The following is a 54831-nucleotide window of genomic DNA, read 5'->3' as shown; positions in this document are numbered from 1 at the left end:
GGCACGACATTCAGAAAGACGGAGGACAAGGCAGCATGGCTTTCGCAGAGGTTTCCTACGCTCTAGCGTATATGGGCAGCTGCGACAAATGCGTTTCCGGCAGAGGAGCCCTTGCTGGTCGAGACGTTATCGCAGGGCAAAAACAAAAAAGCGGGGCAATACCCCGCTTTCCCTCCTGGTCTCGTCCAGGCTCCGGAATGTCTGCCGCCAGTTCATCCGTGGTCGGCCACACAATCGGATGGCTATTTCTATAGCCTTCAATCGTGACAGCGACATGACGCAGATCAAAGTCCCGTTTTTATAAGGGCTGCGACTGTTTCTTCTTCCAATCGCCTGAAAAGCCGACTACCGCTTTCCGCGCAAAATCTGCAAGAAGGACCAAGACCGTATGCCCAAGTTCGACGTGCTGACCATCGGTAATGCCATCGTTGATATCCTCGCCCGCTGTGAAGACAGTTTCCTGAGCGAGAATTCGATCATCAAGGGGGCTATGAACCTGATCGATGCCGAACGGGCCGAACTTCTTTATTCGAAGATGGGTCCGGCGGTCGAGGCTTCGGGCGGGTCGGCTGGTAACACGGCGGCTGGCATTGCAGGGTTCGGTGGCAAGGCAGCCTATTTCGGCAAGGTCGCGGAAGACCAGCTCGGCCATATCTTCCAGCACGATATCCGCGCTCAGGGAGTCTATTACCAGACGACGCCGGAGGGTACCAATCCGCCGACGGCTCGTTCGATGATCTTCGTCACGCCGGATGGCGAGCGCTCGATGAATACCTATCTCGGCGCCTGTGTTGACCTCGGCCCTGAACATGTCGAAGCCGATGTCGTCGCCGAAGCGAAGGTGACCTATTTTGAAGGATATCTTTGGGATCCGCCGCGGGCCAAGGAAGCGATTCGCGAAGCCGCAAGGATTGCTCACGCAAATGGCCGGGAAGTCTCCATGACGCTTTCGGATCCGTTCTGCGTCGGCCGTTATCGCGCGGAGTTCCTCGATCTCATGCGTTCCGGCACGGTCGACATCGTCTTCGCCAACAAACAGGAAGCGCTCTCGCTCTACGAGACCGAAGACTTCGAACTGGCGCTGGAAAACATCGCCCGCGACTGCAAGCTCGCGGCTGTGACGCTTAGTGAAGAAGGCGCGATCATCGTTCGCGATGATGAACGGGTGAAGGTCTCGGCCTATCCGATCAGGGAACTGGTCGATACGACCGGAGCGGGCGATCTCTTCGCCGCCGGCTTCCTGTTCGGTTACACCCAGGGCCGTTCGCTGGAACTTTGCGGCAAGCTCGGCTGCCTTGCAGCTGCAATCTGCATCCAGCAGATCGGTCCGCGGCCGATGGCGTCGCTCTTGGAGGCGGCCCGGAAGGAAGGCCTTATTTGAAGGCTTCGCCCGGGTAGGCGCCCCAGATCTCGGCTTGGGGAACCCAGCCTTCGGTGCCGTTGGCTTCCGCGCGGCACCAATCGCCGTTGCATTCCTCCACCTTCAGAAAGACGCCGGGTTCCAGCTTGGCGATGATGGCGGCGCTGCTCTGCGGATCCCGGCGCATGTTCACGTAGATGTCCTTGCCCTTGCCGCGCATCCAGGGGGCTGCGACTGCCGTGCGGTCTCCGGATAGCAATGCCTGATTGACCCAGCCTTCGGTGCCCTCAGCATCGCGGACGCGCCGCCAGTTTTCGTATTCCTGGATGATTTCCATGGGTGTGCCGGACTTCATGTACATCCAGGAGACGGCGTAGTCGGTGCTTGGACCGATTCGGATATTCACCTTTTTGGACTTCAGGCTGACGAAACGCGGCAGCGGCAGCCCGCTCGGCCCCTTCGCGCCTTGGGCGTAAGCCATGGCCGAAGCGGAGAGACAGGTGACGAAAGCGAGGATGAAAACGGCAAAGGAACGAAGAATAACGCGACGCATGGGTGTGGTTCCGGCTGAAGGACCATGAGGCGCCACGCAGACCGTGCGAGGTTTTGTTTGTCTTCGCCAACGGGTCTGGTAGAAAACGCCCTGGATGAACCCGAATATCGCGCGACTTGGTTAAGGACCTCCTAAAAGGAGCCAGACAGAGAGCTGCATGACGGCGAAGAAGAAACCCACGGTCTATATTACCCGCAAGCTGCCGGACGCGGTGGAAACCCGCATGCGCGAGCTATTCGAAGCCGAGCTCAATACCGACGACGCCCCGCGCTCCCGCGATGAGATCGTGGCCGCGATGAGGACAGCCGATGTGCTGGTGCCGACGGTGACGGATCGAATCGATGAGGCGCTGATCGAGGAAGCCAGTCCGCAGCTGAAGCTGATCGCCAGTTTTTCGAACGGCATCGACCATATCGACGTCGATGCCGCAGCGAAGAAGGGCATCACCGTTACTAACACGCCGAACGTCCTGACGGAAGATACCGCCGACATGACCATGGCGCTGATCCTTGCGGTCAATCGCCGGCTGGTGGAGGGTTCGCGCATCCTGACCGACAAGCCCGGCGACTGGGGCGGCTGGAGCCCGACCTGGATGCTGGGGCGGCGGATATGGGGCAAGCGTATCGGCATCGTCGGCATGGGCCGGATCGGAACTGCTGTGGCCCGCCGGGCCAAAGCCTTTGGCCTGTCCATCCACTACCACAACCGCAAGCGAGTAAACCCGGCGACGGAGGAAGAGCTGGAGGCAACCTATTGGGACAGCCTCGACCAGATGCTTGCCCGGGTCGATATCGTCTCGGTCAACTGCCCCTCGACGCCGGCGACCTTTCACCTGCTCTCGGCCCGCCGGCTGGCGCTGATGCAGCCGAGCGCGATTATCGTCAATACCGCCCGCGGCGACATCATAGACGAAGCGGCGATGATCCAGCTGCTGCGCGACAACAAGATCTATGGCGCCGGTCTCGACGTCTACCAGAACGAACCTGCGGTGAACCCGAAACTCGTCAAGCTCGCCAACCAGGGCAAGGTGGTGCTGCTGCCGCATATGGGTTCGGCGACGCTCGAAGGGCGGATCGACATGGGCGACAAGGTGATCATCAACATCCGTGCCTTCTTTGACGGGCACCGGCCACCGAACCGGGTGCTCCCCGGCCGCAACTGATCAGGCAAGCCGCTTCCGCATTTCGATCGACGTCACCCGGCTATAACCGGAATGGGAGTTTTCGGCGGTCTTTTCGAATCCCCATTTCGAGAAGGCCAGATGGTTGCCGGTGAGTTCGATCCGGGTCTCAAGCCGCAACGCCGACAGACCGTTCTTTCTGGCAATTTCCTCTGCGACAGCCAGCAGCCGTCGGCCAAGCCCTTTCCGTTGATGGCTGGGCGCAATGGCGAGTTTACCGACATAAAGCGAACTCGGCTCGATCTTGCAAAAGACGCAGCCGACGAGCTTTCCGTCTTCGATGGCCGCAAAGCCGATCTCCTCCCGGGCCTTCTGCGCCAAGGACGCCAACGTCAGCCGGTGGGCGGAGGAGGGCGGGTCGATGACCTCATCCATATAGGCAAAGGAGGATAGGATAAGCGCAAGCAGCTCGTCCCACCGGCCGAAGTCCTCGCTAATCGGGACAATCGTGATCATTTCAGACGTCATCATTCGGCAGCAGCTCTTGCCGCGCGGCGCTTGTATTTGATCACGTCGAAGCGCGCCGAAAGCGCATCGTAGAGCATCAGGCGACCGATCAGCGGCTCGCCTATGCCGGCGATGAGCTTGATCGCTTCCATCGCCATCAGCGTGCCGATGACGCCGGTCAGCGTTCCAAGCACGCCCGTTTCTGCACAAGAGGGGATCAGGCCTTCCGGCGGCTTTTCCGGGAAGAGGTCCCTATAGGTCGGGTTAAGCGATCCGTCCGGCCCAGCCTCGTAAGGCTTGAGCACCGTCAGCGAGCCGTCGAAGCGGCCAACCGCACCGGTGACAAGAGGAATCTTTTCCAACTCGGCGGCGTCGGCGGCGGCATAACGGGTGTCGAAATTGTCGGAGCCGTCGATCAACAGGCTGAAGCCCAACAGGTGCCGGGCCGCCCATTCCATCGAAAATCGCTCTTCGAAATCCACGATCCGGACATGCGGGTTGAGCCGCGCGAGCGTCTGCCGGGCACTTCTGGTCTTCATCTCCCCGACCGTGCCGGTGTCGTGAATGACCTGCCGCTGCAGGTTGGAGAGTGAAACGCGATCATCATCGATGATGCCCAGCGTACCGACCCCCGCCGCGGCGAGATATTCCAGAATGGGCGCGCCAAGGCCCCCGGCTCCGATCACCAGCACGCGGGAACTCTTGAGTTTCTGCTGCCCCGTGCCGCCAATCTCCGGCAGCAGGATGTGTCGGCGGTAACGTTCGATTTCTTCAGGCGTCAAGCTGTCCATGGCAATATCATAACATCGCCGGCCGATCCGTGTAACTCAGGATGTGACTGCGCCATGCGTGACCGTAAAGAATTGCGCGCGGTCGGAGAGGGCCGAAAACATGCTCCGGTCCGTGCCGGTCATGAAGGCCTGGCCGCCCAGACCGTGAACCAGATCGAACAAGGCGGCGCGGCGGCCTTCGTCGAGATGGGCGGCGATCTCGTCGAGAAGCAGGACAGGCGCATAGCCCGTCATATCGGCGGTCAGCCGCGCATGCGCAAGCACGAGGCCGATCAGCAGAGCCTTCTGTTCGCCGGTCGAGCAACGCTCGGCCTCCATGTCTTTCTCCCTATGCCTGACCAGCAGATCGGATCGATGCGGGCCGTCCAGCGTCCGGCCGGCGGCGGCGTCGCGTCCGCGGTTGATCCGCAGCATCTCCAGATATTCTTCCTCCAGTTCGGCCGCAGGGCGATCGGGGGATCCGTCCATAAAACCCTCAAGAGCCAGAACCGGAGTGGGAAATGGAGTTTCGCCGGATCCGGCCGAGAGGGTTCGCAAAAGGCCCAGCATTTCCTGCCGGGCGGCGGCCATGGCAATGCCCAGACCCGCCATCTGCGTCTCGATTCCCGAAAGCCAGGCAGGATCGAAACGGCCTTCGGACAGCAGGCGGTTGCGGCTGCGCATGGCGCGTTCGAAATCGCTTGCCCGGCGGCCGTGCGCGGGGTCCAGAGACAATACGAGCCGGTCGAGAAATCGTCTGCGATCGGCAGAAGGACCGGTAAAGAGGCCGTCCATTGCAGGCGTCAGCCAGAGGACGCTCAAATGATCGGAAAGCTCCTCCGTCGATTTCGCCGGCGTCCCGTTGATCCGGACCTTGCGGGTCACGCTCTCGCCATCTGCGGTCTCGATGCCGGTGCCGATCGCGACTTCACCTTCCATGCCCTCGACCGCCGCGAAGATGGCAAAGCCGCCGGATGCTCCGACGCGGCTGACATCGGTAAGCACGGCGCGTCGCAAACCGCGTCCCGGAGAGAGAAAGGAGACCGCTTCCAGAAGATTGGTCTTGCCGGCGCCATTCTCGCCCGTCAGCACCACATGCCTACCGTCAAGGGTCAGCGATACGTCCGCGTAATTGCGGAAGTCGGTGAGCTTGAGCCGGGAGAGGAAAGTTTTCTGAGCCATCGGAATTCTTGTTCGTCGTCGCACAGGAGCTAAGGGCTCGGGCGAAGGAAGGCAAGCGTTCGCCTTCACGCGACAGCCTTTGCCCGTGTTTTGGAGAGCCCACACGAATGCGGAACCTCATTGGAATTGTAGAGTGTGGCTCCGCATTCGCGTGGCCTTCGGCGTTCTCTCGGGGTGTCCAGCCCCTACAGGTGATCATCTCGCCTCGCTGCGTGGTCTTGTTCTCGCTCGTCCTTTCGGGACAGGCTCACCACTTGCACGGCTCAACCGAACCTGGCCCGGCGGCCAGGGGGAGGCTTGATAGGAATGTTCGTCTTGTCGACCAACACTCCATGGCTTTCACCTCTTCCACCATCGCCGCACGTTACGGATCCGATGGAAGCGCCGGCTTCCGCCTGCCCGCGAACGTCTCGCGAAACACTCCGGCGACGGAAGCGGGACAATTGTAGGCACCAAACGGAAGAGGGGGGAAACGAGACAGGTTAAGATGTTGATGTTGCTAACAAAGCGGCGGTTTTTATTCCCCTTCTGCCGGAGATCCCCCGTGGATCAGCAACGGCCGCTTCCAGAGAATCATGCGTTTCTGCAGGCAATCCTAATTTATGAATGCCAAAAATTGAGGGGCTATGGCTAACAAACCGTTAAATCACGGCGGCACACTAATATTCAACAAATCACTCTCAGTTAAAGCGAGTATTATCGCTGTTGGAGCAATGATGAACGAATCCCGCCAAAAAAACGACTTGATGGAGCGCCTTGACTTCGCGGGGCTTGGCGAACAGCAGCGCCGCACTCTCGCAACTCTTCAACCGCTCATCAAGCAAACGGTTGGAGCAGCGCTCGACGCCTTCTACGGCAAGGTCAAAGCCAATTCCCACACCGCAAAATTCTTCTCCAATGACAGCCACATCGCGCATGCCAAAAGTCGTCAGGCCGCCCATTGGGACGTGATCGCCTCCGGCAAGTACGACGCAGAATATGTGGGCGCCGTCTCCGCGATCGGTCGGGTCCATGCGCGCCTCGGGCTCGAGCCGCGCTGGTATATCGGCGGCTACGCCATGGTGCTGGACGGACTTCTCCGCGCGGTGGTCAAGGAGGAAATGAAAGGTTTTTTCCAGGAGAAAAAGGCCAAGGCTCTATCCGAGAACCTGACCGCTATCGTCAAGGCGGCTCTGATCGATATGGACTACAGCATCTCCGTTTATCTCGAGGCACTGAACGAAGAGCGGGAGCGGGCAGAGGCCGAGCGGGCAAAGGCCAAGTCGGAGCAGGACGCGGCCCTCGGAGCATTGGATGCAGCGCTCAAAAAGCTGGCGCAGGGCGACCTGACGTCGGAGCTTTGGCAGGAACTGGCCCCAAGCTTTGCCGGTTTGAAGCAGAACTACAACTCCTCGGTATCCGAACTTGATGCAGCCATGCGGGAGATCAACTCCTCGGTTGAGCAGGTGCGGGCCGAGGTAGCCGGCATTTCCGACGCCTCGGACAATATGGCGACCCGTTCCGAGCAGCAGGCAGCGGCGCTGGAGCAGACCGCTGCGGCGCTGGAGGAAATCACCACAAGCGCAGCCCAGGCGGCGCGGCGCACTCGCGAGGTTCAGGCAATCGTGAGGGAATCGGCTACCGAGACCGAGCGATCCGGCCAAGTGGTTGAACAGGCGGTTGCCGCCATGGGAGAGATCGAGCAGTCCTCCCAGAAAATGACCCAGATCATCGGCGTGATCGATGAGATTGCATTCCAGACCAACCTGCTGGCACTGAACGCCGGTGTGGAGGCTGCCCGTGCCGGCGAACAGGGCAAGGGTTTCGCTGTCGTCGCGCAGGAAGTGCGTGAGCTTGCACAGCGATCCGCAGCCGCCGCAAAGGAAATCAAGGAACTGATCGACCAGTCCTCCTCGGACGTGCACCGCGGCGTCGACCTCGTCCACAAGACCGGCGAAGCGCTGGTGGGGATCGGTTCGAGAGTGAAGTCGATAGACGAACACATCAATTCCATCGCCCAGTCATCTCAGGAACAGGCTTCCGGCATCGACGAAATCAACTCCGCGGTGCGCAATATGGATCAGATCACCCAGCAGAATGCTGCGCTGATGGAAGAGACGAATGCATCAACCCAAAACCTTGTCGGCATCAGCGGCCGGCTGGCTTCCCTGATCGCTCGCTTCCAGATTAAGAACGATCATGAGCATACGGCTGGCCGGCCGCGGCTGCGGGCTTAACCGATAGACCTGAGCCTCACACTTGGTTAGTGTCGCGCGGTTTCGAGAGGAGACCGCGCGATGACCAAAGAGGAACGCCCTTCCTGCATCGTTCACTGGACTGAGATCGAAGGCCCCGACAACAAGCGCTACAAGGGCGACGACGAGCTTATGGCAATCGGCGCACCGTTGGCGCGGCATCTGGGGTTGACGCGCATCGGCATCCATCATCTTCGCGTGCTTCCTGGCCGCCGCACCTCCTTTCCGCATGCCGAAAGCCTCGAAGAAGAGTTCGTTTATGTGCTCGCAGGTACGCCGGAAGTCTGGCTGGATGGAGAAGTGCACCGGCTCAAACCTGGCGATTCGGTCGGTTTTCCTGCCGGTACGGGCCTTGCCCATACCTTCATCAACAACTCGGACCAAGAGGCCGAGCTGCTGGTGATCGGTGAGGCAAACAAGGACGAGAATCGCATCTTCTATCCCAAGAACCCGGAGCGGCGCGCGATGCGGTCCGACTGGTGGGACGACGCGCCGGAGCGCCCGCTCGGGGCTCATGACGGAATGCCCGATGCCGTAAGGGCCTGGAAAGCAACAAAGGGATCTTCGAGTGAGTGACGACGAAAGGCTGGTCAGGCTGGAGGAGCTTGCCGCGCATCAGACCAAGGTGATCGAGGAACTGTCCGACCAGCTTGCCGAGCAATGGAAAGTCATCGAGCAGACGAGAGCCAAGCTCGATCGGCTGACGGAGCGCTTCCTTTCGCTTGAAGAATCGTCGCTCGAGGCGCCGCCTATCACCAGGCCGCCGCACTACTGAGGATCGGGCCGCCGAGCACGACGCATTCGGGCTGGTCGTTGCAGCTGGATTGATCAACGTCAATTGAGATGGCGGAAAAGCTGGTAGAGCAAAAGCACCACCATTTCACCAGGTAGATCATGACCCTCCTGCAGTTCACCGTCGCCATCCTGCTGCTCCTCTGCACGCCCGGGCCGACGAATACATTGATGGCGCTTGGCGGCTATTTGCGGGGCTGGGCCAGGGCTTTGCCGCTCACGGCAGGCGAACTCGGCGGGTATCTCACCGTCATCATTCCGGTCTCGACCGTCGCCGCCCCGTTCTTCACCGCCTATCCCGCAGCTTTGCTTTTTGCCAAAGCGGCCGCCGGCATCTGGGTTCTCTTCCTGAGCTACAGGCTGTGGAATTCGGAGAGGACGATCGGAGATGCAGGCGAGATTTCTCTGGGGCAGGTCTTCGTCACGACACTGCTGAACCCCAAGGCGGTGATCATCGCGCTCGTCATCATGCCGCACGGCGGCCTCCTGGAGCTTCTGCCCTGGCTTGGGCTGTTCGCCGCTCTGGTGCTGCTGGCCGCCAATGGCTGGATCCTGTTCGGCAGCGTGATCGGGCGTACCGAAAGGTTCGAGATCAAGCCGGTTCTCGTGCGTCGCGTGGCGGCGGCCTGCCTTGTCGTTTTCGCGATGATCCTTACCTCATCCTCCATCCAGTCGCTCGCATAAAAAACGCCGACCCTTCCGGATCGGCGTTCCTGAGTTCCAATATTGAGCGCGAGGCTCAGTTGTCGAAGAATTCCTTCATCCGGGCAAAGAAGCCGGTCGATTCCGGATTATTCTCCTTGGAGGAAATCTGCTCGAATTCCTGCAGCAGTTCGCGCTGCCGCTTGGTGAGCTTCTGCGGCGTCTCGATCTGGATCTGGATATAGAGGTCGCCCGTCTGCGATGATCTGAGCACCGGCATACCCTTGCCTTTCAGGCGGAACTGCTTTCCCGGCTGGGTGCCTTCCGGCACGGTGACGCGGGATTTCGTTCCGTCGAGCGTGGCAACATCGAAAGTGCCGCCGAGCGCTGCCGTCGTCATCGAGATCGGCACGGCGCAATAAAGGTCGGCGCCATCGCGCTGGAAGAACTGGTGCGGCTGAACCGAGAGGAAGATGTAAAGGTCTCCCGCAGGTCCGCCGCGTGCACCGGCCTCGCCTTCGCCCTGCAGGCGTATGCGGGTGCCGTCCTCGATGCCGGCCGGAATGTTGACCGACAGCGAGCGTTCTTCTGTGACGCGGCCCTGGCCGTGGCACTTGGTGCAGGGATCGGTGATGGTCTGGCCGCGGCCGTGGCAGGTCGGGCAGGTGCGTTCGACGGAGAAGAAGCCCTGGCTCGCCCGCACGCGGCCGGAGCCTTGGCAGGTGGCACAGGTTTTCGGCTGCGTGCCGGGTTTCGCGCCCGAACCGGAGCAGAGGTCGCAGGTGATCGAGGTTGGAACCCGGATCTGCGCCGTCTTGCCAGCATAGGCTTCTTCAAGCGTGATTTCCATATTGTAGCGAAGATCGGCGCCGCGTTCGCGACCGCCGGACGATCGCCGCGCACGCCCGCCACCCATCATTTCGCCGAAGATGTCTTCGAAGATGTCGGAGAAGCCGCCGGCCGAGGAGAAACCGCCGCCGCCGAAGCCGCCACCGCCCATTCCGCCCTGTTCGAAGGCGGCATGGCCGTAACGATCATAGGCCGCGCGCTTCTGGGGATCCTTCAAGGTCTCGTAGGCCTCGTTGAGCTCCTTGAACTTCTTTTCGGCTTCCGCGTCGCCGGGATTCTTGTCGGGATGATATTTCATGGCGAGCTTACGGAAGGCGCTTTTCAGCTCCTTCTCGTCAGCCGATTTGCCGACACCCAGCGTTTCGTAAAAGTCTGCTTTTGCCATGGAGGTAACCGGCTCCGGAAAGGATTCCGGCTGCACAAGGGCAGCCGGATACGCTGTCAACTATGGTCGAGGCATTGCCATCAGGCAACGTTACGATCAAGCCGACTTCTTGTCGTCCTTGACTTCCTCGTAGTCGGCATCGACGACATCGTCGTCCTTGCCGCCTTCGGAGGCGCCGCCTTCCGCCTGCTGGGCCTCATAGATGGCCTGGCCAAGCTTCATGGAGACTTCCATCAGGGTCTGCGTCTTCGCCTGGATGTCGTCGGCATCCGGTTCCGCGGCCTCGACGGCGGTCTTCAGAGAAGCGATCGCGTCCTCGATCGCCTTGCGGTCGGTCTCGGAAACCTTGTCGCCATACTCAGTGAGCGACTTCTCGGTCGAGTGAACAAGGCTTTCGGCCTGGTTCTTGGCTTCGACCGCTGCGCGACGCTTTTTGTCGGCTTCGGCATTGGCCTCTGCGTCCTTGACCATCTTCTCGATCTCGGCGTCGGAGAGACCGCCGGAGGCCTGGATGCGGATCTGCTGTTCCTTGCCGGTGCCCTTGTCCTTGGCCGAAACCTGCACGATGCCGTTGGCGTCGATGTCGAAGGTGACTTCGATCTGCGGCATGCCGCGCGGTGCCGGCGGCAGACCGACGAGGTCGAACTGGCCAAGCAGCTTGTTGTCGGCGGCCATTTCACGCTCGCCCTGCGACACACGGATCGTCACGGCCTGCTGGTTGTCCTCGGCAGTCGAGAAAACCTGCGACTTCTTGGTCGGGATCGTCGTGTTGCGGTCGATCAGGCGGGTGAAGACGCCACCGAGCGTTTCAATGCCGAGAGACAGCGGGGTCACGTCGAGCAGCAGCACGTCCTTGACGTCGCCCTGCAGGACGCCGCCCTGGATCGCAGCGCCCATGGCCACCACTTCATCCGGGTTGACGCCCTTGTGCGGCTCCTTGCCGAACAGCTGCTTGACGACTTCCTGGACCTTCGGCATGCGGCTCATGCCGCCGACCAGAACCACTTCGTCGATTTCGGCCGCCGAAACGCCGGCATCCTTGAGGGCTGCCTTGCAGGGTGCCACGGTGCGCTGAACGAGATCGTCGACCAGGCTTTCGAACTTGGCGCGGGTCAGCTTCATCGTCAGGTGCTTCGGACCGGACGCGTCGGCCGTGATGAACGGCAGGTTGATTTCGGTCTGCTGCGAGGATGAGAGCTCGATCTTTGCCTTTTCGGCAGCTTCCTTGAGGCGCTGCAGGGCCAGCTTGTCGTTCTTCAGGTCGATGCCGTTGTCCTTCTTGAACTCGGCTGCAAGATATTCGACGAGGCGCATGTCGAAGTCTTCACCGCCGAGGAAGGTGTCGCCGTTGGTGGACTTCACCTCGAAGACGCCGTCGCCGATTTCGAGGACGGAAATATCGAAGGTGCCGCCGCCAAGGTCGTAGACGGCAATCGTCTTGCCTTCCTTCTTGTCGAGGCCATAGGCGAGAGCGGCAGCGGTCGGCTCGTTAATGATGCGCAAGACGTCGAGACCGGCGATGCGGCCGGCATCCTTGGTGGCCTGGCGCTGGGCGTCGTTGAAGTAGGCCGGAACGGTGATGACGGCTTTTTCCACCTTTTCGCCGAGATAGGACTCAGCGGTTTCCTTCATTTTCTGAAGGATCATCGCGGAAATCTGAGCCGGGGAATAGTTCTTGCCGTGAGCCTTTACCCAGGCATCGCCGTTGTCGCCCTTGGTGATGTCGTAGGGAACGAGGCCCTTGTCCTTCTCGACGGTCGGATCTTCGTAACGACGACCGATCAGGCGCTTCACGGCGAATAGCGTATTGGTGGGGTTGGTGACTGCCTGGCGCTTGGCCGGCTGGCCGACGAGGCGCTCGCCATCATCGGTGAATGCGACCATGGATGGCGTGGTACGCGCGCCTTCAGCGTTCTCGATCACCTTCGCGTCCTTGCCGTCCATGATGGCGACGCAGGAATTGGTGGTGCCGAGGTCGATGCCAATTACTTTTGCCATTTCTTCTCTCTCCTTTAAGCGAACCGTCGGAACCCCCTTCAGGCATTCCCTTGACAGTTCCTCGACTGGGATGGTTTCGCAGCATCGGCTGCGGTCATGGGGTATATAAGGACGGGTTTTTCGGACTGCAAGGCGAGAAGTCGCCCGTATCCCAGCAAATATAGGACTTTGCCATGTGCCTTTGCGAAATCGCTTTACTGTCCCATGAGGATGTCGAAAAGCGTGGTCTGCCGAGGCTGCCGCGCGGCAGCGGCGGGACCGACCTCTCCAGGCGGTACGGGACCGCGGCCGACCTCCATGGGAGGAAGGGGGGCAGGCGTATCGTAAGGGCCGCGATATTCGCGGTAATCGCGCACAGGGACATCGGCAGGCGGAACGACGTCGCCGTAGCGGTCGCGTCCGCCATAGGCTGAATCCTGTACCGGAGCACGCGGAGCCGGCGGATAGTCCGGAGGAAGCTCTTCCTGGGCGCGGCGCCCCGCGCCCGGTAGAATCCCCGAAATAATGTCGCCGATCGTCGTGGGCTCCGCATCCGGCTGGACGGCCGGCGGCGGCAGGTCGAGACCGCGCCCGGTCCCGAAGAGCGAGGTCGGCGTATAGCCCTTCATGGCCGCGGTCATATATTCCTTCCAGGCTTTGGCGGGCAGCCCGCCGCCGGTCACCTTCTTCATATAGGTGCCGTCGTCGTTGCCGAACCAGATGCCGGTCGTCATGATGCTGGTATAGCCGACGAAGAGCGCGTCACGGAACGACTGGGTGGTGCCGGACTTGCCGGCGGCCTGCCAGCCATCGAGTCTCGCCGCCTTTCCCGTGCCTTCGTTGATGACGCGGTTCATCATGCTGTTCATGGTTGCCGCGACGGGTTCGCTCAGGACGCGCGGCGGATTGGCATAATCCGCTTCGTAAAGCACCTTGCCCTCTGTATCGAGAATTCGCTTGACGATGTGCGGGGTCGCCTTGTAGCCGCCGTTCATGAAGGCGCCGTAGGCCGAGGTGAGTTCGACCAGCGACACTTCCGAGGTTCCGAGCGCGATGGACGCATTGGATTGCAGCTCGGACTCGATGCCGAGCCGGTGAGCGAGGCTGATCACATTGTCCGGCCCGACTTCCATGACCAGCTGTGCCGCGACGGTGTTGAGCGACTGGGCGAGAGCGGAGGCGAGTGTCACCTCGCCGCGGTATTTTTCGTCATAGTTTTCCGGTGTCCAGTTGCCGATCCTTACCGGCGCATCGTTGCGCACGGAATTCGGCCGCGCGCCGGCTTCCAGGGCCGCTGCATAGACGAACGGCTTGAAGGCGGAACCGGGCTGGCGTTTCGCCTTGACGGCACGGTTGAACTGGCTCGTCGCATAGTCGCGGCCGCCGACGAGCGCGCGGATGGCCCCCGTCGCGTCGACGGACACGAGGGCCGCCTGCGAGGCATTGAGCTTACCGCCTTCCTTCTTGAGGACGTCGTTCAGGGCCTTCTCGGCCGCTTGCTCGAGACGCAGGTCGACGGTCGTCTCCACGACGACATCCGTCTTCGGTTCTCCGATAAGTCCCTTAACTTCGTCGACGACCATGTCTGCCGCATAATGTTGGGCACCGGACCAATAGCTCTTGGCGTTTGCGGGCGGCTGCGACATGGCGGTCTTCAGGTCGCTGTCGGTAATGTAGCCTTCCTCCCGCATGGCGCCGAGCACGACCTGAGCTCGGGCCTCAGCGGCTTTGGGATCGCGGGCGGGCGAAAGGCGGGAGGGCGCCTTGAGCAGTCCGGCAAGCGTCGCGGCTTCGCCGAGATTGGCATCACGGGCGGATTTGTTGAAATAGCGCCGCGACGCCGCTTCCACACCATAGGCGTTCGACCCGAAAAAGACCCGGTTCAGATACATGGCCAGGATCTGGTCCTTGGTGAACTTGTGCTCCAGCCAGAAGGAGAGCAGGACCTCCTGGATCTTCCGCTCGAAGGTGCGTTCCGGCGAAAGGAACAGGTTCTTGGCAAGCTGCTGCGTGATGGTCGAGCCGCCCTGGATGGGCCGGCCGGTCAGGTTGTTGACGAGGGCGCGGGCCAGACCGAGCGGATCGACGCCGAAATGATAATAGAAGCGCCGGTCTTCGATGGCGATCACTGCCTGCGGCAGGTAAGGCGACATTTCCTCAAGCGCCAGCGCTTCGCCGCCGGTCGAGCCGCGGTTGGCGATGACCGAGCCGTCGATGGCCGTGATCTTCATGTTCGGAGGCCGGTCGGGAATGGCCCAGGTGCTGGCAGAGGGCATCTGCGCACCGTAATAAAGGACGAGGCCGCCGACGCCGATGCCTGCCCATATCCCAAGAACCAGACACCAGTAGATAAGAGTCCGCAACGGCGAGAAAAGCCCGCCTTCTCCGCGGCGGCGTGACGGCTTGTTGCGGGAGGGGCGGGCGCGTTCGGATTGCCCTGATCGGGCCCGATTTTCGGAGCGCTCCTCGCCGCTTGCCTTGGGGGAGCGCTTCGCGGTCCGACCATTGCCGACGATCCGTTCCTCAGCGTCGAGGCGTAAATCGTCGTTCTGGCGCGAGCCGTCGAAGGAAGGCTCCACGCGTTTGTCTGGTCTGCCTTTGAACCCCATAATGAGCTGGCGTACCCCCGTCACTTCGCCTGCGGAAACAGGCTCTTACCCAATTGTCTCGTCGCCCGGGCCACTGCTGGACTCTAAATGCGGCGATTTAAGGAGGGGTAAAGGCAGGACTGTCGGCGCCGGAACCCTGCCCGAATCTGGAATGGGCTTGACTTTTATTCACATCCGTGAGAACAAAAAGAGAACATATGGAGTTGCCGATGACCAGAGCAGAACAGGTTATTGAACGCGCCATGGCCGCCGTCGCAGCCTCAAGGGCAATCCGCGAGGCTGAAGCCGAACGCCGGCGCGAGACATTTCAGAAAATTCAGATTGCCAACCAGCGCCGCCCGAACATTCCCAAGGGCATCCAGCTTCCTCTGGATTTCCATTAGGATCGGCTTGGACAGTAGATCGATTCGTCAGCTTGATTTGTTTCTCAAAAAAAGCCGATTCTCCCTGGAACAACAAGAAGGGTTCCGCGTTCTGACGGATTCCACCTTGGAGGAGGGGAGGAAATGATCAAGATTGTCGAGGCGGTCGTGCGTAATGGCGACCAGCGCGTTCCGGTCGGGCTGGTAAGCGTCAAGCAGGCGCTCGAAATGCCCGAGAAGGAAAAGTTCGAATTCAGTCATCCGGCTTACGAAGCCGGCAAGACCGATATTTTTGTGAATCGCGAGACGCTGTCGAAATTGATGTAACCGGCCAAGGCAATCGGCTGGGTTGCGGAAATTTACCAATCTTGCCGCCTATCCGCGGCCGGAGACGCGGATTCGTGATTTCGAGTTCATTATGTCCTTGGGTAGATTAAAGCCGCAACCACAACGAAGGAGAATGACATGAAGACATTTCTCGTCGTCGCAGCCGTACCGGGCCTTTCGTCGACCGCAGCCCTTGCGGAATGCGCCGGCCACAAGGTCACGGCGTCTGCCGAGGTCGACAAGGAGGTCACCACGGCGAGCATTGCAGCTTCTGCCGCCGACAAAGCCCGTGAACAAATGGTCGTCCTGAAGCGTCAGCAGACGGAAGAACAGACCGAAGTCACCGAGTAGTCGGCGAGCCCGCGTCGGCTTTCGCAGGCGCGGGTTTTTCGCTGGCTTGGAACCTCTTTTCCCGCCTTGGGTTATCTCCGCAAAGGAGACCATAATGGCCAGGAAATCGTTGGACATCGGCTTTACAGGCGATATCACCCAGGAAACAGGCGCCGCTGCCAAAGCGAGAACCGCAGTTGCTCGCGTGAGGGATGAAGCGGGAATGGTGGCGGCCCATGCGGTCGATCATCCCGCTGCTACGGGCTCTGCAATTGCAGCCGTCGGTCTTCTTGCCTTTGCCGTGGGTTACATGGTCGGCCTGTCGTCTTCTGCGCGGGCTCCCTCCGGTTGGGACCGGTGGCGATAGGGCTATCGTCTACAGAGGGCGGAACCGGCATTGATTTGGGCCGTTCGACTCCTTGAACAGAAAGGAGATCGTTATGCCCAACCGAGACCCGATACCGACGCCAACTTCGGAAACGCCGCGAGGACCGACGCCGACGGACGGCATTCCTGACAGGACCCAGGAAAAGCCCCCTCTTACTCCGGCTCAAGATCCGGGAGATACCAAAAACCCTCAGGATCCCACGCTTGATCCGGCTCTTTTACCCATCGGCGATCCTGCCGGCATGGCTTGACCCTGCGATATGAATCGAGCCTGCCCGGCCTCAGGGCAGGCTCGCATAGGTAGAACCCCTTACGGGTCCACCCCAATATTGCACCCGTTTTATCTTGTTGTTGCCAATCCATTAGAAAAGGCTCACGGTTAATAACCTTTGGTCGGAAAACGTTATCTCTTCCGGCGTCGGCATGGCTGGCGCAAGACTGCTGCAATAGAAGCCGGCGATCAATATCGACGCCACTATTGCAAGAGCGGGGAGATTATCGCCGGTCGTGCCCCAGTTTGATCGGGAGGGTTATATGCCTAGACAGATGGTTCGCAATCCGGTCCATCCGCAGCAGCTGAGCCTGTTGCAGCAGGTCTTTGACGAAACTTGCGCGGAACATCAGATCGACAAGGATAGCCCTGACGCAGAGGCACTGGCCCTCATCCTGGTGAATTCCCTGCAAAAGGGTTCCGACGATAAGGACCAGCTGGCAACGCTCGCCGAGAACCTGGCGAAAAGTCTCTAGCATCCCGGCGGAAACAAGGAACCTATCCCGCCCTTGTCAGTTGACCGATTTCTCGATCAGCAACAAGGAGGCCGGTATGGCAGAGCCAATCAGAAATCTGAAAACGCCCTTGAAGACGGACGCGCCGTCTTTCGATCACGAGTCCGGTGACAACGTCGGCAACGAAATCGCGACCTTGCGTTCGGAGATTGCCAATCTGCGCCAGCTGCTCGCCGAGAAAACCGGCACGGCCTATGAAAAGATCACCGGCCGAGCCAGCGATGCCGCCAGCTATGTCCAGAGCGAAGCCTCCTCGGTGGCCGGGACGATCCGCGAACACCCCGCAGCCACGACCACACTTTTTACCCTGATCGGCGCAATCGGCTTTGCGATAGGTTACGTCGTCGCGACGGCGTCGGCCGAGAGCAAGCAGGCCTGGTATCGCCGCTACCTAGGCGACCGCTTCTAGGAGCAGGGCAACACGCTTTAGGTGGAGGTATCTCCGCCTGCGGGATCTTGACTGATGTCGACCCAGGTTCCTCCGGTCAGCTCTGCCATGCGCTCCGGCGCGATGCGGACCGCAGCATTGATGGCCCCGGCGGCCGGCAGGACTTCCGCATGCCTCCTGAGCGACAGGTCACAATAGACAGGGATCGCTGAGGCCAGCCCGAAGGCGCAGACGCCGCCGACCGGATGGCCGGTGAGTGCGGTCACTTCCTCTGCGTCGAGCATCCGAGGCTTGGCGCCGAAGCGATCCCGGAACTTGCGGTTGTCGAGCCGGCTCGTGCCGGACATGACGACCAGCGCCGTCATGTCGCCGGCGCGGACGCAGATCGTCTTGGCGATCTGATCGGGCGCCACGTCATGGGCGGCCGCAGCAAGTGCCACGGTCGCCGAACTGTCTTCCGTGACGATCACGTCGAGATCGGGAGCGTGGGCGGCGAAGAAGGCGCGGACGGATTCGAGACTCATGACCCGGAAAATGGCGCAATGGAAACGGGATCGCAAGCGGCAGAGACAGGTATGCGAATTTTGCAATGCTGCGGTGCAAAATCCTGGCTGTTTTTTAAGCTCTGATCCTGTATAACACAATCATCGACGGGCGCACTCCTCCTCCCAGCGCCCCCGATGGGACCAACGACACCTCCTCCTCCCAGTTGTTGGTCAGTTTCAGAAACCCGGCGCACCTCCTCCCGCGCCGGGTTTTCTGCTTTCAGCGATGAGCGTCCCTGCGGCTCTCGCGCCCTCCCTGAATTTCCCGATCTTGACCTTTTTGCGGTAAGACCCTAGATGGTGAGCCATCGATATTTGTTTGATAGCCAGCACTAAGCGCCTCCGGCGTCTGCGACGATCTTTCTTCAAATACGAAACTTCACCGTTCCAAGCGCAGAGCGCGGAATAGTCGGTCATTTGCAAGGGAAAGGCATCGTTATGGCGACCGGTACTGTAAAGTGGTTCAACGCAACCAAGGGCTATGGCTTCATTCAGCCGGATGACGGCGCACAGGACGTTTTCGTTCACATTTCGGCTGTCGAGCGCGCCGGCCTCGGCCAACTCAAGGATGGCCAGAAGCTCTCCTACGAACTCGTCACGGACAAGCGTTCGGGCAAGGTTTCGGCCGACCGTCTTCAGTCGGCTTGATCGTAGAGATCGCGACCAATGTTCGGAAGGCCGGCTTTGCCGGCCTTTTGTTTTGGGTCTTTCGAGCACCCTTGCAAATCGGAAAAGGCCTTCCTATCTAGGGTTCAATGGCGTTTCCGACGCACCGCAGGTTTGAGCTAAGCGCTTGAGGACTGCGTGTAACGGCAAATACGGGAAACCGTGCCGTCTTGAGACGATATCCATTTCCGCGTTAACGGGATGTTTACCGTTCGGAGAGACGATGACCGCTAGAGCCGCGTTGACTTCTTTGAGGTCGCGAAGCGGCCGCGTCGGAAATGCTTGTCCCATTGAGAGTGACCACGGATGTACTGGCACCCATGAATGGGAGTGGAAAGGTCGGGCTTGCCCGGCCTTTTTGTTTGAGGGCCCTGCAGTGAAAACTGCGGGGCCTTTTCTATGTGGCCCGATTAGCCGGCCAGCGCCGCCAGGATGCGGGTCCAGGAGCGTATGCCCTTGTGGAAGGACTTCAGGTCGTATTTCTCATTGGGCGAATGAATGCGGTCGTCGACGAGGCCGAAGCCGACAAGCAGCGAATCCATCCCGAGCATCTTCTGGAAATCTCCGACGATCGGGATTGACCCGCCCATGCCGATTACGACGGCAGGATTGGTCCATTCGTCGGACAGAGCGTTTCTGGCCTTGGTGAGAACCGGGGAATCGTACGAGAGCTGAATTGCCGGCGAAGCGCCATGCTCGTGGAATTCCACCGAGCAGTCACCGGGGATCCTTGACCGGACATAGGCGCGAAAGGCCTCGCGGATTTTGGCCGGCTCCTGCTGGCCGACGAGGCGGAACGATACCTTGGCGGAGGCCTCGGCCGCGATCACGGTCTTGAAGCCTTCGCCGGTATAGCCGCCCCAGATGCCGTTCACCTCGGCCGTCGGACGCGCCCAGGTGAGTTCCAGAACCGAGCGGCCCTTCTCGCCCGACGGGATCGAAAGGCCGACCTCGCCCAGGAAGGACTTCGCGTCCCGGCCGAGCGTTTCCCAGCCGGCCTTGATGTTCGACGGGGTTTCTTCGACGCCGTCATAAAAACCGTCCAGCGTCACCCGCCCGGTCTCGTCGTGCAGGCCGGCCAGGATATCCGTGAGGATGTGGATGGGATTGGCGGCAGCACCCCCGAAAAGGCCCGAATGAAGGTCCCTGTCGGCCGCCTTGATCGTCAGTTCCTCCCCGACCAGTCCCCGGAGGGCTGCGGCGATGGCCGGCGTATCGCCGTCCCACATGCCGGTATCGCAGACGAGCGCGCAGTCGGCCGTGAGTTCCGCCGCATTGGCTTCGAGGAAGGGTTTGAGCGACGGCGAGCCGGACTCTTCTTCCCCTTCGAAAAGAACCGTCACCCGCACCGGCAGGTTGCCATGAACCTCTTTGCAGGCCCGGCAAGCCTCGACGAAGGTCAGGAGCTGGCCCTTGTCGTCCGAGGTCCCGCGGCCGGTGATGACCTTTCGCCCGTTGCCTAGGTCTTTCACCTTGGGATCGAAAGGATCGTCCTCCCAGAGTTCGATCGGGTCGATCGGCTGCACATCGTAATGGCCGTAAAACAGCACATGCGGCGCATCGGCATGCGGTCCCGGATGATGGCCGATCACCATGGGATGACCGGTCGTATCGCGTACCGAGGCTTCGAAGCCCAGCTCCGTAAGTTGCGCAACGAGCCATTCGGCCGCCTTGCGGCAATCCGCCTTGAAGGCCGGGTCGGTGGAGATCGACTTGATGCGGACGAGGCCGAACAGACGTTCGAGGCTGGCGGGAAGGTTTTGGTCGGCGCGATCGAGGACGGCGGAAAGATCGGTCATGAAAAGATCCCTGTCTTTGAAATGCGAGGCCTTGGCTCTTCCGGACGAGGAAGAGTCAGCCGTGGTGGCGCGCTCCTTGTTAGCAAGCCTATGCATGAAGGCACAATGGCAAAGCGACGTTTGTGTGCTAGGGCGCCGGTTCGCCTGTCGCCCGCTGGTGGCCGGCCAGGCGGCCGATGAGCACGAAGGCAAGCACCGCAATCGCGCCCAGCCCCGCCGTCACCGCCAATGACCATATGACGCCTATCCAGGTCATCGACAAGGCCAGCGCAAAAGGCGCGATGGCCGAGGTGATGAGCCTCGCCGCCATCATCTTGCCTTGCAGCCTGCCGTAACCTTCGCTTCCGAATAGCGACAACGGCAAGGTGCCGGCGACGATGCTGAGAAGCCCGTTGCCCATGCCGAAGATTACCGCGAAAGCCATGGCTCCCGGCACGGAAGGGGCGGTCAGGATCAGTACCAGAACGCCGCCTGGCAACAGCGCTGCCGCGATCGTGGCCAGGTGGAGGGGCTGCAGATCGCGGCCGAGCAGCATATTGATGAGCCGGCTAAGAACTTGCGAAGGGCCGAAAAGCGTGCCGACAATTGCGGCGGTGGCGCCGAGCCCCAGCGCCGACAGTAGCGGCACCATGTGCACCAGCGCTGCCGAGCTGACCAGCGACTGCAGCGCAAAGCCTGCGACCATAAGGGCGAATCCGAGGCGCCGCGATCGTGGAGCGAGTACTCCTTCCGCCCGCAAAGGCACTGCTGCTTCGAGAGGTTCCCGGGCGCTTGCGCCACGCGCCAGCCAGGCATGCAGCGGCATGCAGATCAGGAGGTTCAGGGCCGCGAAGACCAGATAGACGTTCTGCCAGGAAAGGTGTTCGTGCAGAGCCGACGTTAGGGGCCAGAAGATCGTCGAGGCGAACCCGGCAATAAGGGTCAGATAGGTGATGCTTCGTTGCGCAACCTCGGGTCGGAGCTGGACAAGAAGAGCGAAAGCAGCGCCGTATTGCACGACGTTGGCCGCAACCTCTATGGCGATCAATGCGGCAACGAAGGCGATCTTCCCCGGCGCCATGGCGCAAGCCGTGAGAGCTGCAGCCGCAACGACCGAACCGAGGGTCATGGCGCGTCCTGCTCCCCAGCGGTCGAACAGCGAGCCGAGCCAGGGAGCGGCCAGGCCGCCGACGAGAAGCGCCGCAGACAATGCCCCGAAGATCCATTCCGTTGACCAGGCAAAATATGCCGCCATGTCCGGCGCCAGGATGCTGAAGCTGTAATAGAGGGTGCCGTACCCGATGATCTGGGTGATGCCGAGGGCGGCAATGGGAGCAATCGGAATGCGGGCACTCATAAGGTTCTGGGGCTCATGCGTTCAAGTCTTCCGACTTCTTCCCAACGTTCGCGTCGGCGCCCGGCGTAAGCGGTTTGGCGAGGAGTGCCGCCGAGGCCGGACAGATGGACGTCGCCTGCCGGGTTTGCAGGATAGCGGTCGGAGCCGCCGACCGATCGATCTTTTCAAACCCGAGGCGTTCGAAGAACGAGGCCGCCGAGGTGGTCAGAAGATAAGCTCGCCGGGCGCCTGCTGAATGGGCGCTCTCAAGGAGAAGGCGGGTTGCCAGATCTCCAAGGCCTTTGCCGCGGTGGTCCGGGAGAATGACGAGCGACCGCAGCAGCGCGTCTCCGTCATGCAGTTCGTATCCGCCGAAGCCGAGGGTATCCGTGCCGCGGGCAATCCGGAAAAAGTGGCGACCGTCCTCGGTCAGATCGTCGGTCGGCAGTGCCGCGGCAGTCAGAGCAATACGCAGGTCGGCGTCATTTCCGGATATGGATTGCAAACTAAGCGACGTTGTACCTTCAGGGTCCCCGATCGCACTTTCCTTGTTCGAAGGACCGCCGCAGGCGGTGACGGTGGCAGCAGGCTTGCAGATTTTTGGATGCCCGGCGCAACAGTCCTCCATCAGAAAGCGGACGAGGTCTGAAAGCGCGTCGTATTTCGCGCTGTAGATGATCGATCGCGATTCCCGCTGCTGGCCGATCAGCCCCGCCCGGTCGAGCTCCTTGAGGTGGAAGGAGATGTTGGACGGCGACGTCCCAATCTTCTCCGCAATCGCTCCCGCGTGCATTCCCGTTGGTCCGGCGATGACCAGCATCCGGACAATCTCCAGGCGCGTTTCCTGCGAAAGCGCGCCGAAGGATGCGAGGGCTTGACGTTTCTCCATAATTCAATGATCCTTGAAATATTGAAACAAGGAGTAGCGCAAATGAATGCGATCGACAAGCCCCGCGCCGCTGATATCACTCTTGGCCTGATGCTCGACACGCTTGCCAGTCACGCGGAGGTGCCGCTGGTATTCCATTACGAGGGCAAGGCCATCAAGCAAGGCTATCACGTGACCGAGGTGAAGGCCGGCCATTTCTCCGCGCTTGATTGCGGCGCCAATCCCGAAGCATGGTCGGAGATATTCGTCCAGCTCTGGGATATCGAAGAAGGCGACAGGACGCACATGCCGGCGGCGAAGTTCTCCAAGATCATCCGCAAGGTGTCCGAGCATGTGCGGCTCGACGGATCCGCCAAGCTGACCTTCGAGGTGAGTGACGGCGTGCAGCCGATGCAGCTCTTTTGTGCGTCGCTTCCCATCTTTGGGGATGGCGCCCTGCATGTGGAATTGTCGCCGCGGCCGGCGAGCTGCAAGCCTCGCGACCGTTGGCTGGCCGAGGAAAGCCGGAAGGCGGCCGCCTGCTGCGGACCGTCCTCGGCAAGCGGCGCGTGCTGTTCCTGATACGGGCGGTTGATGGAGCTGTCAGAGCTTGCGCGCGGTCTCCACGATCGTCCGCATGTATTCGATCATCAGCTCCCGCTCAAATCGCTTGAACCCCTCGAAAAGGGCCGCATCTGCGTCGGCTGCGGCTTCCACGGCCTCCGCTTCGAGATCGCGGCCGGCCTGGGTCAGTGTGATGATTTGCGCCCGTCGGTCGTTGGGATGCGGTGTGCGCTGGATGAGACCGTCGCGCTCCATCCGGGAGAGGGTGTTGGCCAGCGTTGCCTGCTCCACCTCCAGCCGGTCGAGAAGCTGTTTCTGGGTCAGCCCATCCTCCTGCCACAGTTCGAGCAGGACGGGAAACTGTCCCGGAGAAAAGCCCAGTGCCGCAGATCGCGTCTGCAGTGAGCGCGCGAAGCCTTTGGCCAGTTGACCGGCAAGATAGGTCGCCGAACGCGAGCGGTCGAATGCCATGGCTTCGGTCTCCATCCTCTCCGATCTGCCTATGGGGCAGCCGGATATATCGCAGGCCATGCTTTCGCCAAGCCTGTGCGAAGACTCGGAAAATGACAAGTCTTTCTGTGCTCTTAAAACGGAAAAACCGCCATGGCCGGGAGGGGACAGCCATGGCGGTTCCGATGGAAGGGCAAAGACCCGGAGAGGGGGGTAGGTCTTTGCCCGGTCTGGTGCGGCGGGGGACAGGCCGTCTTCCAGACTGCGGCGTGATCAGTCGCCGGTACTGCTGAGATGTGCGCCGCAACGGAGCTTTTCAAGGCATTGGGCCATTACAAATCGGTAACGTTCCGGTGAGGCTTTGCAAACCCGCGCCAGCCCAAGTTTTCGTGGACGGAACGAATGCCCCACGCTATTGCTTTGGCCCATGAAAAAAGGCGATCATCTCTTCCTTATCGACGGCTCCGGCTTCATCTTCCGCGCCTTCCATGCGCTGCCGCCGCTCACCCGAAAATCCGACGGACTACCGGTTGGCGCCGTTTCCGGCTTCTGCAATATGCTATGGAAGCTGTTGACCGACGCCCGCGATACGTCCGTCGGCGTCACGCCCACCCATTTCGCCGTCATTTTCGATTATTCCGCGAAGACGTTCCGCAAGGACCTCTACGACGCCTATAAGGCAAACCGCTCCGCGCCCCCGGAAGAGCTGATCCCGCAGTTCGGCCTGATTCGGGAAGCGACCCGCGCCTTCAATCTGCCCTGCATCGAGACGGAAGGTTTCGAGGCGGATGATATTATCGCCACCTATGCCAGGCAGGCCGAGGCGATCGGCGCGGACGTGACCATCGTTTCCTCCGACAAGGACCTGATGCAGCTCGTCACGCCGAATGTCCACATGTACGACAGCATGAAGGACAAGCAGATCGGCATTCCCGACGTCGTCGAGAAATGGGGCGTGCCGCCGGAAAAGATGATCGACCTGCAGGCGATGGTCGGGGATTCGGTGGACAACGTGCCGGGTATCCCGGGTATCGGCCCGAAGACGGCGGCCCAGCTTCTGGAAGAGTTCGGCGACCTCGATACGCTCCTGGCGCGGGCAGGCGAGATCAAGCAGGTGAAGCGACGGGAAAATATCGTCGCCAATGCCGATCTCGCGCGGCTGTCGCGCCGGCTCGTATCGCTGCGCACCGATGTGCCGCTCGAGCTGCCGCTCGATGCGCTGGTGCTGGAGCCTCAGAACGGACCGAAGCTGATCGGATTCCTGAAGACCATGGAATTCGGCACGCTCACGCGGCGTGTTGCGGCGGCCTGCGATTGCGATGCGGACGCCATTGAGCCCGCCGTGGTCAAGGTCGAATGGGGCGACGCCGCCCGAGGCCCCGATCTCGATGCCGGATCTGTAACGCCCGCAGACACCGGAGAAGCCGCGGCCAAGGCACCTGCCAACGCGGCCAAGGCGCCGGTTGCCAAGGGAACGGATGCGGCGACGCCGGCCGAACTTGCCAAGGCCCGCATCGACGCCTTCGCGAATGCCAAGCTCGACCCGAGCTGTTACGTGACGATCCGCGACGTGGAGATGTTGGATGACTGGATCAGGGCGGCCCGCGATACGGGCCTCGTCGCCTTCGATACCGAAACCACGTCGCTCGATCCGATGCAGGCGGAGCTTGTCGGTTTCTCGCTGGCGCTGGCGGACAATATCGACAGCCCGACCGGCCTTGATGTCCGCGCGGCTTATATCCCGCTCAACCACAAGACGGGAGTCGGCGACCTGCTAGGCGGAGGGCTTGCCGAAAACCAGATCCCGATGCGCGAGGCGCTCGCCCGGTTGAAGCCGCTACTGGAGGATTCCTCGGTTCTCAAAGTGGCCCAGAACCTGAAATTCGATTATCTCCTGATGAAACGCCATGGCATCACCGTCGAAAGCTACGACGACACGATGCTGATGTCCTATGTGCTGGAGGCCGGCAAGGCCAACCATGGCATGGACGCGCTGTCGGAACGCTGGCTGAACCACAAGCCGATCACGTTCAAGGACGTCGCCGGCAGCGGCAAGGCCGGAGTAACCTTCGACTTTGTCGACATCGACAAGGCAACGGCGTATGCGGCGGAAGATGCTGATGTGACGCTGCGCCTCTGGATGGCGTTGAAGCCGCAACTTGCCGCGGCCGGCCTGACGCGTATCTACGAGCGCCTGGAGCGCCCGCTGGTGGCTGTCCTCGCCCATATGGAAGAACGCGGCATCACCATCGACCGGCAGATACTCTCCCGCCTTTCCGGCGAGCTGGCCCAGAGAGCTGCGGCCTTCGAGGACGAGATTTATACGCTGGCCGGTGAAAGATTCACGATCGGCTCGCCGAAGCAGCTGGGCGACATCCTGTTCGGCAAGATGGGCTTGCCGGGCGGCGCCAAGACGAAGACCGGCCAGTGGTCGACCTCGGCAAGCGTCCTGGAGGATTTGGCCGCCGCCGGGCACGAACTGCCGCGCAAGATCGTCGACTGGCGCCAGCTCACCAAGCTGAAGTCGACCTACACGGATGCTCTGCCGGGTTATGTGCATCCGCAAACCAAGCGGGTCCATACCTGCTACTCGCTGGCCTCCACAACGACCGGTCGCCTGTCGTCTTCCGAGCCGAACCTGCAGAACATTCCGGTGCGCACCCTGGAAGGGCGGAAGATCCGCACGGCCTTCATCTCGACGCCGGGCCACAAGCTGGTCTCGGCCGACTACAGCCAGATTGAACTGCGCGTGCTCGCCCATGTGGCGGATATCCCCCAGCTCCGCCAGGCTTTTTCCGATGGCGTCGACATTCACGCCATGACGGCCTCCGAAATGTTCGGCGTGCCGGTAGAGGGAATGCCGAGCGAGGTTCGCCGGCGCGCCAAGGCGATCAACTTCGGCATCATCTACGGGATTTCGGCCTTCGGCCTTGCGAACCAGCTCAGCATCGAGCGGTCGGAAGCCGGCGAATACATCAAGAAATATTTCGAGCGGTTCCCGGGCATCCGCGACTATATGGAAAGCACGAAGAATTTCGCCCGCGAGAACGGCTATGTAGAGACAATCTTCGGCCGCCGCGCTCACTACCCGGAGATCAAGTCTTCCAACCCTTCGGTCAGGGCTTTCAACGAGCGGGCTTCGATCAATGCGCCGATCCAGGGTTCGGCGGCCGACATCATCCGCCGGGCCATGGTGAAGATGGAGCCGGCGCTGGCCAATGCCGGGCTCTCGGCTCGCATGCTGCTGCAGGTGCATGACGAACTGATCTTCGAGGTGGAGGATGACGAAGTGGAGCGCGCGCTACCCGTGATCGTCTCGACCATGGAGCAGGCCGCCATGCCTGCGATAGCCATGAGGGTGCCGCTGAAGGTCGATGCGCGGGCCGCAACCAATTGGGACGAGGCTCACTGACCGGCTCAATGTCCTTTGGGATAGAGAGATTGAAGTGCCGTGGACAGCAGTTCGCCGGCATAGGAGCAGGCGGTCAGACGGGCCTCGGCCGGCATGTTCATTTCGCCGCAACGCTGTTGCACCGTTTCCATGATCAGGCTTGTGATGCCGCGGGCATATTCAACATCCGCATTGTCGGTGGTGTCCATGGCAAGTGCGAGCGCGGTCATCGAAACGATCTCGAGCACGACCACGCGGGCCTCAAGGTCGGCTATTGCCACGGTTTCCTGCTGTCCGTCACGCGGTTTGATCTGACTCATACTTTTCCTCGTTACTACACAAGAAAAGGCAAATAGAGCCTGCGGGAAGACTTTAAAGCGTGGGGCGGAGGTTTTCGCCGAATTATCTTGACGCGGGCATGCAGCTGTGGAGCGCTTCGACCATTAGATGACCTGCCGTTTCTACCGAACCGCTGTTGTCGATCGTTATCACGCGATAGTCGCCGGTGACGGTAAGGGAACTGCGCTCCAGTCGGCGAAGTATTTCCGCCTTTGTCTCCCGGCCGCGGGCCGCCAAGCGCGCCGCGAGGACATCGGTGCTGGCGGTCACGTTGATGACGAAAAGGGACGGATAGACGGCCTTGAAGCGGCTGAGGGCCGAACGGGAGCCGTTTGCGACGACAAGCCGTCCGCGATCGACCGCCGCTTTTGTCTCGATGGGAATGCCGTAACGCAGTCCGTGGGCGCTCCAGGAGACGGCAAAACGACCGGTTTTTTCGAGCGTTTCGAACATTTCTTCGGAAACGGCATCATGGTCTTCGCCGCCGGCCGCTTCGTCGCGCGTAATGACCCGGCGGGTAAAAACGACGCGCTCATTTCCCGCGAAATGCCGGGCGGCATAGGCCATGAGCGTGTCCTTGCCGGCGCCACTCGGACCGACCACCACGACCATCGTGCCGGAAGGCCCGGCGTCTTCCGGCCGCGCGTCCATCAGGCGACCCGTTTGCCTTCCCGCCAGACCGCGCGGACCACCGGCACGCCCTGCTCGTGATGGACACGGACGAGGTCGGCACGCAGACCCGTCTCTATCCGGCCGCGGTCATCAAGACCAACGGTCCGGGCAGGCGTCGCGGTCACCATGGCAAGGGCTTTCGGCAAGGAAATGCTTTCCACTTCATCGGCAAGCACGAATGGCGCATGCAGGAGGCTGAGTGGTACGTAGTCGGAGGAAAGTACGTCGAGTACGCCGCGTTCGGCCAAGTCGCGAGCCGCGATATTACCGGAATGGGATTTGCCGCGCACGATGTTCGGCGCGCCCATCAACACGCTCATGCCCGCGTCGTGCGACGCTTTCGCGGCATCGAAACTGGTGGGAAACTCCGCCAGCCGCACGCCATTCTCGATCGCTTCGCCCACGTGGGCCAATGTAGCGTCGTCGTGACTGGCAACCGTAATGCCGCGCTCGGCGCAGACCTTCGAGATGGCAAGGCGGTGCGGGGTGGAATTGCGTGCCGACTCCTCCTGCCGTTTGGCAATGAACTTCGCGAAGGCTTCGTCGGTTAGGCCACGCTTCTTTTTATAATAGAAGACGTACTGATCCATGGTCTGGAACTGGCGTTGGCCGGGCGCATGATCCATCAGCGAGACGAGCCGGACATAGGGATCATCCTCGAAGTCGACGAAGTGTTCGAGCACGTTGTCGGCCGAGACCTCGCAGCGCAGGTGGATAAGGTGCTCGGAGCGTAGCCGGCCCTCTTGGCTTGCGGCGTGGATGGCGTCGGCCATCTCGCGCATTTCGCCCCTGACAAAACCCCCGTCCTCGTCCGCGCCCATGCGAAGGCAATCGAAGACGGTGGTGATACCGGAGGTCGCCACCTGCGCGTCATGGGCCTGGATTGCCGCAATCGTGTTCCAGCGCACGCCGGGACGCGGCGAATAGTGCTGTTCCAGATGGTCGGTATGCAATTCCACCAAGCCCGGGATCAGATAGTCGCCTTCGAAATCCTCTCCCGTCCGCGTGAGGCCTTCCGAAATGTCGGCGAGTTTGCCGTCGCGAATCTGGACGGAGCCGTGGATCACGCTGTCCTCCAGCACGATACGGGCGTTGGTGAGCACGAGTTCGGCGGTCATGAGGCAATCTTTCTGTTTGCGGCGCTGCGCGCCAGCGGGAACCAGCGATGAACATGGAAGGGGGCGCCGCGCGAAGGTTCGATGAACAGCGCAAGCCCATCGACGGCAAGCGCCTTATGCGCAAATGCGGCAAATCGGCGGTCTAGCTCAAGGCGCATGGCAGAGGCCTGTTCGGGGGGGACCTGGCCGGTGAGCGTCATGTGAAACCGGAATTCGTCCATCACATAGGGATAACCCCAGCGGTCGAGATTGGCGCGCTGGGGAACACTCAGGTTTTCCGGTTTGCGGCGAGCGATATCGGCATCCGTGAGCGGCGCCCGGAACGGCTCGAATTCTTCCACTGTCCGGGCCGCGAAATGCTGCAGTTCGGGATAGATCGTGTCCGGCACGAGCGCAAAGAACCGCCCGAGTTGGCCGATGATGACATTTGGGATGTCGAAAGCGGGCGTGTCGGCAGCAAAGCGTTCTGTGGCGGCGATTAGTTCCGCCTCCGTGCGGTCGGGATGCAGCTCGAAGGGCGCCTTCAGCGTTGCATGGAAACCGTAACGCCGCGGATCGGCAGTCAGCGCATGGACTGTCTCTCCCCGCAGTCCATCCACCTCGGGTGTCGGGAATATTTCACCGCTAAAGGCATCGCGTCCGAGCCAATGGGATGCCATCCTCGTCAAAGGATGGCTTTCGGAAGGCGAAAAATAGAGAGCGTAGCGCAAGACAAGTATCCAGGAACCAGGAGGGGCGAAGGAAGACTAGCCTGTCGATGTGCCCCGAGACAGGACCTCGGCTAAAAGATTTCCATGACATAATGATGATGCTTCAGCCATGGCGGAGAAGGAATTCTTCCGCAGAAAGGGCACGGAAATCATCCAGTGCGGCTCTGAGTTTCAGGTGGTCCCAGTCCCACCATGCAAGCCGGTCCATGGCCTCGCCTATCTCCTTCGTGAAGCGTTCCCGGATGAGCTTTGCCGGCACGCCGCCGACGATCGTGTAGGGCGCGACATCCTTAGAGACGACGGCGCCGGCGCCGATCACGGCGCCGTTGCCGACGGTCACCCCCGGCAGGACCGTTGCTCCGTGTCCGATCCAGACGTCATGACCGATGACGACGCGATGGTCGCGTCGCCACTCGAAGAAGTCTTCCTCGTTTTCCGCATCATCCCAGTAATTTGCGGCACGATAGGTGAAATGATGCAGCGTCGCCCGCCATGTCGGATGGTTGGTGGCGTTGATGCGCACGGCCGCCGCCATATTGACGAATTTGCCGATCGTCGCGCACCAGATCGAGCCGTCCTGCATGATGTAGGAATAGTCGCCGATCTCCGCCTCGTCGATCCGGCAGCGCTCCGAGACTTCGGTGTAACGGCCGAGCGTGGAGTTGTTGACGCGGGCGGTCTGGTGGATCGCGGGCTCCAGCCCGACCTTGACGCTCATGCGGCGGCCTTTCTGGGCGAAAATTGGGAAACGTCGAGGATGCGGTCTGCGACCGCCTCACGGACTTCCTCGTCATGGAAGATGCCGAGAAGGGCCACGCCCTCGCGTTTCTTCTCGGCGATCATATCCACCACCACCCTCCGGTTCACCGCGTCGAGCGATGCGGTCGGCTCGTCGAGGAGCAGAATGCTGTGGCTGGTGATGAAGCCGCGGGCGATGTTGACGCGCTGCTGCTCGCCGCCCGAGAACGTGGCAGGCGGCAGGCTCCAGAGCTCGCGCGGCAGATTGAGCTTTGCGAGCAGGTCGGAAGCCCTTTCTTTTGCTTCCGGCGCTCCGATCCCGCGAGCGACGAGCGGTTCGGCGACCACGTCGATCGCAGAAACACGCGGCACGGTTCGCAGGAACTGGCTGACATAACCGAGGGTATGGCGACGCACGTCGAGCACGGTGCGCGGATCGGCCCGGGCGATATCGACCAGTTTTTCCTTGTGATCGACGAGAATCTGCCCGGCATCGACGGCGTAGTTGCCGTAGAGCATTTTCAGGATCGAGCTTTTGCCGATGCCTGACGGGCCGCCGAGCACGACGCATTCGCCGCTTGCGACCGAAAAGCTCACATCGTTAACGACCGGCAGCTTGATGCCGTCGCGCAGATGCATGGTGAAGCTTTTAAAGACTTCGGAAACGACGAGGGGGGTGGCCATCGCAATATCTCCCTCAGACCTGCAGGATCGAAGAAACAAGAAGCTGGGTGTAAGGCTCCCGCGGGTCGTCGAGCACCCGGTCGGTCAGCCCGTGTTCGATCACATGCCCGTCCTTCATCACCATCATCCGGTGGGAAAGCAGCCGCGCCACCGCAAGGTCGTGAGTGACGACGATGGCCGAGAGGCCGAGGTCGTTGACAAGGCCGCGGACAAGGTCGAGCAGGCGGGCCTGGACCGAAACGTCCAGGCCGCCGGTCGGCTCGTCCATGAAGACGAGACGCGGGCCGGTGACGAGGTTGCGGGCGATCTGCAGCCGCTGGCGCATGCCGCCTGAAAAGGCGCGCGGCTGGTCGTCGATACGGTCGGTGCCGATCTCGACACGGGTCAGCCAATCATTGGCCGTCTCGCGGATCTTGCCGTAATGCCGGTCGCCCACCGCCATCAGCCGCTCGCCCACATTGGCACCGGCGGAGACCGTCATGCGCAATCCGTCGGCCGGGTTCTGATGCACGAAACCCCAGTCGGTTCGCATCAGGAAGCGGCGTTCGGCCTCGCTCATGTGGTAGAGGTCGCGGAAATTGCCGTCGCGCATGCGGTATTCGACGCTGCCGGTGGTCGGCATCAGCCGGGTCGACAGGCAGTTGAGCAGCGTCGTCTTGCCCGAGCCGGATTCGCCCACGATGGCCAGCACCTCGCCGGGCCAGAGATCGAAGGACACATCCTTGCAGCCGATCCGGCTGCCGTAGAATTTCGAGACGCCGCTGACTTTGAGGAGGGGGGTATCGGTCATGGCGTATTGTCCTTGAATGCCAGAGGGGGGTAAGCCACAACCGCCATCACTCAGCCGCCTCTTTGGCAGGTGCCAGCATCTCGCCGGCATGGCCGTGTTCGCGGCGGTCCTCGCAGTGGTCGGTATCGGAACAGACGAACATGCGGCCGCCCTTGTCGTCGAGCACGACTTCATCGAGATACACGCCCTGCGCGCCGCAGAGCGCGCAGGGTTGTTCGAATTTCTGGATCTCGAAGGGATAATCCTCGAAGTCGAGACTGACGACGTCCGTGTAAGGAGGCACGGCGTAAATGCGTTTTTCTCGGCCCGCGCCGAAAAGCTGCAGGGCTTCCGACATATGCATTTTCGGATTGTCGAACTTCGGCGTCGGAGAGGGGTCCATCACATAGCGGCCCGCCACTTTCACCGGGTAGGCGTAAGTGGTGGAGATGCGGCCGTGGCGGGCAATGTCCTCGTAGAGCTTCACATGCATGAGGCCGTATTCCTCGAGCGCATGCATCTTGCGGGTTTCGGTCTCGCGCGGCTCGAGGAAGCGCAAAGGTTCCGGAATCGGCACCTGGTAGACGAGCACCTGGCCTTTCTCGAGCTGCTGTTCGGGAATGCGGTGGCGCGTCTGGATGATCGTCGCGTCCTTTGTGTGGGTGGTAACGGCGACATTGGCGACCTTCTGGAAAAAGGCCCGGATCGAGACCGCATTGGTCGTATCGTCAGCTCCTTGGTCGATCACCTTCAGCACGTCTTCCGGCCCGATGATCGAGGCTGTGACCTGCACGCCGCCCGTCCCCCAGCCATAGGGCATAGGCATTTCGCGGGAAGCAAAAGGCACCTGGTAACCGGGGATGGCGATCGCCTTCAGAATCGCGCGGCGGATCATCCGTTTCGTCTGCTCGTCGAGATAGGCGAAGTTGTAGGTGGCGAGCTCGGTCACTCTGCGGCCTCCTGGTCAGGACTGTGGTTGCCGTCCCGGCGGGTTTTGTCGATGTCGGCGCGCATCTTGCGCACCAGCGCGAGTTCGGCCTGGAAATCGACGTAATGCGGCAGCTTCAGGTGTTCCACGAAGCCGGTGGCCTGGACATTGTCGGAATGCGAGATGACGAATTCCTCGTCCTGTGCCGGCGCGGTGACATCCTCGCCGAGCTCTTCGGCGCGCAGCGCCCGGTCGACGAGCGACATCGACATCGCCTTGCGCTCGCTCTGGCCGAAGACCAGGCCGTAGCCGCGGGTGAATTGCGGCGGCGCCTTGGACGATCCCTTGAACTGGTTGACCATCTGGCATTCCGTGACGCGGATGCGGCCGAGCGAAACGGCAAAGCCGAGTTCGGCAACCTCAAGCTCGACCTCTACCTCGCCGATCCGCACCTCGCCGACGAAAGGATGGTTGCGGCCGTAGCCGCGTTGGGTGGAATATCCGAGCGCCAGCAGGAAACCCTCGTCCCCGCGGGCGAGCGCCTGCAGGCGGAGATCGCGGCCCATGGGAAATTCCAGCGGTTCGCGGGTCAGATCGCCCGCCTCGTGGTCATCGGGAAATTCGCCATCCGCTTCGATCAGGCCTTCATGGGCGAGAATGTCGGAAACCCGCATGACATGCTCGCCGGATGCGCTTTTGCGCGACGGCTCCTCGATCGGTTCGTCGCTCAGCAGGGATGGGTCGAGAAGGCGATGAGTATAGTCGAAAGTGGGGCCGAGAAGTTGGCCGCCGGGCAAGTCTTTATAGGTCGCCGAGACGCGGCGCTCCACCTTCATGCCTGCCGTATCGACTGGAACCGAGGTGCCGAAGCGTGGAAGCGTGGTGCGATAGGCGCGCAGCAGGAAGATCGCCTCGATCAGGTCTCCCCGTGACTGTCGGACGGCAAGTGCGGCGAGCGTCCGGTCATAAAGCGAGGCCTCCGCCATCACCCGATCGACGGCGAGTCCCAGCTGTTCCACGATCTGCTCTATGGTGACCGATGGAAGCGAGCGATCGCCGCGACGCCGGTCGGCGAGAAGCCGGTGAGCGTTGTTGATGGCGGCCTCGCCACCCTTGACGGCAACATACATGGTTCATTCTCCTGCCCGTCTTCGGCACCACTTCCGGTGCGGAAGGATTGGTCGTTGGGTCGAAAGGCGCCCGCACGCGACTTTCATTGGACCGCGATCTGCGTGGTCCGCGGCAGGCACAAGAGGCTCTTGCCCGCCGTCAGGATGACGTCGACGCCGCGCGGAAAGAGCGCGCGGTTATCGGCCCAAAGGCGCGGAAAAACCTCCGGCAGGCCTTTCAGCTTGACCGTCGTCGTCTGTTGAATGCCGGGGCCTTTCAGCGTCAGGGCCTGGCCCTGGCCCAAGGCGCCGATCTCGATCACCAGGGTCGTGGAGCGGTCGGGATATTCCTGTGTCCCGGCGACAAAGAGGCCGAAGGAGGAGGGTGCCACGCCGGCCTCCACGAAAGCAAAGCGGGATTCCGCCTTCTCGCGCGTGATCGGCGCACCAGTATGAAAGCCGATCCACTCGGCTGCGGGCGACTTGAGGAGGCCCGCGCTCAGCCATGTCGGGGTGTCGTGGTCGCAGAGCGTCAGCGCAATTGCGCCCGCTGCTTGGCCGAGTGGCTCGGGCTGGCCGATATCCATTGCGATGGTGTGTACCGTTCCCGGCCGCGCCATGCCATCCATCAGCATGCGAAAGACGCCCTGTGAGTGGAATACCGGTTCCTGGAACCCCCCGGACAGAGCTTGCGTCTTGATGTTCATCAGTCCTCCCCCCGCACCATTGTGAAGAAATCGACGCGGGTGGCGGCCGTTTCCTCCGCTGTCCGCTTGTCTTCCGCCGCGATGCGCGCCTCAATCGGACCGAGCAGGGTGCTTTCCACGAAGTCTCGTTTCGCCCTTTCCTGCCAAAGTGCATCGAAGATCGCCGCAAGCCGCGCCTTCGCCTTGTCGGTGCCGAGCGCATGGGCGTGGCCGGCAACGCCGGACGGTAGGAGGATCGTTGCCCGCGTCACGGTGGCCTCCCCGAGATTGAACGGGGCGCCTCCGCCGCCGATCCGCCCGCGTATCATCACCAGACCGGTTTCCGGTCCGCGCACGGCTTTCACCTCGGGTCTGTCGGGCAGCGTGTCCCAGGCGGCCTGCAGTTCATCCATCTTGGCCTGAGCCAAAAGGCCGGCAGCGCGGCGGCGGCCTTGGATATCGGCAATCGGCTCGATTTCTTCTGCTGGGTCCATTGCTAAACCTCTAAATGTCTATTAATATAGACAACCATACAAATTACTTTACCTGTAACCTTTGGATATAACAAGCGTGTGACATGGATGTGGGGCAAGTGAACGTACAGCGGCAGAATGGCGTGGCCCTCTGGCGCCAGATTGCGGACCGGATTCGCGCATCGATCGCCAATGGCGAGTACGACGCCTCCGGCAAGGTGCCGCCGGAGATGGCGCTGGCCGCCCAGTTCGGGGTCAACCGCCATACGGTAAGAAGTGCGCTCGCGGCCCTGGCGCAGGAGGGCATCGTGCGGGCCGTGCAGGGCCGCGGCACGTTGATCGAGCGCAAGGAACGCCTGAATTTCCCGATCACGCGGCGCACCCGGTTCAATGAAGGCATCGGCGATCAGGCGCGGGAAAAGGAAGGCCTTCTTCTGCACTCGGGCGAGGAGCCGGCGTCGGCCAGTGTGGCGATACCGCTGGGCCTTGAGGAGGGCGCGCCGGTGATCCGACTGGAAACGCTCCGCAAGGCCGACAGCCGGCCGGTTTCGCGGTCGACTGCATGGTTTCCGGCCGCACGCTTCGCCGGAATTGCGGAAGCCTATCGCGACAGCGGTTCGATCACTGCCGCTTTCAAGGCCCTTGGCCTTCCCGATTATTTGAGAACTTGGACGGAAATAACCGCGAGCCACGCCGACGAACAGGACCGCGCGGATCTCAAACTGTCGCCGGGAGCGATCATTCTGATCGCACGGGCTTTGAACACCGATCCGGACGGGGCGCCGATCCAGTATGCCGTCAGCCGGTTTCCGGCCGACAGCGTCCAGTTTACGATCGAGCACTGAACGGCTCGCTCAGGTCTCGATCGGAAGGAGAGCCGCCTCAGTGGGCGCCGGACATGTCGCCAAGGATTTCCTTGGATGCGACGGTCGAGTCCGGGTTCAGCTTGTAGACCATCGGCACGCCGGTTGCGAGGTTGAGCTTCAGGATCTCCTCCTTGCTCAGCCGATCGAGCACCATCACCAGCGAGCGCAAGGAATTGCCATGCGCGGCGACGAGCACCGTCTGTCCGCGCAGCACGCGCGGCAGGATTTCGGTCAGATAGTAGGGCCAGACGCGGGCGCCGGTATCGCGCAGGCTTTCGCCGCCGGGCGGCGGCACGTCATAGGAACGGCGCCAGATATGCACCTGCTCCTCGCCCCACTTGGCACGGGCATCGTCCTTGTTGAGGCCGGAAAGATCGCCGTAGTCACGCTCGTTGAGGGCTTGGTCGCGGATGGTTTCGAGATCCGGCTGGCCCACCTTGTCGAGCACGATCTTCAGCGTATCCTGCGCGCGCTTCAGCACCGAAGTGAAAGCGATATCGAACTTGATGCCCGTATCGGCAAGCGCCTGGCCACCGGTCTCGGCCTCCTGAATGCCGAGCGGCGTAAGATCCGGGTCCCGCCATCCGGTGAAAAGGTTCTTCAGGTTCCAGTCGCTCTGGCCGTGGCGAACAAGGACGAGAGTTCCACTCATAAGATCAATTCCTCCAGGTGGATTTCAGGAAAGCCCGAGTACATCGAGCATCGAATAGAAGCCGGGCTTCTTGTCGCGCGCCCAGAGCGCAGCGGCAACGGCGCCGCGCGCAAAGATGGAACGGTCGCGGGCGCTGTGCGAAAGCGTCACGAGTTCGCCTTCCCCTGCAAGGATAACCGAATGATCGCCGACGACCGAGCCGCCGCGCAGCGTCGCAAATCCGATCGTTCCGGCAGGGCGCGGCCCGGTATGGCCGTCGCGTACGCGTACCGACTGGCTGGCAAGATCCACGCCGCGACCCTTGGCCGCCGCTGCGCCGAGGAGCAGCGCGGTGCCGGACGGCGCGTCGACCTTGTGCTTGTGGTGCATTTCCACGATCTCGATGTCCCAGGCTGAGGCAGGCAGAGCCTTGGCGGCTTGAGCGGTCAGGACACCGAGCAAGTTGACGCCGAGGCTCATATTGCCGGATTTGACCACGCGCGCATGGCGGGCTGCTGCCTGGAACTTCTCCTCGTCCGCGGCCGAGCACCCCGTTGTGCCGATCACGTGGACGATACGCGCCTGTGCAGCCAGACCGGCAAATGCGACGCTTGTTGCCGGTGTGGTGAAATCGAGCACGCCTTCGGCATCCAGAAAGGCTTGCAGGGGATCGGTGGTGACGGGCACTCCGAGCGGTCCGACTCCGGCGAGTTCGCCGGCGTCCTTGCCGACAAAAGCCGATCCCTCGCGTCCGACTGCCGCATGCAGCTTTACGCCTTCGGTTTCATGGATCACTCGGATCAGGGCTTGACCCATCCGGCCCGCTGCCCCGACCACCACGAGTTTCATGTCGCTATTGCTCATTCCGCCTCACCAGCCGACACATCACGGCGTCTGCTCCACGCCGCGATCGATAGCAGAGAGGTCTGGTTGCACGGAACTTTCGACAGGTCAAGGCGACGTGCGCCTTCGCTCGGTCGTCCGTGCGATCAACCGGCGAGTTTGATCGCCTCCGGTCTCGGATCGAGGCGTTCGGGCTGTGAGCCCGATTGCATGGCCTTCGCCATCTTCCAAAGCACCTTGCGGTGATAGCGCTCCAGCTTCAATCCGTTGAGATAGCGGCTCGCCGAATAGAGCTTGAAGAGGCTCTTGTCTCCCGTGCCGTCGATGCAGACGATGTGTTCGCCCCCATCCGCCTTCGGAGCCACGACGAAATTGCCGGGGGTCTTGTCCATCAGCACGATATGTCTCTTGCGACATTCCTCGAAGAAATCGGCCAGCATGTCGTAGTGCCGTTGCGTAACTTTGCCCGAGCGCGCGAGCGAAAGAAGCGTCGGCGCCATCTGGCCGTTCCGGTCGCAGATCTTCTCCACGACAAGGCCGAGGCCCAGTGACGTATGGACAAGCCCAAAGACCTTGGCGATGGGAAGTTCAGCGGCATTCCATTGTGCGGATTTTCGCGCCTGTTCCAGGTATTCGTCGAATTCGCGACGGAATGTCATATAGGCGCCAAATCGGCGATACTTGCGAAAGAACAGGAGTCTGTGCCTAGTCTTTCGGCTTCCGTTCACGCCGATGCATTCGGGCTTGACCAGCTTTATCAGAACATCCGGATAGTCCGCGGACGCATACACATCCCGGGCAGAGCCTTCGGCGATCTTCGACCATCCGTCGGCCAAATCCAAAGGCGATCCGAACAAATAAATACCCCCCGCATGTTTGTCACAGAATTGTAACAAACATGCGGTGGCAGATCAATGAGTTATGGTCGTCTAGAAAAGTTCAGATCCGGAGGTGCGCTGGAGATTGTTCAGCCGGGCATAGATGCCGTTGGTCATCTGTATCAGCGAATTGTGGTCGCCTTCTTCCACGACCTTGCCCTGTTGCATGACGATGATCTTGTCCGCCCGAACCACGGTGGACAAACGGTGGGCGATAACGACGACGGTGCGGCCATGCATGGCTTCGTCAAGCGCCTTCTGAACCGCGGCTTCGGATTCGGTGTCGAGGGCGGAGGTCGCTTCGTCCAGAAGCAGGATGGGAGCGTTGCGAACAAGAGCGCGGGCGATGGAAAGTCTCTGCCGCTGGCCGCCGGAGAGCGTGATGCCGTTTTCGCCAACCGGGGTTTCGTAACCCTGGGGCTGTTCCATGATGAAGTCATGCGCGTAAGCCAGGCGGGCGGCTTCCTCCACTTCGAGGTCCGTGGCTTCTGGCCGGCCGTAGCGGATGTTGTCGCGGATCGTGCCCTCGAACAGATAGGGCTGCTGCGAAACGTAGGCGAGTTGGCTGCGTAGCGACCGTTTTGTGATGTGGGCGATATCCTGCCCATCGATCAGGATCGCCCCTCCAGCCGGATCGTAGAAACGCGGGATCAGGCTGATCACGGTCGACTTTCCCGCTCCCGACGGTCCGACCAGCGCGGTGGTCTTTCCGCCCTCGGCGACAAAACTGACACCATTCAGGACGCTGTCGGCTCCATAGCCGAAACGGACATCCCGGAATTCTATCTTCGCCTCGGTCACGACAAGATCCCTGGCGTCCGGCAGATCGCGCTGGCGCGGCTCCATGTCGAGAAGCTCGTAGATCATCCGGGCGTTGACGACAGCGCGTTCCATTTGCACCTGAAGTCGCGCAAGCCGGCGTGCAGGGTCATAAGCCATGAGAAGCGCGGTGACGAAAGCGAAAAACGCCCCGGGAGGGATATTGTCGTAGATCGACCGGAAGGCGGCATAGGCAAGCACGCTCGATATCGCAAAGCCGGCGAAGGTTTCGGTAAGCGGCGCCGTCCGTTCCGTCAGGCGGGCGATACGGTTTGCACGGTTTTCCGCGGCTCGGATGATCTTTTCGAGCTTGCGCGTCAGTTCCTCTTCCATCGTGAACGACTTGACGATGGTCATGCCGAGGATCGTTTCCTGGGTCGCTCCGAGCACGTGGCTATTGAGCTCGATCGCCTCCTTGGTTGCCGCGCGCAGACGTCTGGACACGTATCGGAGGGCAAGAAAGAGCGGCGGTGCGACCGCAAAAACAATCAGCGACAGGACCCAGTCCTTCAGGATCATCACGCCGATCAGCGAAACAAGGGTCAGGAGATCGCGCGCCGTCGACGTTACCGTCAGGTTCAAGACGTCACGAATGCCGTTTATGTTCTGGCTGATCCGAGCCGCCAGATGAGCCGAGCGGGACTCGTTGAAGAAACCGACCGACAGCGTCATCAGGTGCGAAAAGAGCCTTCGCTGGTAACTGGCGACGATGTTGTTGCCGATCTTCGAAAGTGTGACCGAATGGCCATAGGTTGCGAGACCTCGGAGCACGAAGGCGGTGAAGATGGAGAGGCAGATCAGCCAGACGACATCTGCGCGCTTGTTGGCAAAAGCCTCGTTGACCACCGACTCCATGATCCAGGCGGTGAATGCCGTCGACAGTGCCACGACCGCGAGACAGAAAATCGCGAAGGCATAACCACGGATATGGGCGCGACCGTTTTCGGCAATCACGCGCCTCAATACCGCAACAACGGTCTCTGAATCGACTTGTCGTTTGATATTCTTGGCGGCTTTCAAAAGGCTTTCCCGTTTCGGCCCACCGGCCGGCAGTTCCGTGTGCCGGCGGTATTAACCGTTCAGGCGAAGTTTTGAAAGCCGCAGGACCAAGATTCGGCGACGCTGTTGCATTCGGGCATGGAGCTGTTACCGCTGCCAGCGGCGGCCATCCATGGAAATTCCGTAGGCGGCGGGGGTTCTGGCGAAGCTCGCAAGCCCGGCAAGTGCGGCCTGCGGATGAGTGACCACGAAAGTCGGGATTGTGGCCATCAGCTCGCTATGCGGCGCCTTGTCCTCGAATGCGGCCCGGAAAGCCGGCGCTCTCAGGGCAGGAAGTATCTTTTGCGAGATGCCGCCGGCGAGATAGACGCCGCCCCGAGCCATGAAGATCAGCGCCATGTCGCCTGCCACCCGGCCAAGATAGGTGGCAAATAGCGAAAGCGTCTCGGCGGCTTGCGGATTTCCGCCGTTGAGACCATTTGCCGTGATGTCTGCCGGGTCGGAGAAAGCGGGTTCAATTCCGTCGGCGGCACAGACGGCCTGATAGATGTTGACGACGCCGCGGCCGCTCAGGATCTCTTCTGCCGAAATGCGGCCCTCTATCCGCTTGAGATGCGGAAAGATCTCGAAATCCCGCTCCGAGCGCGGACCCACATCCACATGCCCGCCTTCGCCCGGAACCGGGAACCAGATATGACGCGCATAGACAAGACCCGCGACGCCAAGGCCGGTGCCGGGCCCAAGAACGACGCGGGAGGCCATGTGCGGCTCTCCCTTCGGTCCTAGTGCTTCGCGGTATTCGTCCGGCAGGGCGGCAGCGGCCAGCGCCTGCGCCTCGAAATCGTTGACGACCAGGACATCCTCGAAACCGAGATTGACGATCATCGCCTTGGGACGGACGACCCAGTCGCAATTCGTCAGATCGATTTCGTCCCCGTCGATCGGCCCTGCGACGGCAAGTATCGCCGAACGAGGTTGGACGGAGGTCTTGTCGAGGACCACGACCTGAATCGCATCGTCGATGGTCGGATAGTCGGCTGTCCGCACGTTCGGAAACGCTTTCGGCTCCGCATAGGCGTCGATCAGGATGGAGAAGCGGGCATTGGTGCCGCCGATATCGCCGATCAGGATGGGAAAGGGCAGCTTGTCGGTCTTCATGCTGTCGGCCATGGCGAGGCTCAGTCCTTCTGAAAGTCGATGAGTTTTTCGGCCGTGGCACGATTGAGCGCCATCGGAATGTCGTAGACGGTCGCAAGCCGCGTCAGTGCCTTGACGTCCACGTCATGCGGCAGGGCGCTCAAGGGGTCTATGAAAAAGATCAGCATATCGACCTCGCCGGTAGCGATCATCGCACCAATCTGCTGGTCTCCTCCAAGGGGACCGCTTTTCAGTCGCGTGACGTCGAGGCTCGGACAGGCATCCTGTACCCGCCCTCCGGTCGTGCCGGTGGCGACGATGCGGAAGCGCGACAGCGAGCCTTGATGATGGCGGGCGAAATCCGCCATGTCGTCCTTTTTCTCGTCGTGCGCGATCAGCGCGATGCAGGGCTTGGGCGACATAAACGAGCCTTCTCCCAGGAACGGTTTCAATCGATTTACACGCTTCTAGCGTGCCCGATTGTTCTTGGGAAGGTGGGGGAGCTGCCGACGCTTTCAAGCGCCGGCCTTGTCGATCGTTATTGCAGCGGCCGGGGCGTCGGGAGAGGAATCTCGGCAGTCGGCACAGGCGGATCGTTGATGATGGCTTCGATGTTGCTGGGCGGCGTAGCGGAGGCTGGCTGGGAGGTGAAAGCCATTGCGCCGCCGCCGAAGGTCGCCTCCTCTTCGCGGCGGGCAGGGGCCGAAAGCACGGCTGCGCAAGCCTTTGGCAGATCCGACAGCATCACGGGACGCGGTTTCACCGGCTTCCTGTTTGGATCGGGTTTCGGTGCCGCCCAGGGTTCCTTGGTAAACCACCAGGCAAGCGACTTGTCGCACCCGTCGCCGGCCGTGACCGGCGCCTGCTTCTGGCAGCCGGACGCTCCGGCGGGGCAATGGATGCGGATGTGGAAGTGTTCGTCGTGGCCGTAGATCGGTCGAACCTTGCCGAGAAGCGAGCGGTCGCCCGTCCAGGTGTCGCAGAGCTTCTTCTTGATCGCCGGGTTGACGAAGACGCGCTCCACCTGTGGATAACTCGCCGCCTGCATTACCACGCGGGCGTGGGTGGGTGTCCATCGCTTCGGGTCGACGGTCAGGAACTTGCTCTTGTCGAGCATGGAGGTGAACGGCATGCTTTCGCGTTCCTGGGGCGAAAGCGGCTGGTTGGGTTTCGGCGTAAACCAGACATCCGCGTCGAGGCCGATCTGGTGCGACGAATGGCCGGATAACATCGGTCCCCCGCGGGGCTGGGAAATGTCGCCGACGAGGATGCCGGATCCCCAGCCGAGCTTGGCCGCATCGCGGGAAAACTGCTCCAGAAGCGTAATCATCTGCGGATTGCCCCAGCGCCGATTGCGCGAAAGGCGCATGGCCTGCCAAGTGGGACCGTCGGTCGGCAGCGCCACTGCGCCCGACATGCAGCCCTTCGCGTAAAAACCGACCGGCTGGGGATCGGCCTTGCTCGGCAGCGCCACGCCGCCGAAAAGCTGTTTCGCCGGGGTGCCCTCCTGTGCTGCCGAAGGTCCGGCCAATGCGGTGCAAAGAAGCGCGGTCGCAACCGCCTGCAAAATAATTGAACGCGAAATCGATGCCATGCCCATCCGCCGCAAATCACTCAGTAGCTTCGAATCTACTGTGAAATACGATTTTGGTGAAATGGAGATCGAAGAAGCGCTGTCCCGATACGGAAGATAAAGCGCTTGTGAGCAGGAGTTCCTGTTTTTTGCCGCCTTTTGCCCTATGCTTCGGCGCAACAAAGAATTCGAACAAGGGGTAGCGAATGAATTTGGCTCGGCTGAAAGGCAGCTTTGGAATGTTTCTCATGGCGGTTGCAGTGGCGGCCGCACCCGCCGCGGCGCAGGAGCCACAATGGCGGCATGCGATTGCTGTTCTCGACGAGCCGAAGCTGCCCGCAGATTTCAAACGGCTTCCCTATGTGAACCCCGACGCGCCGAAGGGCGGCGAACTTCGGCTTTCCGAGGAAGGGACGTTCGACAATTTCAATCCCCTCATCGATCGAGGCACGCCGGCAGCTGGACTCGGCACCCTGTATGATACGCTTTTGAAACATTCCGAGGATGAAGTTTTTGGTTCTTACGGCCTTCTGGCCGAGGCGCTCTCTTATCCGGAAGATATGTCTTCCGTGACCTTCCGTCTTCGCCCCGAAGCAAGATGGGCGGACGGACAACCCGTGACGCCTGATGACGTGATCTTCAGTTTTCAAAAGGCTAAGGAGCACAGTGCGCTTTACTCGAACTACTACCGGCACGTGACAGCGGCGGAAAAGACGGGCGAGCGTGAGGTTACGTTCCGGTTCGACGAAAAGAACAATCGGGAGCTGCCAGCCATCGTCGGCGATTTCCCCGTGCTGCCGAAGCATTGGTGGGAGGGCAAGACTGCTCAAGGCCAGCAGCGGGATATCTCTCGCACCACGCTGGAGCCTCCTATGGGGTCCGGCCCCTATAAAATGGCTGCCTTCCAGCCGGGCGCGACTATTCGCTACGAGCTGCGCGACGATTATTGGGGCAAGGATCTTCCGGTCAATGTCGGCCAGTACAATTTCAAGGTGATCAGCTATACCTATTTCGCCGACCGCGACGTCGAGTTCGAAGCGTTCCGTGCAGGCAATATCGATTATCAGCAGGAAAACAGTTCGAGCCGCTGGGCCACACGTTATGATTTCGATGCGGTAAAGGACGGCCGGGTCGTTCGTGAGGCTCTGACCAATCCGTTCCGGGCGACCGGTGTAATGCAGGCTATGGTGCCGAATATGCGCCGCGACATCTTCAAGGATGCTCGGGTGCGCGAAGCGTTGAACTATGCTTTCGATTTCGAGGACATGAACAAGAACCTGGCCTATGGCGGCTTGAAACGTGTCGACAGCTTCTTCTGGGGCACGGAGCTCGCCTCCTCGGGCCTGCCGCAAGGCCGCGAGCTCGAAATTCTTCAGGGCCTGAAGGACAAAGTGCCAGCTTCGGTATTCACCACGCCTTACACCAATCCGGTGGGCGGCGATCCGCAGAAGGTGCGCGACAACCTGCGCAAGGCGATCGGCCTGTTCAAGGAGGCGGGCTGGGAGCTGAAAGGCAACCAGATGGTGAATGCCAGGACCGGGAAGCCCATGAGCTTTGAAATACTGCTTAGCAGCCCCTCCATGGAACGGTCCGTGCTCCCCTATGTGGCGAGCCTGAAGAAGATCGGTGTCGACGCCCGCATTCGCACTGTGGATGCTTCGCAATATGTCAATCGAACCCGAAGCTTCGACTACGACGTGATCTGGGCGGTTTGGGCGCAGACGATGAATCCCGGCAATGAACAATCCGATTATTGGGGATCGGAATCCGTCAATCGCACAGGCTCGCGCAACTATGCCGGCATTGCCGATCCGGCGGTCGACGAGCTGGTCCGCATGATCACCGCCGCTCCCAATCGTGAGGAACAGGTAGCGGCGATCAAGGCCATGGATCGCGTACTGCTGGCGCACCACTATGTCGTGCCTCTCTTCTATTCCGGCGAAGCGAAGATCGCCTACTGGAACAGGATTGCCCGGCCCGCCGAACTGCCTGCCTACGGCATAGGCTTCCCTGCCATCTGGTGGTCGAAGAGTGCCGGCAAGTGACGAGACTTGCGCCGCAGGCCGGCTCCTGTTCCAAATGGGGCCAGATGATTCGCAGGCAGGTACGAGGAAAACGCCGTTTGACGTTGGTTATGATGCGCGGTGAGGCAAAGTTCGCCATGACGGACAGGGAGTTCTAATGGGCGCCTATATCCTCCGCCGTCTCCTGCTGATGATACCGACGCTTGTCGGCATCATGGCGATTTCCTTTCTCGTCGTGCAGTTTGCGCCTGGTGGCCCCGTCGAGCAGATCATCGCGCAGATTCAGGGCCAGGACACCGGCGACCGGCTTTCCGGCGGTGGCAGCGATGTGCTGAGCCAGGGCGGTGGAGAAGAGTCCCGTTATCGCGGCGCCCAAGGGCTCGATCCTGAATTCATCAAGAAACTTGAACAGCAGTTCGGCTTCGATAAGCCGCCGCTGACGCGGTTCCTCGACATGATGTGGAACTACATCCGCTTCGATTTCGGAGAGAGCTTCTTCCGAAATACCTCCGTTATTGGACTGATCGGCGAGAAGCTGCCGGTGTCGATCTCGCTCGGCTTCTGGATTCTCGTCGTTTCCTACCTGATCTCTATACCGCTCGGCATCCGCAAGGCGGTGAAGGACGGATCGACCTTCGATGTCTGGACCTCCGGCATCATCATCATCGGTTATGCCGTGCCGAGCTTCCTTTTCGGCATCCTGCTGATCGTGCTGTTTGCCGGCGGGTCCTTCTTCGATTGGTTTCCGCTGCGCGGCCTCGTGTCGGATAATTTTTCCGAGCTTTCCTGGTGGGAAAAGATCGTCGACTACTTCTGGCACCTGACCCTGCCGCTGATCGCACTTTCGCTTTCGGCTTTCGCCACCACGACGCTGCTCACCAAGAACTCCTTCATCGACGAGATCAAGAAGCAATATGTCGTCACCGCCCGCGCCAAGGGTCTTAACGAACGCCAGGTGCTCTACGGCCACGTTTTTCGAAACGCCATGCTGATCGTGATTGCCGGTTTCCCCGGCGCTTTTATCTCGGCCTTCTTCACCGGGTCGCTTTTGATCGAGAATATCTTCTCGCTCGATGGCCTGGGCCGGCTGAGCTACCTCGCGGTCGTCAATCGCGACTATCCGATCGTCTTCGGCACGCTCTACATCTTCTCGCTGATCGGTCTCATCGTCGCTCTGATCTCCGACCTGATCTACACTTGGATCGATCCGCGCATCGACTTCGAGCGGAGGGATGTCTGATGGAGGCATCCGCCGCAAAGACCACGGTTCAGGTAGATCGGCCGTCCAGGCGCCCCTGGCTTTCGCCAACCAATCGGCGCCGGCTGGACAACTTCCGCGCCAACAAGCGCGGTTACTGGTCCTTCTGGATTTTCATGATCCTGTTCGTGCTCAGCCTGATGGCCGAGTTCATCGCCAACGACCGGCCGATCCTTGCCTCGTACAAGGGGGAAATTCTTTATCCGGTTCTTGTCGATTATCCGGAGGAAAAGTTTGGCGGCTTCCTGGCCACCACCGATTACCGCTCGGACTTCATTCAGCAGGAGATCGACGCCAACGGCTGGATGATCTGGCCGCCGATCCGCTATTCCTATCAGACGGTCAATTCCAATATTCCGCATTCGGCTCCCACCGAACCGTTCTGGATGATGGCCAAAGGGGATCGGTGCAAGGCCTATCCGCAAGGCGATCAGGATCCCAATTGCATCCTCGGCAACATGAACTGGCTCGGCACAGATGACCAAGCGCGCGACGTGACCGCCCGCATGATCTATGGATTCCGCATTTCGGTCCTGTTCGGCCTGGCGCTCACCATCTGTTCGGCGATCATCGGCGTCACGGCCGGCGCGATCCAGGGATATTTCGGAGGCTGGACGGACCTCCTGCTCCAGCGCTTCATCGAGATCTGGTCGTCCATGCCGGTTCTCTACATTCTTTTGATCATCGCGGCGATCCTGCCGCCAGGCTTCTTCGTCCTGCTCGGCATCATGCTGCTTTTCTCGTGGGTGGGATTTGTCGGCGTGGTGCGGGCGGAGTTTTTGAGAGCCCGCAATTTCGAATATGTCCGGGCGGCGCGTGCGCTCGGCGTCGGCAACTGGACCATCATGTACCGGCACCTCCTGCCGAATGCCATGGTGGCGACGCTCACCTTCCTGCCGTTCATCCTGTCCGGCTCGATCGCGACCCTGACCTCGCTCGACTTCCTCGGCTTCGGCATGCCGCCGGGCTCGCCGTCGCTGGGCGAGATGGTTGCGCAGGGCAAGAACAACCTGCAGGCACCGTGGCTGGGGCTTACCGCCTTCTTCACCATGTCGGTCATGCTGTCGCTGCTGATCTTCGTCGGCGAAGCAGTGCGCGATGCCTTCGATCCAAGAAAGACGTTCGGTTGAGCCTATGACAGAACCGCTCCTTTCCGTCCGTGATCTCTCAGTCGCCTTCCGTCAGGGAAGCGATACCTCGCTTGCCGTCGACAGGGTATCTTTCGAAATCCACCCGGGCGAAGTCGTGGCGCTGGTGGGAGAATCCGGATCCGGCAAATCGGTGACGGCCAATTCGATCCTGAAGCTTCTTCCCTATCCGGCCGCCAGCCATCCGTCGGGTGAGATCTTTTTCGAAGGTAGGGACCTGTTGAGGGCCTCCGAGCCGGAGCTCCGTAATGTCCGCGGCGACGACATCACGATGATCTTCCAGGAGCCGATGACATCGCTCAATCCGCTCCACACGATCGAAAAGCAGATCGGCGAGATTCTCGAGCTGCATAAGGGCATCACCGGCCAGATCGCCCGCATCCGCACCCTCGAACTGCTCAATCAGGTTGGCATCCGCGAGCCCGAGAAACGACTGACCGCCTATCCGCACGAACTTTCCGGCGGACAGCGCCAGCGTGTGATGATCGCCATGGCCTTGGCGAACCGGCCGAAACTGCTGATCGCCGACGAGCCCACGACAGCGCTCGACGTCACGGTTCAGGCGCAGATACTCGACCTCCTGCGCAGCCTCAAGGGCGAGCACGGGATGTCGATGCTGTTCATAACCCACGATCTCGGCATCGTCCGCAAATTTGCCGACCGCGTCTGTGTGATGACCAAGGGCAGGATCGTCGAGAGCGGCACCGTTGAGGACGTCTTCTCCCGTCCGCAGCATGAATACACCCGCCACCTGCTGGGCTCCGAGCCGCGCGGCGAACCGCCGCCGGCCAATCCGACGAAGCCGGTCATCATGGAAGGCAAGGACATCCGTGTCTGGTTTCCGATCAAGGCGGGCTTGATGCGTAGGGTCGTCGACCACGTGAAGGCGGTGGACGGCATCGATCTCACCCTGCGCGCCGGCGAAACTCTTGGTGTCGTCGGGGAGTCCGGCTCCGGCAAGACCACGCTCGGCCTGGCGCTCGCCCGTCTCATCTCGTCGCAAGGCCGTATCGCCTTCATCGGTAACGAGATCGACAAGTTCTCGTTCAAGGAGATGCTGCCCTTCCGCGACCGGCTGCAGGTGGTGTTCCAGGATCCTTACGGATCGCTCAGCCCCCGCATGTCCGTCGGAGAAATCGTGGCTGAAGGGCTGAAGGTGCACGAGCGCTCGCTCTCCGCCGACGAACGGGATAAACGTGTCGCCTGGGCGCTGACGGAGGTCGGGCTCGACCCGGCCACACGCTGGCGGTATCCGCATGAGTTTTCCGGCGGCCAGCGGCAACGCATTGCAATTGCGCGGGCCATGGTCCTGAAGCCGCGTTTCGTCATGCTGGACGAACCGACATCGGCGCTCGACATGACCGTACAGGCGCAGGTCGTCGATCTCTTGCGGGATCTCCAAAGGAAGTACGATCTGGCCTACCTTTTCATTAGTCACGACCTGAAGGTTGTGAAGGCGCTTGCCAATCATGTGATCGTCATGCGGCTCGGCAAGGTGGTGGAAGAGGGGCCGGCCGAGCAGATATTCAAGGCACCGAAGGAGCAATATACCCGGGCCTTGATGGCCGCTGCCTTCAATCTGGAGGCAGTCGAGACCTCCGCCATCAGCCAGTAGCCCTAAGGTAACCTCATGTCCGCCCAAAAGCCCGTCGTCATCGATCTCAAATTCGAGCGTCGCGAGGTCGATGCCGCGCTTGCCAATGCCTTTTCCGGCCGGCAGGTGCTGCGCGCCTCCGATCCTGACCTCGATCTGTCAGAAGCCCGTTATGCGGTCATCTGGAAACCGGAGCCAAACCTGTTTCGGCGTGCTCCAAATCTGCAAGTGCTGTTTTCGGGCGGAGCAGGCGTGGATCACATCCTCACGCTGCCAGACTTGCCGGATATCCCGATCGTTCGCTTCGTCGATGAGAGCCTGACGACCCGCATGAGCGAGTGGGTGGTGCTGCAGGCCTTGAGCCACCTGCGTCAGGTGCCGGCCTATCTGAAGCAGCAGCGCGAACGCCAGTGGCGCGAGCTTCCACAGCCGGAGGCAAGGGACTTGACCGTCGGAGTCATGGGTCTTGGTGTGCTCGGCCAGGATTCGGCAAGGAAGCTGAAGATCATGGGCTTCAACGTTATCGGCTGGTCGCGCAGCAGGAAGACGATCGACGGTATCGAGACATTCGACGGCGCCGAACTGGAAACGTTCCTGTCCAAGACGGACATACTTGTCGGCCTCCTGCCTCTGACGCCCGATACGCGCGGCATCTTCGACGCGGCCCTGTTTTCTAAGCTTCGGAAGAGTGGGGCGCTCGGAAAGCCGGTCTTCATCAATGCCGGCCGCGGCGGCAGTCAGGTGGAAGCAGACGTGATTTCGGCACTCGAGGGCGGGGTCCTAGGTGGCGTGTCGCTCGACGTATTCGAAAAGGAGCCGTTGCCGGCTGACAGCCCCCTGTGGCGGATGGAGAATGTGATGGTAACGCCGCACGCGGCGTCGGCTTCCGATGTCCGGGCTTTGTTTCGCAATGCGGAAGCCCAGATGGAGCGTTTCGAGGCGGGACAGCCTCTGCAGCATCTGGTCGACCGCCGCACCGGCTATTGACGCACGGGAACATTCGCATCCCAGGACCGTTTCTTGCGCAGGAGCCGGGCACTCCGGCAAACAAGGAGCGAATCATGAACACCCGTTTCGATCCCAAGGAGCCTGCAGGCCGCCGTCCCAACCCGCCCGGTTCGCCCGCCGAAGAACCGATGAGCGCGACGGAAGCCCGTCAGGGACGAAGAGGATCGCCGGTCCTGATCGTGCTGGTGGCCGGTCTCATCCTGGCTCTGCTCGCATGGGGGGCCGCAGAATGGTGGGGCGAGGCGACCGATCCCCCTGCGGAACAGACGGCAACACCGCCTGCGGCCAGCACCGCGCCGGAAAACCCGAATGTCGCACCGTCCGCCAATCCGGCCAATCCGCCGGCTCCGACACCGCCTGCCAGCACCAATCCATAAGGCTGCAATCGGCATCGCTCGGCCGCGATCCCTCGCGGCCGAATTGCGTTCTGGACTTCCTCCGCTTTTTTTTCGATAAAACTGCCGGAGGTTGATCAGCCGCTGCCTCCGGATGCATCTCACTCGGCGGAGCCGGTCCGTAACGGATCGGGGGCAGGCAGGGCATGACCAAGACCGATATTGCGAGCAGGGTTTACAATCACACCTGGAAGCTCGACCCGATCATCCGAAGCCTGATCGATACGGACTTCTACAAGCTCCTGATGCTGCAGATGATCTGGAAGCTCTATCCCGATGTCGACGCGAGTTTTTCTCTCATCAACCGCACGACCAGCGTCAGGCTTGCGGAAGAGATCGACGAGGGCATGCTGCGCGAGCAGCTCGATCACGCCCGTACGGTCGGCCTTTCAAAGAAGGAGATGATCTGGCTTGCCGGTAACACGTTCTACGGAAAGAAGCAGATCTTCGAGCCGGAATTCCTGAATTGGCTGTCCACCTACAAGCTGCCCGAATACGAACTGTCCAAGCGCGACGGCCAGTTCGAGCTGAGCTTCCATGGCCGCTGGATGGAAACCACGCTCTGGGAAATTCCGGCACTCGCCATCATCAACGAGCTCCGATCCCGGGCGGCCATGCGGCGCATGGGTCCCTTTACCCTGGACGTTCTATATGCCCGCGCCAAGGCCAAGATGTGGGAAAAGGTCGAACGGCTGCGCACCCTGCCGGGGCTGCGCATCTCCGATTTCGGCACGCGGCGGCGCCACAGCTTTCTCTGGCAGCGCTGGTGTGTCGAGGCGCTGAAGGAAGGGATCGGCGAGGCCTTCACCGGCACCAGCAATGTGCTGCTCGCCATGGATTCCGACCTCGAAGCCGTCGGCACCAACGCCCATGAATTGCCGATGGTCGTAGCGGCCCTCGCCAATAGCGATGAGGAATTACGGGCCGCACCTTACAAGGTCCTCAAGGACTGGAATCGGCTCTATCACGGCAATCTGTTGATTGTGCTGCCGGATGCTTTCGGCACCGCCGCATTTCTTCGGGATGCTCCCGAATGGGTCGCTGACTGGACCGGCTTTCGCCCCGACAGCGCGCCTCCTATCGAGGGCGGAGAAAAGATCATCGAGTGGTGGCAGCGGATGGGCCGCGACCCGAAAAGCAAGTTGCTGATCTTTTCGGACGGGCTCGATGTCGACGCCATCATCGACACGTATCGGCATTTCGAGGGGCGGGTCCGGATGAGTTTTGGCTGGGGGACGAACCTCACCAACGATTTTGCCGGCTGCGCGCCGCAAAACGTCGAAAGCCTGAAGCCGATCTCGCTCGTCTGCAAGGTCAGCGAGGCCAATGGGCGACCTGCGGTCAAGCTGTCGGACAATCTGCGAAAAGCCACCGGGGATCCGGCAGAGGTGGAGCGTTATTTGAGGTTATTCGGTCAGGAAGACCGCGTCGATCAGGCCGTATTCGTCTGAAATACAGGCCCTCGATACAATGAGGGCCTGTATTTCATAAGTGGTTTTGGCTTACTGGATAACCTGAACAACCGTGTGCGTCTGCGGGTCCACGATCACGCGCTGATTGTTGACAACCGCATAGGCGTATTTCGGATTGCTCGGAACCGGGGTCACGACAACCTTCTTCGGAAGCGGCTTACCGACCACGATCTTTTCTTCGACCATGACGGAGGTCGTCGAAGCGGGCTGTTCTTCCACATAGGTGACGACCTCACGCGGCGGCGGGTCGATCGCAGTGCCGGCGACGGCGCCAACGACGCCGCCGACTGCGGCGCCGACAGGACCACCAACGATCGCACCGGTTACTGCACCGCCGGCTGCGCCGTTAACGGTGCTTTGTTGCGCACCTGCCTGAGTGGCGAAGCAAGCGGCGAGAATGGCGCAGGAAGTCACAATAATCTTTTTCATAGTTCTTCTCCTTCGTAGAGCTTCCGAGCAGATAACCCTCGAACCTCAAGGCGGTTCCGGCGACCTTGTAACCTTTCGTAAGCGAGTGAAAACTTGGGAGAGCGACGGGAGCAGCGGCGAGAGACTTTGGAGAGCCGGGTTTATCTTGATTTGCAGGTTCAGCGCCCGTTAACGATGCGGGCTCATGCTTGCCAAAAAAACCATCCTGAAAATCCTCCTCCTATTGCCAAGAGGAGATCGGATTCTATTTGTTTTCCTGAAGCCGGGAGGTTCTTGTATGGAATATCGTTTCCTCATCGTCGAAGACAGCCTGCTGGTGGCGATGGATATCGAGGATGCCATTCACCGGAGCGGCCACGATGTGGTCGGCATTGCGCCCGACATGACGGTGGCGCTGAATTACACGCGCGATACGGATATCGCTTTCGTCGATGTCCGCCTTGCCGACGGCGAGACCGGCCCGGAAATTGCCAAGGCGCTTGCTGAATATGGCATCGTGGTGATCATGATCACGGGTAACCCCGGCCTTGTCGCCGCCGGCGTGTCCGGCGTCCTCGGCGTCATGGCCAAACCGCTCACCGACCAGGCCTCCATGGACCTGATCCAGTTCGCTGTCGACCGCAAGAATGGCCGGCCCGGCACGCCGCCCGCGAGACTGCGGCTCTTTCACTAGACATCGCCGAGGCGAGCAATAGCTGCCGAACCAGCGGATGACAGACCGCGGCTTCCGCTGTATGGGAGACGCTACGGCAGCAGCGGGTTTTTCAATGCGTTATTTCATCACCGGAACGGCAGGCTTCATCGGGTTTCATCTGGCACGGCGCCTGCTGGAACAAGGACACCAGGTCCTCGGCTTTGACGGCATGACGCCCTATTACAGCCTGCGGCTGAAGGAAGCCCGACATGCGGGTCTCGCGCAGTTTCCCACCTTCCGGCCGGTGATCGGCATGCTCGAAGACAAGCCGCTGCTGGAGGAGGCGATCTCCGGCTTCAAGCCGGATGTCATGGTTCATCTCGCAGCCCAGGCCGGCGTGCGCTACAGTCTCGAAAACCCGAAGGCGTATCTGGATTCGAACCTGGTCGGTTCCTGGAATATCCTGGAGCTCGCCCGCACCCATGGCGTGGGCCATCTGATGCTTGCCTCCACGTCCTCCGTCTACGGCGCCAATCCGGAGGTGCCCTTCCGGGAGACGGACAAGGCCGACGAGCCGCTGACCTTTTATGCCGCTACGAAGAAGAGCATGGAGCTGATGGCCCACAGCTATGCCCATCTCTATAAGCTGCCGATCACCGCCTTTCGGTTCTTCACCGTTTACGGGCCCTGGGGCCGTCCCGACATGGCGCTCTTCAAGTTCGTCAAGGCGATGATCGAGGAGCGCGAGATCGAAATCTACGGCGAAGGCAAGATGAGCCGGGACTTTACCTATATCGACGACCTCGTGGATTCGATCATCGACCTGTCGCGCATCTTTCCTGCTGAGGACAACCGGGTGGCAGATGTCGACACGTTGTCCCGCCAGGGCCCGTTCCGCGTGGTCAACATTGGCGGAGGACAACCGGCAGGCCTCCTCGATTTCGTGGAGACCATCGAACGGGTCATGGGCAAACCTGCCAAGCGCAGGATGCTGCCGATGCAGAAGGGCGACGTGCCGCGGACCTATGCAAGCCCCGATCTTCTTGTCGCACTGACCGGCCGCAAGCCCGAAACCGGGCTCGACGAAGGAGTGAAGGCCTTCGTCGAATGGTATCTCGATCACCGCAGCGAGATCGATTGATCTCGTGAGTGATGTCACGCCGCCAATGGCGGCGCTCTCCTCACCCTCTTCCGAACTCGTCCACAATACGGATGATGTCGTCTTCGCCGAGATATGATCCGGTCTGGACTTCGATCATTTCGAGCGTGATCTTGCCTGGATTGGCGAGGCGATGGACCTCGCCCTGGGGGATGTAGACGGATTCGTTTTCGCGCACGATTTTGATCTCGTCGCCGATCGTCACCTCTGCGGTGCCCTTGACACAGATCCAGTGCTCGGAGCGGTGATGGTGTTTTTGCAGCGACAGTTTCTTGCCGGGGGTGACGAACAGCCGTTTGACCTGGAAGCGGTCGCCGTTGAGCACCGAGGTGTAGCCGCCCCAGGGGCGGTAGGAGGTCGGATGGGTTTGTGTGAGTGCCGCGGTCGCCTTTGCCGCGGCGAGCTGCTTGACGAGCTTGCCGACATCCTGGCTGTCCTCCAGCCGGCCGACATAGACGGCGTCCTCGCTGGCGATGACGGCCACTCCGTCCAGGCCCTGGACGGCCAGATGGCTGGTGCGCGACATGACCAGCGAGTTCCTGGTGTTGACGAGCGTCGCATGGCCGGAGGCGACGTTGCC

Annotated in this window: 58 protein-coding genes and 2 pseudogenes (1 of these 60 only partly in view); 26 read left to right on the top strand and 34 right to left on the bottom strand. The window is 61.1% G+C overall.

Translation table 11 applies throughout. The annotated features are described in order from the left end of the window. Nucleotides 1-29 carry the beginning of an AEC family transporter gene (locus EDE09_RS17160; RefSeq protein WP_112796307.1) on the bottom strand. The gene continues 916 nt to the left of window position 1, outside the view, so only the first 29 of its 945 coding nucleotides appear in the window; it begins with the start codon at nt 27-29; its stop codon lies beyond the left edge, outside the window. Nucleotides 30-388: 359 nt separating this feature from the next. Here EDE09_RS17160 and EDE09_RS17155 point away from each other — a divergent pair, with 359 nt between their 5' ends. Beyond that, nucleotides 389-1381, top strand: coding sequence for an adenosine kinase (locus EDE09_RS17155; RefSeq protein WP_112796309.1), 993 nt, complete (start codon nt 389-391; stop codon nt 1379-1381). On the opposite strand, the gene EDE09_RS17150 is transcribed toward EDE09_RS17155, so the two are convergent. Next, nucleotides 1374-1841, bottom strand: coding sequence for an SH3 domain-containing protein (locus EDE09_RS17150; RefSeq protein WP_105374925.1), 468 nt, complete (start codon nt 1839-1841; stop codon nt 1374-1376). The two genes, EDE09_RS17155 and EDE09_RS17150, sit on opposite strands and share 8 nt — an antisense overlap. A gap of 229 nt (nt 1842-2070) precedes the next feature. Here EDE09_RS17150 and EDE09_RS17145 point away from each other — a divergent pair, with 229 nt between their 5' ends. After that, the gene (locus EDE09_RS17145; RefSeq protein WP_112796315.1) at nt 2071-3075 is read left to right on the top strand and encodes a D-glycerate dehydrogenase; all 1005 of its coding nucleotides are present in this window, start codon (nt 2071-2073) and stop codon (nt 3073-3075) included. On the opposite strand, the gene EDE09_RS17140 is transcribed toward EDE09_RS17145, so the two are convergent. Genes EDE09_RS17140 through recF form a run of 3 tightly spaced genes read right to left on the bottom strand, consistent with a single transcriptional unit; the run spans nt 3076 to nt 5492 of the window. After that, nucleotides 3076-3549: a GNAT family N-acetyltransferase gene (locus EDE09_RS17140; RefSeq protein ID WP_112796471.1), complete on the bottom strand. Its 474-nt coding sequence runs from the start codon at nt 3547-3549 to the stop codon at nt 3076-3078. A gap of 11 nt (nt 3550-3560) precedes the next feature. Next, nucleotides 3561-4331, bottom strand: a complete 771-nt coding sequence (locus tag EDE09_RS17135; RefSeq protein ID WP_105374909.1) for a molybdopterin-synthase adenylyltransferase MoeB — start codon at nt 4329-4331, stop codon at nt 3561-3563. Nucleotides 4332-4367: 36 nt separating this feature from the next. After that, nucleotides 4368-5492 (bottom strand): DNA replication/repair protein RecF, encoded by a 1125-nt coding sequence (recF, locus tag EDE09_RS17130; protein ID WP_105374910.1) that lies wholly within the window; start codon nt 5490-5492, stop codon nt 4368-4370. A gap of 716 nt (nt 5493-6208) precedes the next feature. Between recF and EDE09_RS17125 the strand changes: the two genes are divergently transcribed. The 4 genes from EDE09_RS17125 to EDE09_RS17110 all read left to right on the top strand — a co-directional run bounded on the left by EDE09_RS17125 (nt 6209) and on the right by EDE09_RS17110 (nt 9202). Next, nucleotides 6209-7708 carry a globin-coupled sensor protein gene (locus tag EDE09_RS17125; protein ID WP_112796473.1) on the top strand — a complete coding sequence of 500 codons (1500 nt, stop codon included), beginning with the start codon at nt 6209-6211 and terminating at the stop codon, nt 7706-7708. 60 nt (nt 7709-7768) lie between these two features. Next, complete coding sequence (locus EDE09_RS17120) at nt 7769-8302, top strand: cupin domain-containing protein (protein WP_112796317.1); 534 nt, start codon at nt 7769-7771, stop codon at nt 8300-8302. After that, nucleotides 8295-8501, top strand: a complete 207-nt coding sequence (locus EDE09_RS17115; protein WP_112796319.1) for a SlyX family protein — start codon at nt 8295-8297, stop codon at nt 8499-8501. Before EDE09_RS17120 ends, EDE09_RS17115 begins: the two co-directional genes overlap by 8 nt. Before the next feature lie 119 nt (nt 8502-8620). Next, nucleotides 8621-9202 (top strand): threonine transporter RhtB, encoded by a 582-nt coding sequence (locus EDE09_RS17110; protein ID WP_112796321.1) that lies wholly within the window; start codon nt 8621-8623, stop codon nt 9200-9202. A gap of 55 nt (nt 9203-9257) precedes the next feature. Here EDE09_RS17110 and dnaJ read toward each other — a convergent pair whose 3' ends face one another. The 3 genes from dnaJ to EDE09_RS17095 form a co-directional block, all read right to left on the bottom strand. Then, a complete protein-coding gene (gene dnaJ, locus EDE09_RS17105; protein ID WP_105374928.1) occupies nt 9258-10394 on the bottom strand; it encodes a molecular chaperone DnaJ in 1137 nt (378 codons plus the stop codon). A 96-nt stretch (nt 10395-10490) separates the two neighbouring features. Continuing rightward, nucleotides 10491-12392, bottom strand: a complete 1902-nt coding sequence (dnaK, locus tag EDE09_RS17100; protein WP_105374914.1) for a molecular chaperone DnaK — start codon at nt 12390-12392, stop codon at nt 10491-10493. A 194-nt stretch (nt 12393-12586) separates the two neighbouring features. Beyond that, nucleotides 12587-14980, bottom strand: coding sequence for a transglycosylase domain-containing protein (locus tag EDE09_RS17095; RefSeq protein ID WP_105374915.1), 2394 nt, complete (start codon nt 14978-14980; stop codon nt 12587-12589). 209 nt (nt 14981-15189) lie between these two features. On the opposite strand from EDE09_RS17095, the gene EDE09_RS28225 reads away from it, so the two are divergent. From EDE09_RS28225 to EDE09_RS17065, 7 genes are all read left to right on the top strand, one after another. After that, entirely contained in the window at nt 15190-15363 is a 174-nt protein-coding gene (locus tag EDE09_RS28225; protein WP_165924206.1) for a hypothetical protein, read from the top strand. Nucleotides 15364-15486: 123 nt separating this feature from the next. Then, nucleotides 15487-15669 carry a hypothetical protein gene (locus tag EDE09_RS17090; protein ID WP_105374917.1) on the top strand — a complete coding sequence of 61 codons (183 nt, stop codon included), beginning with the start codon at nt 15487-15489 and terminating at the stop codon, nt 15667-15669. 138 nt (nt 15670-15807) lie between these two features. Beyond that, complete coding sequence (locus EDE09_RS17085) at nt 15808-16020, top strand: hypothetical protein (protein ID WP_132411930.1); 213 nt, start codon at nt 15808-15810, stop codon at nt 16018-16020. Between the two features lie 94 nt (nt 16021-16114). Continuing rightward, entirely contained in the window at nt 16115-16366 is a 252-nt protein-coding gene (locus EDE09_RS17080) for a hypothetical protein (protein ID WP_105374919.1), read from the top strand. 73 nt (nt 16367-16439) lie between these two features. Further along, the gene (locus tag EDE09_RS28940; RefSeq protein ID WP_105374920.1) at nt 16440-16637 is read left to right on the top strand and encodes a hypothetical protein; all 198 of its coding nucleotides are present in this window, start codon (nt 16440-16442) and stop codon (nt 16635-16637) included. Nucleotides 16638-16920: 283 nt separating this feature from the next. Beyond that, nucleotides 16921-17133, top strand: coding sequence for a hypothetical protein (locus tag EDE09_RS17070; RefSeq protein ID WP_132411928.1), 213 nt, complete (start codon nt 16921-16923; stop codon nt 17131-17133). Between the two features lie 76 nt (nt 17134-17209). After that, the gene (locus tag EDE09_RS17065; RefSeq protein ID WP_132411926.1) at nt 17210-17581 is read left to right on the top strand and encodes a hypothetical protein; all 372 of its coding nucleotides are present in this window, start codon (nt 17210-17212) and stop codon (nt 17579-17581) included. Nucleotides 17582-17598: 17 nt separating this feature from the next. Here EDE09_RS17065 and EDE09_RS17060 read toward each other — a convergent pair whose 3' ends face one another. After that, nucleotides 17599-18084 (bottom strand): YbaK/EbsC family protein, encoded by a 486-nt coding sequence (locus EDE09_RS17060; RefSeq protein WP_112796323.1) that lies wholly within the window; start codon nt 18082-18084, stop codon nt 17599-17601. A gap of 459 nt (nt 18085-18543) precedes the next feature. Here EDE09_RS17060 and EDE09_RS17055 point away from each other — a divergent pair, with 459 nt between their 5' ends. After that, nucleotides 18544-18753: a cold-shock protein gene (locus EDE09_RS17055; protein WP_105374924.1), complete on the top strand. Its 210-nt coding sequence runs from the start codon at nt 18544-18546 to the stop codon at nt 18751-18753. 428 nt (nt 18754-19181) lie between these two features. Here EDE09_RS17055 and EDE09_RS17050 read toward each other — a convergent pair whose 3' ends face one another. The 4 genes and pseudogenes from EDE09_RS17050 to EDE09_RS28695 all read right to left on the bottom strand — a co-directional run. Then, nucleotides 19182-20570, bottom strand: a complete 1389-nt coding sequence (locus EDE09_RS17050) for a M20/M25/M40 family metallo-hydrolase (RefSeq protein ID WP_132411924.1) — start codon at nt 20568-20570, stop codon at nt 19182-19184. Between the two features lie 127 nt (nt 20571-20697). Further along, nucleotides 20698-21906: an arsenite efflux MFS transporter ArsK gene (gene arsK, locus EDE09_RS17045; protein WP_105373954.1), complete on the bottom strand. Its 1209-nt coding sequence runs from the start codon at nt 21904-21906 to the stop codon at nt 20698-20700. A gap of 13 nt (nt 21907-21919) precedes the next feature. Continuing rightward, nucleotides 21920-22354, bottom strand: a pseudogene (gene arsN2, locus EDE09_RS17040) (arsenic resistance N-acetyltransferase ArsN2); the annotation flags it as partial. Nucleotides 22355-22450: 96 nt separating this feature from the next. Then, nucleotides 22451-22774 (bottom strand): annotated as a pseudogene (locus EDE09_RS28695) (metalloregulator ArsR/SmtB family transcription factor); the annotation flags it as partial. A gap of 42 nt (nt 22775-22816) precedes the next feature. Here EDE09_RS28695 and EDE09_RS17035 point away from each other — a divergent pair. After that, nucleotides 22817-23335: a DUF6428 family protein gene (locus EDE09_RS17035; protein WP_105373953.1), complete on the top strand. Its 519-nt coding sequence runs from the start codon at nt 22817-22819 to the stop codon at nt 23333-23335. Between the two features lie 21 nt (nt 23336-23356). On the opposite strand, the gene EDE09_RS17030 is transcribed toward EDE09_RS17035, so the two are convergent. Further along, nucleotides 23357-23788, bottom strand: coding sequence for a MarR family transcriptional regulator (locus EDE09_RS17030; RefSeq protein WP_105373966.1), 432 nt, complete (start codon nt 23786-23788; stop codon nt 23357-23359). A 406-nt stretch (nt 23789-24194) separates the two neighbouring features. Here EDE09_RS17030 and polA point away from each other — a divergent pair, with 406 nt between their 5' ends. Beyond that, nucleotides 24195-27179 (top strand): DNA polymerase I, encoded by a 2985-nt coding sequence (gene polA, locus EDE09_RS17025; protein ID WP_112796327.1) that lies wholly within the window; start codon nt 24195-24197, stop codon nt 27177-27179. Nucleotides 27180-27184: 5 nt separating this feature from the next. On the opposite strand, the gene EDE09_RS17020 is transcribed toward polA, so the two are convergent. The 11 genes from EDE09_RS17020 to phnG all read right to left on the bottom strand — a co-directional run bounded on the left by EDE09_RS17020 (nt 27185) and on the right by phnG (nt 35405). Continuing rightward, on the bottom strand, nt 27185-27478 hold the full coding sequence (locus tag EDE09_RS17020) for a hypothetical protein (RefSeq protein WP_112796329.1): 294 nt from the start codon (nt 27476-27478) through the stop codon (nt 27185-27187). Nucleotides 27479-27560: 82 nt separating this feature from the next. Further along, nucleotides 27561-28148: a phosphonate metabolism protein/1,5-bisphosphokinase (PRPP-forming) PhnN gene (gene phnN, locus EDE09_RS17015; protein ID WP_245505182.1), complete on the bottom strand. Its 588-nt coding sequence runs from the start codon at nt 28146-28148 to the stop codon at nt 27561-27563. After that, complete coding sequence (locus tag EDE09_RS17010) at nt 28148-29287, bottom strand: alpha-D-ribose 1-methylphosphonate 5-triphosphate diphosphatase (RefSeq protein WP_112796331.1); 1140 nt, start codon at nt 29285-29287, stop codon at nt 28148-28150. Before EDE09_RS17010 ends, phnN begins: the two co-directional genes overlap by 1 nt. Further along, nucleotides 29284-29997: a DUF1045 domain-containing protein gene (locus EDE09_RS17005; RefSeq protein ID WP_112796333.1), complete on the bottom strand. Its 714-nt coding sequence runs from the start codon at nt 29995-29997 to the stop codon at nt 29284-29286. The genes EDE09_RS17010 and EDE09_RS17005 overlap by 4 nt, the downstream gene beginning before the upstream one ends. A gap of 103 nt (nt 29998-30100) precedes the next feature. After that, nucleotides 30101-30715 (bottom strand): DapH/DapD/GlmU-related protein, encoded by a 615-nt coding sequence (locus tag EDE09_RS17000; protein ID WP_112796335.1) that lies wholly within the window; start codon nt 30713-30715, stop codon nt 30101-30103. Then, the gene (gene phnL, locus EDE09_RS16995; RefSeq protein WP_112796337.1) at nt 30712-31419 is read right to left on the bottom strand and encodes a phosphonate C-P lyase system protein PhnL; all 708 of its coding nucleotides are present in this window, start codon (nt 31417-31419) and stop codon (nt 30712-30714) included. Before phnL ends, EDE09_RS17000 begins: the two co-directional genes overlap by 4 nt. A gap of 13 nt (nt 31420-31432) precedes the next feature. Further along, on the bottom strand, nt 31433-32209 hold the full coding sequence (gene phnK / locus EDE09_RS16990) for a phosphonate C-P lyase system protein PhnK (protein ID WP_112796339.1): 777 nt from the start codon (nt 32207-32209) through the stop codon (nt 31433-31435). Nucleotides 32210-32255: 46 nt separating this feature from the next. Further along, on the bottom strand, nt 32256-33137 hold the full coding sequence (locus EDE09_RS16985; RefSeq protein ID WP_105373945.1) for an alpha-D-ribose 1-methylphosphonate 5-phosphate C-P-lyase PhnJ: 882 nt from the start codon (nt 33135-33137) through the stop codon (nt 32256-32258). Then, nucleotides 33134-34246: a carbon-phosphorus lyase complex subunit PhnI gene (locus tag EDE09_RS16980; protein WP_132411922.1), complete on the bottom strand. Its 1113-nt coding sequence runs from the start codon at nt 34244-34246 to the stop codon at nt 33134-33136. Before EDE09_RS16980 ends, EDE09_RS16985 begins: the two co-directional genes overlap by 4 nt. Nucleotides 34247-34329: 83 nt before the next feature. After that, on the bottom strand, nt 34330-34932 hold the full coding sequence (gene phnH / locus EDE09_RS16975; RefSeq protein ID WP_132411920.1) for a phosphonate C-P lyase system protein PhnH: 603 nt from the start codon (nt 34930-34932) through the stop codon (nt 34330-34332). Continuing rightward, nucleotides 34932-35405 carry a phosphonate C-P lyase system protein PhnG gene (gene phnG, locus EDE09_RS16970; protein WP_112796343.1) on the bottom strand — a complete coding sequence of 158 codons (474 nt, stop codon included), beginning with the start codon at nt 35403-35405 and terminating at the stop codon, nt 34932-34934. The genes phnH and phnG overlap by 1 nt, the downstream gene beginning before the upstream one ends. A gap of 83 nt (nt 35406-35488) precedes the next feature. Here phnG and phnF point away from each other — a divergent pair, with 83 nt between their 5' ends. After that, nucleotides 35489-36229: a phosphonate metabolism transcriptional regulator PhnF gene (gene phnF, locus EDE09_RS16965; RefSeq protein ID WP_112796345.1), complete on the top strand. Its 741-nt coding sequence runs from the start codon at nt 35489-35491 to the stop codon at nt 36227-36229. Nucleotides 36230-36266: 37 nt separating this feature from the next. Here phnF and EDE09_RS16960 read toward each other — a convergent pair whose 3' ends face one another. From EDE09_RS16960 to mepA, 7 genes are all read right to left on the bottom strand, one after another. After that, a complete protein-coding gene (locus EDE09_RS16960) occupies nt 36267-36902 on the bottom strand; it encodes a 2,3-bisphosphoglycerate-dependent phosphoglycerate mutase (RefSeq protein ID WP_112796347.1) in 636 nt (211 codons plus the stop codon). 24 nt (nt 36903-36926) lie between these two features. After that, entirely contained in the window at nt 36927-37745 is an 819-nt protein-coding gene (gene dapB / locus EDE09_RS16955) for a 4-hydroxy-tetrahydrodipicolinate reductase (protein WP_112796349.1), read from the bottom strand. A 125-nt stretch (nt 37746-37870) separates the two neighbouring features. After that, nucleotides 37871-38560, bottom strand: coding sequence for a YrbL family protein (locus tag EDE09_RS16950; protein WP_280952540.1), 690 nt, complete (start codon nt 38558-38560; stop codon nt 37871-37873). Between the two features lie 93 nt (nt 38561-38653). Next, nucleotides 38654-40441 carry an ABC transporter ATP-binding protein gene (locus EDE09_RS16945; protein WP_105373937.1) on the bottom strand — a complete coding sequence of 596 codons (1788 nt, stop codon included), beginning with the start codon at nt 40439-40441 and terminating at the stop codon, nt 38654-38656. Nucleotides 40442-40567: 126 nt separating this feature from the next. Continuing rightward, nucleotides 40568-41590 carry a glucokinase gene (locus EDE09_RS16940; RefSeq protein WP_112796353.1) on the bottom strand — a complete coding sequence of 341 codons (1023 nt, stop codon included), beginning with the start codon at nt 41588-41590 and terminating at the stop codon, nt 40568-40570. Between the two features lie 8 nt (nt 41591-41598). Then, a complete protein-coding gene (locus tag EDE09_RS16935; RefSeq protein WP_105383765.1) occupies nt 41599-41979 on the bottom strand; it encodes a methylglyoxal synthase in 381 nt (126 codons plus the stop codon). 116 nt (nt 41980-42095) lie between these two features. Then, entirely contained in the window at nt 42096-43151 is a 1056-nt protein-coding gene (gene mepA, locus EDE09_RS16930) for a penicillin-insensitive murein endopeptidase (protein ID WP_112796355.1), read from the bottom strand. A 218-nt stretch (nt 43152-43369) separates the two neighbouring features. On the opposite strand from mepA, the gene EDE09_RS16925 reads away from it, so the two are divergent. The 7 genes from EDE09_RS16925 to pncB all read left to right on the top strand — a co-directional run bounded on the left by EDE09_RS16925 (nt 43370) and on the right by pncB (nt 52008). Next, nucleotides 43370-45175, top strand: a complete 1806-nt coding sequence (locus tag EDE09_RS16925) for an extracellular solute-binding protein (protein WP_245422983.1) — start codon at nt 43370-43372, stop codon at nt 45173-45175. Nucleotides 45176-45311: 136 nt separating this feature from the next. Further along, on the top strand, nt 45312-46394 hold the full coding sequence (locus tag EDE09_RS16920) for a microcin C ABC transporter permease YejB (protein ID WP_105373932.1): 1083 nt from the start codon (nt 45312-45314) through the stop codon (nt 46392-46394). Then, nucleotides 46394-47542: an ABC transporter permease gene (locus EDE09_RS16915; protein ID WP_105373931.1), complete on the top strand. Its 1149-nt coding sequence runs from the start codon at nt 46394-46396 to the stop codon at nt 47540-47542. The genes EDE09_RS16920 and EDE09_RS16915 overlap by 1 nt, the downstream gene beginning before the upstream one ends. 4 nt (nt 47543-47546) lie before the next feature. Further along, complete coding sequence (locus tag EDE09_RS16910) at nt 47547-49175, top strand: ABC transporter ATP-binding protein (protein ID WP_112796357.1); 1629 nt, start codon at nt 47547-47549, stop codon at nt 49173-49175. A 15-nt stretch (nt 49176-49190) separates the two neighbouring features. After that, a complete protein-coding gene (locus tag EDE09_RS16905) occupies nt 49191-50141 on the top strand; it encodes a glyoxylate/hydroxypyruvate reductase A (RefSeq protein WP_112796359.1) in 951 nt (316 codons plus the stop codon). 149 nt (nt 50142-50290) lie between these two features. Further along, entirely contained in the window at nt 50291-50539 is a 249-nt protein-coding gene (locus EDE09_RS16900; protein WP_112796480.1) for a hypothetical protein, read from the top strand. A 164-nt stretch (nt 50540-50703) separates the two neighbouring features. Beyond that, nucleotides 50704-52008, top strand: coding sequence for a nicotinate phosphoribosyltransferase (pncB, locus tag EDE09_RS16895; protein WP_132411918.1), 1305 nt, complete (start codon nt 50704-50706; stop codon nt 52006-52008). A gap of 51 nt (nt 52009-52059) precedes the next feature. Here the strand turns inward: pncB and EDE09_RS16890 are convergent, their stop codons facing one another. Then, nucleotides 52060-52458: a DUF1236 domain-containing protein gene (locus tag EDE09_RS16890; protein WP_105373926.1), complete on the bottom strand. Its 399-nt coding sequence runs from the start codon at nt 52456-52458 to the stop codon at nt 52060-52062. Nucleotides 52459-52735: 277 nt separating this feature from the next. Between EDE09_RS16890 and EDE09_RS16885 the strand changes: the two genes are divergently transcribed. Next, nucleotides 52736-53131, top strand: coding sequence for a response regulator (locus tag EDE09_RS16885; protein WP_157949092.1), 396 nt, complete (start codon nt 52736-52738; stop codon nt 53129-53131). Between the two features lie 94 nt (nt 53132-53225). Further along, nucleotides 53226-54233 (top strand): NAD-dependent epimerase/dehydratase family protein, encoded by a 1008-nt coding sequence (locus EDE09_RS16880; RefSeq protein ID WP_112796482.1) that lies wholly within the window; start codon nt 53226-53228, stop codon nt 54231-54233. 40 nt (nt 54234-54273) lie between these two features. On the opposite strand, the gene EDE09_RS16875 is transcribed toward EDE09_RS16880, so the two are convergent. After that, nucleotides 54274-54831, bottom strand: a 558-nt coding sequence (locus EDE09_RS16875; protein ID WP_132411916.1) for a cupin domain-containing protein, incomplete at its 5' end; no start/stop codon positions are given.

Source organism: Neorhizobium sp. S3-V5DH (assembly GCF_004343065.1).
GTDB lineage: Bacteria > Pseudomonadota > Alphaproteobacteria > Rhizobiales > Rhizobiaceae > Neorhizobium > Neorhizobium huautlense.
The sequence above is the reverse complement of the archived record's forward strand: the minus strand, read 5'-3'. Positions and strand labels throughout refer to the sequence as shown.

What these genes read in the sequence shown, in the direction of transcription:
- EDE09_RS17155 (WP_112796309.1), top strand. Translation starts at nt 389, where the DNA reads ATGCCCAAGTTCGACGTGCTGACCATCGGTAATGCCATCGTTGATATC.
- EDE09_RS17150 (WP_105374925.1), bottom strand. Translation starts at nt 1,841, where the DNA reads ATGGCTTACGCCCAAGGCGCGAAGGGGCCGAGCGGGCTGCCGCTGCCG.
- EDE09_RS17145 (WP_112796315.1), top strand. Translation starts at nt 2,071, where the DNA reads ATGACGGCGAAGAAGAAACCCACGGTCTATATTACCCGCAAGCTGCCG.
- EDE09_RS17140 (WP_112796471.1), bottom strand. Translation starts at nt 3,549, where the DNA reads ATGATCACGATTGTCCCGATTAGCGAGGACTTCGGCCGGTGGGACGAG.
- EDE09_RS17135 (WP_105374909.1), bottom strand. Translation starts at nt 4,331, where the DNA reads ATGGACAGCTTGACGCCTGAAGAAATCGAACGTTACCGCCGACACATC.
- recF (WP_105374910.1), bottom strand. Translation starts at nt 5,492, where the DNA reads ATGGCTCAGAAAACTTTCCTCTCCCGGCTCAAGCTCACCGACTTCCGC.
- EDE09_RS17125 (WP_112796473.1), top strand. Translation starts at nt 6,209, where the DNA reads ATGAACGAATCCCGCCAAAAAAACGACTTGATGGAGCGCCTTGACTTC.
- EDE09_RS17120 (WP_112796317.1), top strand. Translation starts at nt 7,769, where the DNA reads ATGACCAAAGAGGAACGCCCTTCCTGCATCGTTCACTGGACTGAGATC.
- EDE09_RS17110 (WP_112796321.1), top strand. Translation starts at nt 8,621, where the DNA reads ATGACCCTCCTGCAGTTCACCGTCGCCATCCTGCTGCTCCTCTGCACG.
- dnaJ (WP_105374928.1), bottom strand. Translation starts at nt 10,394, where the DNA reads ATGGCAAAAGCAGACTTTTACGAAACGCTGGGTGTCGGCAAATCGGCT.
- dnaK (WP_105374914.1), bottom strand. Translation starts at nt 12,392, where the DNA reads ATGGCAAAAGTAATTGGCATCGACCTCGGCACCACCAATTCCTGCGTC.
- EDE09_RS17095 (WP_105374915.1), bottom strand. Translation starts at nt 14,980, where the DNA reads ATGGGGTTCAAAGGCAGACCAGACAAACGCGTGGAGCCTTCCTTCGAC.
- EDE09_RS28225 (WP_165924206.1), top strand. Translation starts at nt 15,190, where the DNA reads ATGACCAGAGCAGAACAGGTTATTGAACGCGCCATGGCCGCCGTCGCA.
- EDE09_RS17090 (WP_105374917.1), top strand. Translation starts at nt 15,487, where the DNA reads ATGATCAAGATTGTCGAGGCGGTCGTGCGTAATGGCGACCAGCGCGTT.
- EDE09_RS17085 (WP_132411930.1), top strand. Translation starts at nt 15,808, where the DNA reads ATGAAGACATTTCTCGTCGTCGCAGCCGTACCGGGCCTTTCGTCGACC.
- EDE09_RS17080 (WP_105374919.1), top strand. Translation starts at nt 16,115, where the DNA reads ATGGCCAGGAAATCGTTGGACATCGGCTTTACAGGCGATATCACCCAG.
- EDE09_RS28940 (WP_105374920.1), top strand. Translation starts at nt 16,440, where the DNA reads ATGCCCAACCGAGACCCGATACCGACGCCAACTTCGGAAACGCCGCGA.
- EDE09_RS17070 (WP_132411928.1), top strand. Translation starts at nt 16,921, where the DNA reads ATGCCTAGACAGATGGTTCGCAATCCGGTCCATCCGCAGCAGCTGAGC.
- EDE09_RS17065 (WP_132411926.1), top strand. Translation starts at nt 17,210, where the DNA reads ATGGCAGAGCCAATCAGAAATCTGAAAACGCCCTTGAAGACGGACGCG.
- EDE09_RS17060 (WP_112796323.1), bottom strand. Translation starts at nt 18,084, where the DNA reads ATGAGTCTCGAATCCGTCCGCGCCTTCTTCGCCGCCCACGCTCCCGAT.
- EDE09_RS17055 (WP_105374924.1), top strand. Translation starts at nt 18,544, where the DNA reads ATGGCGACCGGTACTGTAAAGTGGTTCAACGCAACCAAGGGCTATGGC.
- EDE09_RS17050 (WP_132411924.1), bottom strand. Translation starts at nt 20,570, where the DNA reads ATGACCGATCTTTCCGCCGTCCTCGATCGCGCCGACCAAAACCTTCCC.
- arsK (WP_105373954.1), bottom strand. Translation starts at nt 21,906, where the DNA reads ATGAGTGCCCGCATTCCGATTGCTCCCATTGCCGCCCTCGGCATCACC.
- EDE09_RS17035 (WP_105373953.1), top strand. Translation starts at nt 22,817, where the DNA reads ATGAATGCGATCGACAAGCCCCGCGCCGCTGATATCACTCTTGGCCTG.
- EDE09_RS17030 (WP_105373966.1), bottom strand. Translation starts at nt 23,788, where the DNA reads ATGGCATTCGACCGCTCGCGTTCGGCGACCTATCTTGCCGGTCAACTG.
- polA (WP_112796327.1), top strand. Translation starts at nt 24,195, where the DNA reads ATGAAAAAAGGCGATCATCTCTTCCTTATCGACGGCTCCGGCTTCATC.
- EDE09_RS17020 (WP_112796329.1), bottom strand. Translation starts at nt 27,478, where the DNA reads ATGAGTCAGATCAAACCGCGTGACGGACAGCAGGAAACCGTGGCAATA.
- phnN (WP_245505182.1), bottom strand. Translation starts at nt 28,148, where the DNA reads ATGGACGCGCGGCCGGAAGACGCCGGGCCTTCCGGCACGATGGTCGTG.
- EDE09_RS17010 (WP_112796331.1), bottom strand. Translation starts at nt 29,287, where the DNA reads ATGACCGCCGAACTCGTGCTCACCAACGCCCGTATCGTGCTGGAGGAC.
- EDE09_RS17000 (WP_112796335.1), bottom strand. Translation starts at nt 30,715, where the DNA reads ATGAGCGTCAAGGTCGGGCTGGAGCCCGCGATCCACCAGACCGCCCGC.
- phnL (WP_112796337.1), bottom strand. Translation starts at nt 31,419, where the DNA reads ATGGCCACCCCCCTCGTCGTTTCCGAAGTCTTTAAAAGCTTCACCATG.
- phnK (WP_112796339.1), bottom strand. Translation starts at nt 32,209, where the DNA reads ATGACCGATACCCCCCTCCTCAAAGTCAGCGGCGTCTCGAAATTCTAC.
- EDE09_RS16980 (WP_132411922.1), bottom strand. Translation starts at nt 34,246, where the DNA reads ATGTATGTTGCCGTCAAGGGTGGCGAGGCCGCCATCAACAACGCTCAC.
- phnH (WP_132411920.1), bottom strand. Translation starts at nt 34,932, where the DNA reads ATGAACATCAAGACGCAAGCTCTGTCCGGGGGGTTCCAGGAACCGGTA.
- phnG (WP_112796343.1), bottom strand. Translation starts at nt 35,405, where the DNA reads ATGGACCCAGCAGAAGAAATCGAGCCGATTGCCGATATCCAAGGCCGC.
- phnF (WP_112796345.1), top strand. Translation starts at nt 35,489, where the DNA reads ATGGATGTGGGGCAAGTGAACGTACAGCGGCAGAATGGCGTGGCCCTC.
- EDE09_RS16960 (WP_112796347.1), bottom strand. Translation starts at nt 36,902, where the DNA reads ATGAGTGGAACTCTCGTCCTTGTTCGCCACGGCCAGAGCGACTGGAAC.
- dapB (WP_112796349.1), bottom strand. Translation starts at nt 37,745, where the DNA reads ATGAGCAATAGCGACATGAAACTCGTGGTGGTCGGGGCAGCGGGCCGG.
- EDE09_RS16940 (WP_112796353.1), bottom strand. Translation starts at nt 41,590, where the DNA reads ATGGCCGACAGCATGAAGACCGACAAGCTGCCCTTTCCCATCCTGATC.
- EDE09_RS16935 (WP_105383765.1), bottom strand. Translation starts at nt 41,979, where the DNA reads ATGTCGCCCAAGCCCTGCATCGCGCTGATCGCGCACGACGAGAAAAAG.
- mepA (WP_112796355.1), bottom strand. Translation starts at nt 43,151, where the DNA reads ATGGCATCGATTTCGCGTTCAATTATTTTGCAGGCGGTTGCGACCGCG.
- EDE09_RS16925 (WP_245422983.1), top strand. Translation starts at nt 43,370, where the DNA reads ATGTTTCTCATGGCGGTTGCAGTGGCGGCCGCACCCGCCGCGGCGCAG.
- EDE09_RS16920 (WP_105373932.1), top strand. Translation starts at nt 45,312, where the DNA reads ATGGGCGCCTATATCCTCCGCCGTCTCCTGCTGATGATACCGACGCTT.
- EDE09_RS16915 (WP_105373931.1), top strand. Translation starts at nt 46,394, where the DNA reads ATGGAGGCATCCGCCGCAAAGACCACGGTTCAGGTAGATCGGCCGTCC.
- EDE09_RS16910 (WP_112796357.1), top strand. Translation starts at nt 47,547, where the DNA reads ATGACAGAACCGCTCCTTTCCGTCCGTGATCTCTCAGTCGCCTTCCGT.
- EDE09_RS16905 (WP_112796359.1), top strand. Translation starts at nt 49,191, where the DNA reads ATGTCCGCCCAAAAGCCCGTCGTCATCGATCTCAAATTCGAGCGTCGC.
- EDE09_RS16900 (WP_112796480.1), top strand. Translation starts at nt 50,291, where the DNA reads ATGAGCGCGACGGAAGCCCGTCAGGGACGAAGAGGATCGCCGGTCCTG.
- pncB (WP_132411918.1), top strand. Translation starts at nt 50,704, where the DNA reads ATGACCAAGACCGATATTGCGAGCAGGGTTTACAATCACACCTGGAAG.
- EDE09_RS16890 (WP_105373926.1), bottom strand. Translation starts at nt 52,458, where the DNA reads ATGAAAAAGATTATTGTGACTTCCTGCGCCATTCTCGCCGCTTGCTTC.
- EDE09_RS16885 (WP_157949092.1), top strand. Translation starts at nt 52,736, where the DNA reads ATGGAATATCGTTTCCTCATCGTCGAAGACAGCCTGCTGGTGGCGATG.
- EDE09_RS16880 (WP_112796482.1), top strand. Translation starts at nt 53,226, where the DNA reads ATGCGTTATTTCATCACCGGAACGGCAGGCTTCATCGGGTTTCATCTG.